Below are 57,115 nucleotides of genomic sequence, written 5' to 3'. Positions count from 1 at the left end.
CTGCCGGGCCGGGTCGGTCCGTCCGGGTCAGCCGAGCCGGGTCGGGGACGAGGCCGCCGGGGTCAGCAGCCGCGCCTCGCCCGACCCGTCGGCGGGGACCGTCCACAGGTCGCTGGTGTCCGGCGCGCCGTCGGCGGGCAGGGCGTAGGCCAGGGTGCGGTCGTCGAGCCAGAGGGCCTGGTCGTCCACGCTGCGCTTCTCCGCGAGCGGCTGCTCGCGCAGCGTCCGCAAGTCCAGCACGTGTTCGCGCCACAGCGAAGCGCCCCGCGCCACCCGCTTCTTGTACGCCACCCGCGTCTCGTCCGGCGACAGCGACGGGCACTCCACGTTCCGGGCGAGGGTGGTGACGCTGCGCCGCGCGATCGAGCCCTTGACCAGGTAGGTCTGGCCGGCCGTGCCGAGGGTGGCGTAGAAGGTGTCGTCGTCCCTGGAGAAGGTGACGCCCCAGAAGTTCACGTCCCCCGAGGTGTACGGCCGGCCGTCCAGCTCGATGGAGAACTTCTCCAGATCCGGTTCCAGGGTCCAGGTACGGGTGTCCACGATCGAGGTGCGGGTGGAGAAGAACGCGGCGCCGTACGACTCCCCGTTGACGAAGACGGTCCAGGCGGCGAAGTGGCCGCTGGGGGAGACCCGGGCCCGGGAGGGCGTGCCGGCGAGCGGGAAGCTGTGCAGCGTTCGCAGCCCCGAGTCGACGATGCGGGCCTGGTTGTCCTGGGCGAGGGCGCCCGGCCGGGAGTCCAGGCAGACCCCGGTGCCGGCGGATGCGTGGAAGCGCCGACAGGTCAGCTCCGAGGCGGCGCGCTCGCCCTGCGGGGTCCGGTCCGGGACGGAGACGAGGGCGCCGCGGTGCGGGCCCGGTGCGCCGTTGAGGAACAGCAGCCCGTCCTTGTGGTCGAGGGTCACCTGCCCCTGGGCGACCGTCGGATCGCCCTCCCGCGTCTGCCCGGCGCGGGCCGCGGCCCGCAGCACCATCACCGTGCCGAGGCTCCCGAGGAGCAGCACGGCCAGCGCGAGGATCAGCAGTCGGCGGTTGCGCGTCATCGGTGTCCTCGGGGGTTTCGGGGCGGCCGGGGCAGGAGCCCCGCGTCCGGGGCGGGTGCGGGATCCCGGGCGGCGTCGCCGTCGGCGCCGGGTTCGGCGCCGGGGTCGGCGTCAGGGGCACCCGCCGCGGCGGCCGGGCGGAGGACGAAGCCGGCGACGGCCGCGCAGCAGCACAGGCCGGCCGCGGCGGCGGCGAGCGCCGGAGCGGCACCCCACACCGTCCACGCGGCCCCGAAGGCCAGCGAGCAGCCGAAGCGGGCGAGCGCCTGGCCGGTGCCGACGAGTGCGAGGCCGGTTCCACGCAGCCGCGCGGGCACGGTCGCGGCGACGGCGGCGGGCAGCACCCCGTCGGTGGCGGCGTAGAACATGCCGTGCAGCGCGAGGACGAGGTACGGGAGCACGGGCCAGCGCGGGGCCCACAGCAGCAGCCCGTACCCGGCGAGCAGGAGGGCGTGCCCGGTCAGGAACACGGTGCGGCGCCCGACCCGGTCGGCGAGCGCCCCGGCCGGCACGGCCAGCAGCAGGAACACCGCGGCGGTGCCGAGCGGGAGCAGCGGGAACCACTGCTCGGCGATGCCGGTCCGCTCCTGGAGCAGCAGGTAGAGGAAGGCGTCGCTGACGGTGGTCAGGCCCAGCAGGGCGGCGCAGACGGCCAGGGCACGCAGTCGGGGCAGCCGCAGCAGGCCCGCGGCCGCCCGCAGGTCCACGGCCTCCGGCCGGCCCGGCGCGGTCCCGGCCGCCGGTGCGGGTCCGGCCGCCGGTGCGGCCGCGCCGGACGGCACGAACAGCACGAGCACCAGGACCCCGAGCACGGCGACGCAGGTGCTGACGCCGAAGACGGCGTCGTAGCCGCCCACCGCCGCGTTCAGGATGAAGAAGGCGGCGAGCGGTCCGAGCAGGGCCCCGGCGGTGTCCATGGCCCGGTGCACACCGAAGGCGCGCCCCTGTAGCGCGGCAGGTGTGGACAGCGATATCAGCGCGTCGCGCGGGGCGGTGCGCAGGCCCTTGCCGGTGCGCTCCAGGGCGAGGACCAGGCCGATCGGCCCGAGGCCGTGCGCGAGGAGCAGCAGCGGTTTGCACAGCGCGGACAGGCCGTAGCCGATCCCGGCGATCAGCTTGTGGTTGCGGACCCGGTCGGCGAGGTGGCCGCCGGTCAACTGCACCAGCGAGCTGACCCCGTTGTAGACGCCGTCGAGCGCGCCGAAGCCGAGCGGACTCAGGCCCAGCCCCGCCACCAGGTACAGCGGCAGGACCGCGGTGACCATCTCGGAGGAGACGTCGGTGATCAGGCTGACCGTCCCCAGCGCCAGGACGGCGGGGGCGACGGCGCGGCGCCGGCCGGGTGCGGGGCCCCCGTCCGGCGGCAGTGGCGTCTTCGCGCCGGCGGGCGCGGAGCGGTCCGCGAGGTACATGCGCTGGAGCTCCCGGTGCAGACGACGGACGGGGTTCGATCACTCGCACGTGCGAGGGGAACCCTAATGGTTGTACGGGCCATCCGGGTGGCATACGGCCTGATCGCCTGATCGGCCCTGCCCTGCCCTGCCCTGCCCTGCCCTGCCCTGCCCTGCCCGGCCCGGCTGGGCCCTGCCTTGCCCGGCCGCCGCCCGGGGGCTCAGCGCTGCCGGCTGCTCTCGTCGCGCAGCCAGGTGGAGAAGTCCCCGCTGCGGATGGCCCTGCGGGATCCCCGGCGGGCGGCCAGGGCCGCCGCGACGAACACCAGCACGCCGGGCAGCAGGCGCGGTTGGGCCCGGAGCAGGGCCTGCAGGTCCCCCGTCCCGGTGCGGGCGGACGGGGCGGCGGCCGCGCCCTCCCCGGAGGGCGGTTGCGAGGTCTGCGAGTCCTGCGAGGTCCGCGAGTCCTGCGAGGTCTGCGAGGCCTGCGAGTCCTGCAGAGCCTGCGAGGTCTGCGAGGCCTGCGAGGTCTGCGAGGCCTGGAACCGCTCCAGCTCGGCGGACGAGGTCGACGCCCGCACCTTCCGCCGGATCAGGTCGCCCCAGGTCCGCGGCGGATGCACCACCACCCGGGCCGCCTCCACCACCTGCCGTTCGTCCGGCCCGAAGGCCAGCGACGCGGCGAGGTCGTCGGCCATCAGCGGGGGCAGGGCGGCGATCCGCGCGTGCCCCGGCTCGGTCACCGCGATCACCCCCCGCCCGAACAGGCCCTCCCGGACGGCCGGCAGCCGCTGCCAGACCCGGTAGTACTCCCGGACCGGCCAGGCGCAGCCGGCCAGCGGGATGTCGCGGCCGGGTGCCGCCGCGAGCAGCCCCCGGCCGGCGGCGAGCGCACCGGCCAGGGCCTCGACGTCGGCCGCCCCGAGCTCGACGTCGGCGTCCACGTACAGCCGGGGGAAGCCCCGCGCGTGCTCGTCGCCGACCCGCAGGGCCGTGTGCTTGGACGGGGTCGGGATCTCCACCACCCGCACCCGGGGGCCGCGCGCGCCCGCCACCGCCGCGGTGTCGTCCGTACAGCCGTTGCAGACGACGACGATGTCGGGCCCGGCCGACGCCGGGGCACCGGCACCGGCTCCGACACCGGCGTCGGCGAGGAGCGCGTCGAGGAGACGGCCGATGACCCGGCCCTCGTTGTGGGCCGGTATCACGATGCTGGTCACCCCGGAAGTATGCACGCCCGAACGCCGGTACAGACCGTTTCCGTCAACTCTCCACGGGCGTAGGCCCGGTGGTCTAGATTGAACGCAGCCGACCGGATTCGGCGTGCCCGTACGGCACCGGAATCCAACGGGAGCAGGGCAGTTGGGGTAGGGAACGGGTTCGGCGGCGTGGGGGAAACAGGCCGCCTGCCCGTGGCCGGACCGGTGCGAGGGGCGCCGGCACGGCCGGGGGGCGGAAGTACGTGCACCACGTGGGGCAACGGTCGTGGGGGGCCACCACCGCCCGGCGGAGGACGGACCGGCGCGCAGGCGCCCGGACCGCCGCCGGCGGCGGCACCGCCTTCCCCGGCGTTTCCCGCGCACTTCCTTCGCACGCGTCCCGGCCATGGGTTGTCGACACGCCCCCGGGCGTGCGCGGAAGGAAGGGAACGCTGTGAAGGACACCGCGAAGGACACCGCGAAGGACGCTGCGCAGGCCGCCGGGCGGAGCACCGGAGCCGCAGGGGCGGCGCCGGTCGAGCCGTTAGGCGTGGCCGTCGTCGGAGCGGGCTACTGGGGCCCCAACCTCGTCCGCAACTTCCAGGCCAGTGCGGACTTCAGGCTCCGCTGGCTCGTCGACCTCAACGTGGACCGCGCCCGGCAGGTCCTCGGCCGGTACTCCACGGTCCAGGCCACCTCCGACTACGAGGCGGTCCTCGCCGACCCGGCCGTCCAGGCGGTCGCCGTGGCCACCCCAGCCGGCACCCACCTCGACGTGGCACTGGCCGCCCTGCGCGCCGGCAAGCACGTCCTGGTGGAGAAGCCGCTCGCCGCCACCTACGAGGACGGGCTCCGGCTGGTCACCGAGGCCGAGGAGCGCGGCCTGACCCTCATGTGCGACCACACCTACTGCTACACCCCGGCCGTCTCCCGGATCCGGGAGCTGGTCCGCTCCGGCGAGCTCGGCGACGTCCAGTTCTTCGACTCGGTCCGGATCAACCTCGGCTTGGTCCAGAAGGACATCGACGTCCTGTGGGACCTGGCCCCGCACGACCTCTCGGTCCTCGACTTCATCCTCCCCGAGCACGTACGGCCCGTCGCCGTCGCCGCACACGGGGCCGACCCGATCGGCGCCGGCCAGTCCTGCGTCGCCTATCTGACGCTCCAGCTCAGCACCGGCGCCATCGCCCACGTCCACGTCAACTGGCTGTCCCCGGTCAAGGTCCGCACGACCATGGTCGGCGGCTCCAAGCGCACCCTGGTCTGGGACGACCTCAACCCCACCCAGCGCATCGCCCTGTTCGACCGCGGGGTGGACCTGACGGCCCCGCAGGAGATCGGCGAGGACGAGCGCCGCGACATGCTCGTCTCCTACCGGACCGGCGACATGGTGGCACCCGCCCTCGGCGAGAAGGAAGCCCTGCGCAGCATGGTCGAGGAGTTCGCCGCCGCGATCAGGAGCGGGCGGCCCGCACTCACCGACGGCCGGGCCGGCCTCCAGGTGCTCGACATCCTGGAAGCCGCCTCCCGGAGCCTGGAGTTCCGCGGCGCCGTCGTCGGACTGCGCACCGGGCGCTGACCGCCGCGGCACCACAGCACACCACAGCACCAGAGCACCACATCACCACCGCACACGGCAGCACACCGCACGACATGACCGAACCAGTGGGGGCAAGGCGTTGAGCAGCGTACGAGGCAAGAGGATCCTGGTCACCGGAGGGGCGGGCACCATCGGCTCGCACGTGGTGGACCTGCTGGTGGACAACGGGGCGCGCGAGGTCGTCGTCCTCGACAACTTCGTCCGGGGCAGGACCGCCAACCTGGCCCGCGCCCTGCCGAGCGGCGTCGTGGACGTCGTCGAGGGGGACATCCGCGACGCGGCCGCCGTGCGCAAGGCGACCGAGGGCGCCGAGCTGGTGTTCCACCTGGCCGCCATCCGGATCACCCAGTGCGCGGAGGAGCCGCGGCTGGCCAACGAGGTCATGGTCGACGGCACGTTCAACGTGCTGGAGGCCGCGGCCGCCGCCGGGGTGGGCAAGGTGATCGCCTCGTCCTCCGCCTCGGTGTACGGGCTCGCGGAGTCCTTCCCGACCACCGAGCGCCACCACCCGTACAACAACGACACCTTCTACGGCGCGGCCAAGGCCTTCAACGAGGGCATGCTGCGCAGCTTCCACGCCATGTACGGCCTGGACTACGTGGCCCTGCGCTACTTCAACGTGTACGGCCCCCGGATGGACATCCACGGGCTGTACACCGAGGTGCTGATCCGCTGGATGGAGCGGATCGCCGCGGGCGAGCCGCCGCTGATCCTGGGCGACGGCACCCAGACCATGGACTTCGTCCACGTCCGCGACATAGCCCGGGCCAACCTGCTGGCCGCCGAATCGGACCTGACCGACGAGGTGTTCAACGTCGCGAGCGGCACCGAGACCAGCCTGCTCGAACTGGCCGTCGGGCTGCTGGAGGCCATGGGCGCGGACGGCATGGCCCCGGTGCACGGCCCGGCCCGGTCCGTGAACGGTGTCACCCGCCGCCTCGCGGACACCTCGCAGGCCGCGCAGCGGCTCGGCTTCACCGCCGACATCGACCTGCGCACCGGGCTGCGGGACCTGGTCGAGTGGTGGCGGACCGAGCGCGCGGCCGACGCGGCCGGGGAGGCCGGCCGATGAGCGCCCCCGAGGCCCCCGACGCCCACGACACCAACGACACCAAGGGCGCCCACGGCGCCGAGCCCGCGCCGCCCGCCCGCATCCCCGTCATGATCCCCTGGCTCGGCGAGGACGAGGCCCGGGCCGCCGCCGACGCGGTGCTCTCGGGCTGGGTGGCCCAGGGCCCGCGCGTCGCGGAGTTCGAGCGGGCCTTCGCCGAGCGGGTCGGGGCCGAGCACGGCATCGCCGTCAGCTCGTGCACCACCGCCCTGCACCTGGCGCTGATCGCGCTCGACCTCGGCCCGGGCGACGAGGTGGTCGTGCCCTCCCTCTCGTTCATCGCCACCGCCAACGCAGTGCGCTACCTGGGCGCCCGCCCGGTCTTCGCGGACGTCGAGGAGGCCACCGGCAACCTCACCCCGGCCACCGTCGACGCCGTGCGCACCCGGCGCACCAAGGCGGTCCTCGCCGTCCACCAGGGCGGGGTGCCGGCCGACGTGCACGCCCTGCGCGCGGCCTGCGCCGAGTGGGGCACGGCCCTGCTGGAGGACGCGGCCTGCGGCATCGGCGCCACCGTCGGCGGCAAGTCCGTCGGCCACGGAGCCCTGCTCGCCGCCTGGTCCTTCCACCCGCGCAAGGTGATCACCACCGGCGAGGGCGGCATGATCACAACGGACGACGCCCAGTGGGCGGAGCGCCTGCGCCGACTGCGCGAGCACGGCATGAACGTGTCCGCGGCGCAGCGGCACGCGAGCAGCAAGCCGATCGCCGAGAGCTACCTCGAGGTCGGCTACAACTACCGGATGACCGACATCCAGGCCGCGGTCGGACTCGTACAACTGCGCAAGCTGGACGAGATCGTGGCCCGTCGGCGCACCCTGGCCGCCCGGTACGCGCAAGCGCTGGCCGGTGTCCCGGGCCTGCGCCCGGTCCGCGACCCCGCATACGGCGAGGGCAACTTCCAGTCGTACTGGGTCCTGCTCGCCGAGGACTTCCCCGTGGGTCGGGACGGGCTGCTCGCCGCCCTCGCCGAGGCCGGGGTCTCGGCCCGGCGCGGCATCATGGCCGCCCACCTGGAACCGGCGTACGCGGGCCACGGCGCGGCCCCCCTGCCGGTCACCGAGCGGATCACCCGCAACTCGCTGATCCTGCCGCTGTTCCACTCCATGACCGAGGAGCAGCAGGACCGGGTCGTGGGAGTCCTGCGCGAACAGGCGGCCGGATGACCGCGGCGGGAGCCGGGGACCCGCCCGGGACGGCCACCGAGCCCCTGCTGATCGTCGGCGCGGGCGGCTTCGCCCGCGAGACCGCCCAGGCGGTACGGGCCGCGGCCGCCGCCGACCTGGCGCTCGGCCGCGCCCCGCGCCGCCGGGTCGCCGGCCACCTCGACGACGACCCGGCCCTGCACGGCAAGGAGGTCGACGGGGTGCCCGTCCTGGGGGGCAGCGAGCTGGTGCACCGGCTGCCCGAGGCCACGGTGGTGGTCTGCGTCGGCAGCCCGCGCGACTACGCCGTACGGGCCCGCCTGGTGCGGCGCCTCGGGCTGCCCGCGAGCCGCTACGCGACGGTGGTCCACCCCACCGCCGCGGTCTCGGCGTCCTCGGTGCTCGGCCCGGGATCGGTGCTGCTGGCGCACTGCGCCCTGACCGCGGCCGTACGGGTCGGGGCGCACGTGGCGGTGATGCCGCACACCGTCCTCACCCACGACGACACGGTCGCCGACTACGCGACGCTCGCCTCCGGGGTCCGCCTCGGCGGCGGCGTACGGGTGGAGCGGGGCGCGTACGTCGGCGCGGGCGCCCTGGTCCGGGAGTACACCACGGTCGGCGCCTGGTCGCTGACCGGGATGGGCAGCACGGTCCTGGCCGACGTGCCGCCCGGCGAGGTGTGGGCCGGCAGCCCCGCCCGCCGGCTGCGCGCGGCCGACCGCCCCGCCCTGGAGGAACTGCGCGCCGGGGAACCGGTCGAGTCGGGCAAGGAGACGGCCGACGCACGGCCGCAGACACGCAAGGGGAGCACAGCCGGATGAACCAGATACCGCTCGTCGACCTGAAGGCGGCCCACGCCGAGGTCGCGGAGGAAGTACGGGCCGGATTCGAGCGCGTGCTGGCCGGCACCGCCTTCATCGGCGGCGAGGAGGTCCGCGCCTTCGAGCGCGAGTACGCCGCCTTCGCCGGGGTCGGGCACTGCGTCGGCGTGGCCAACGGCACCGACGCCCTCGAACTCGCCCTGCGCGCCACCGGGGTCGGCGTCGGGGACGAGGTGGTGCTGCCCGCCAACACCTTCATCGCCACCGCAGGCGCGGTCGCCCGCATCGGGGCCCGCCCGGTCCTGGTCGACTGCCTCCCCGACACCCTGCTGATCGACCCGCAGGCCGCGCTCGACGCCGTCGGCGCGGGCACCCGCGCCGTGGTCCCGGTCCACCTGTACGGGCAGTGCGCCCCCGCGGCCGAGCTGGCCGCCCGGCTCCCCGCGCACGCCAGGGTCGTCGAGGACGCCGCCCAGAGCCAGGGAGCGAGCCGGGACGGCCGCACCCCCGGCAGCGGCACCATCGCCGCGACCAGCTTCTACCCCGGCAAGAACCTGGGCGCGTACGGCGACGCGGGTGCCGTCGTCACCGACGACGAGGACACCGCCCACCTCGTCCGCGCGCTCGCCAACCACGGCGGCACCGCCAAGTACCAGCACGACACCGCAGGCTTCAACAGCCGCCTGGACGGCCTCCAGGCCGTGGTGCTCCGGGCCAAGCTGGCCCGGCTCGCCGACGGCAACGCCGCCCGCCGCGCCGCCGCCGCCCGTTACGACGTGCTGCTCGGCGGCCTCGCGGCCGCCGGACGCCTCACCCTGCCCGCCACCGCCGAGGGCAACGTCCACGTCTGGCACTTGTACGTCGTACGGGTCCACGACGCGGACCGCGACGCCGTCGTCGGCAAGCTCAACGCGGAGGGGATCGGCGCCGGCGTGCACTACCCGGCCCCGGTTCACCTCACCGCCGCCTTCCGCCACCTCGGCCACGGCCGAGGCGACTTCCCCCACGCCGAGCGGGCCGCGGACGGGATGCTCTCGCTCCCGCTCTTCCCGCAGATCACCGCTGCCCAGCAGCAGCGGGTCGTGGACGCGCTCACCGACGCCCTGCGCTGACACAGCACAGACAAGAGGTACAGATGAACAGACGGACGAGGTTGCTCAGGTACGGCCTCTTCACCGTGATCGCGGCGCTGATGGCCACGGTCCTCCCTCCGGCCGCGGTCGCCGGCGCGGCGGACCCCTGCGGTCCCGGCATGAACGCGGTCGTCTGCGAGAACTCCAAGCCGGGCACGCCGATGTCCGACTGGTTCGCGCCCAGCGCCTACGGCGACATCAAGGGCTTCAGCGCCCAGATGAGCGTCCAGGCGGGCGACACCGTGCAGTTCAAGATCCAGTCTCCGACCCCGTACCACGTGTCGGTCTACCGGCTGGGTTACTACGGGGGCAACGGGGCCCGCCTGATGTCGACCGCGGCGCAGGCGGCCCAGACCTACCCGGCGAACTTCCTGCCGGGCGGCAACCCGCGCTCCTGCACCACCAAGGCCGCCACCGGCCTGGTCGACTGCGGCAACTGGCCCGTCACCTCGACGTGGACCGTGCCCGCCGACGCCGTCTCCGGCGTGTACATCGCCAACTTCGACCAGGCCGACGGCAACGGCGTCATGCCCTACCCCTTCGTCGTCCGCAACGACTCCAGCCACTCCGACATCGTCGTGCAGACCAGCGACCAGACCTGGCAGGCGTACAACAACTACGGCGGCCAGGACCTCTACGACGGCGGCGGACCCGCCCCCGACGGCCGGGCCTACGAGGTCAGCTACAACCGGCCCATGGACATCGGCGGCGAGAACGGCATCTACGGCTCCGAGTTCCAGATGCTGTCCTGGCTGGAGCGCAACGGCTACGACGTCAGCTACGTCTCCGGCATCGACATGTCGACCCGCGGGGCGACCCAGCTGCAGAACCACAAGGTCTTCATGTCCTCCGGGCACGACGAGTACTGGACCCAGGAGCAGTTCACCAACGCCCTGAACGCCCGCAAGGCAGGCGTACACCAGACGTACTTCAGCGGCAACGAGATCTTCTGGAAGACCCGCCTCGCCCCGAGCATCGACGGCGCCAACACCGCCAACCGGACCCTGGTCTGCTACAAGGAGACCAAGCTCTCCTTCCCCCAGCCCAACGGCGTCCCCGACCCCAGCGGCACCTGGACCGGCACCTTCATGGACCCGGCCAGCTCCACCAACGGGCGGCCCTACCAGCCGGAGAACCAGCTCACCGGCACCCTGTTCAGCGTCAACGGCTACCGCAGCGACGCCATCACCGTCCCCGGCCAGTTCGCCAAGATGCGGCTGTGGCGCAACACCAGCGTCGCGAACCTGACCCCGTCCCAGACCGCCACCTTCCCGACCGGCACCCTCGGCTACGAATGGGACAGCGACGTCGAGGACGCGTCCCGCCCGCCCGGCCAGATCCAGCTGTCCTCCACCACCGTGGACATCAACGACGGCAAACTGCGCCTGGACTACGGCAACACCTACGGCAACGGCACCGCCACCCACAGCCTGGTCGCCTTCCGCGACCAGACCTCGCACGCCCTGGTCTTCGGCACCGCCACCGTCCAGTGGTCCTGGGGCCTGACCAACATGCCCACCGGCGACCCCGGCACCACGGTGGTCACCGAGGACAAGCGGATGCAGCAGGCCACGGTGAACGTCTTCGCCGACATGGGCGTCCAGCCCAAGTCCCTGCAGAGCGACCTGGTCGCGGCGACCGCGTCCACGGACACCACCGGCCCGGCCGTCACCGTCACCAACCCGGCGGCGAACGCCACCGTGCCCGCGCTGCGCCCCGTGACCATCACCGGCACCGCCACCGACAGCGGCGGCGGCGTGGTGGCCCGCGTCGAGGTCTCCACCGACGGCGGGACCACCTGGAAGGCGGCCACGGGCGTGGGCTCCTGGAGCTACAAGTGGACCCCGACCACGCCCGGTTCCGCGCAGATCAAGGTCCGCGCGGTGGACGACAGCGTCAACATCGGCGCCACCACCACCGTGCCGCTGACCGTGGGGCCCCAGCAGTGCCCCTGCACCGTCTGGCCGGCCTCAGCCGTGCCGGGCACCGTCAACGCCGGCGACGGCAGCGCCGTCGAACTCGGCGTGAAGATCCGCTCCTCGGTCCCCGGCTCGATCACCGGCGTCCGCTTCTACAAGTCCCCGGCGAACACCGGCACCCACACGGGCAGCCTGTGGAGCAGCACCGGCCAGCGCCTGGCCACGGGCACCTTCACCAACGAGACCGCCTCCGGCTGGCAGCAGCTGAATTTTTCCTCCCCGGTCCCGATCAAGGCCAACACCACGTACATCGCCTCCTACTTCGCCCCCAAGGGCGGGTACTCCTTCGACAACACCTTCGCCTCGGCCGAGGCGGGCCTCGCCCCGCTGACCGCCCTGCGCAGCGGCACCGACGGCGGAAACGGCGTCTACCGCTACAGCGCGACCGGCGGGTTCCCGTCCACGGCCGCGAACGGCAGCAACTACTGGGTCGACGCCGTCCTGGACACCGCCACCGCCAGCACCACCCCGCCCACGGTCACCGCCACCACCCCGCAGTCCGCGGCGATCGGCACCGCGATCACGGCGGAGGTGAAGGCCACCTTCAACGAGGGCATCGACGCCGACACCCTGGCCTTCACCCTGAAGGACCCGGCCGGTGCGAGCGTCCCCGGCAGCAAGGTCCTCGGCGCCGCGAACAGCGCCACCTTCACCCCGTCCACCGAACTCGCGCTGAACACCACGTACACGGCCTCCGTCCAGGCCTCCGACCTGTGGGGCAACGCCATGGCCGCCCCGGTCACCTGGAACTTCACCACCAGTACGAGCCCGCCCGCGGTGAACTGCCCCTGCACCCTGTGGGGCGCCACCGCCGAGCCGGCCACCCCGAGCGTCACCGACGACACCAACTCCGTCGAACTCGGCACCCGCTTCCAGTCCGCGGTGGGCGGCTACGTCAGCGGCATCACCTTCTACAAGGGCCCCGGGAACACCGGGACCCACACCGGCAGCCTGTGGAAGGCCGACGGCACCCTGCTGGCCACCGGCACCTTCGGCAGCGAGACCATCTCCGGATGGCAGCAGCTCCACTTCGCCACCCCCGTGCCCATCACCGCCGGCACCACCTACGTCGCCTCCTACCACGCCCCGGGCGGCAAGTACGCGGTCGACGGCGGCTACTTCACCGCGGCCCACCGCTCCTACCCGCTGGTCGCCCCGGCCGACGCCCCCGGCAGCGGCAACGGCCTCTACAAATACGGCGCGTCCGCGGCCTTCCCCACCAACACCTACGGCTCGGTGAACTACTGGGTCGGCCCGGTCTTCACCACCACCGCCCCGGCCTCCCTCGCGGCGGACGGATCCACGGAGGTGACCGGCCAGTGAGCACCGTCAGCGTCGTGATCCCCTGCTACAAGTACGGCCACTTCCTGGCCGACTGCGTCCGCAGCGTCCTGGACGAACAGCAGGGCGTCGACGTCCGCGTCCTGATCATCGACGACGCCTCCCCGGACGACTCGGCGGACGTGGCCCGCGCCCTCGCAGCCGCCGACCCGCGGATCGAGGTGCACGTCCACGAACACAACAAGGGCCACATCGCCACCTACAACGAGGGCCTTCTGGAGTGGGCCGACGGGGACTACGTCGCCCTGCTGTCGGCCGACGACCGGCTGGTCCCCGGGGCCCTGGTGCGCGCCGCAGCCCTGCTCGACGCCCACCCCGAGGCCGGCTTCGCCTACGGCAGGCCGCTGCGGTTCCAGCACGGCGGGCCGCTCCCCGCGGCCCGCACCCGCAGCACCGGCTCGGTGGTCTACCCCGGGCACTGGTGGCTGGAGCGGCGCTTCCGGGAGGGCACCGGGTGCATCACCTCGCCCGAGGTGGTCGTCCGCACCGGCCTCCAGCGCAAGGTCGGGGGCTACGACCCCGAACTCCCGCACGCCGGCGACATCGAGATGTGGATGCGGCTCGCGGCGCACGCCGACGTCGGCTACGTCCGCGGGGCCGACCAGGCCTTCTACCGCGTCCACGGCAACAACATGTCCACCACCGACTTCGGCGGGCAGCTCGACGACCTGCGCCAGCGCCTCGTCGCCTTCGACACGGTCCTGGACAAGTGCGGCGACCTGCTGCCGGACAAGGACCGGCTGTCGGTCGCCGCCCGCACCCGGCTCGCCCGGTACGCCCTGCGCCGCGCCTACCGCGCCTTCGACCGGGGCCGCACCGCCGTGGTGCCGGTCGAGGAGCTGGAGGCCTTCGCCGCCGAGTGCCTGCCGGGCTACACCTCGCTCGGCGAGTACCGGGCGCTGCGGCTGCGCCGGCGGATCGGGGCCCGCACGATGCCGTACCTCCAGCCGCTGGTGCTCTCGGCCGTCGCCGACCGGGGCCGCGAGTGGCTGTGGTGGCAGTCCTGGAAGCGCCGAGGGATTTGATGGACCATCAGCACCACCGCCCCCTGCGCGGGGCGCGGCCGCAGGACCGGCCCGCTTCCTCAGCGGGCCGGAGCGGCCACCGGCAGCCGGCCCCCGGCCGGGTCCTGCGCCGGGGCCCCGGAACCGGTGTCGGCGCCCTCGCGCCGGCGCCGGTTCCGGCGCGTCAGCAGGCGGTCGGTCCACAGGGCGCCGGCCACCCCGCACACCGCGGCCAGGAGCGCCGCCCCGGCCAGCCCGCGGCTCTTGGTGCCGGTCTGCTCCACCGGCGTCGGCGGGACCAGCACGGACACGCTCATCCGGGCCGCCTCCGGGATCTGCTGCCCGGCCTGCAGGTCCGCGACGTGCTGGGTGTACACCTCGACGATGGTCTTCACGGCCCGGTCGGCCGCGGCGGGGTCGCCGTGCTCGGCCTGCACCTGGAGCGAGGGGATCAGATAGCGGGGGGTGACGCTGGTGCCGCTGTTGCGGGGGATCAGCCGGTACGTGCCCCGCACCCCGGCGGCGCGCAGCTCGGCCGCCCCGGCCGGCGCCTCCAGTTGCTGCACCGCCGCGTAGGAGACGGCGGCCAGCGGCGGCTGGAGGTTGGCGAGCTGGTTCGGGTGGGTGCCCGTCACCGGCGGTTTGACCACCACGATCGCCGAGCTCACATAGGTGGGTGCGGGGCGGAGCACCTGCACGGCCCCGGCGGCAGCGAGGACGGCCGCGACCACGAGGACGTACCAGCGGCGGCGCAGCGTGCGGAACAACTCACCAGGCGACACAGGATTCCTTCCGTCGCGCCCGATCCTTCCAGGACGCGCGGCGGCCCGCCATCGGTTCCGGCAGCTACGGCCGGTCCGGCGGATCGGGGTCGGACGGGCCCCGGCTCCCGGCCGCGGGGGAGGCGCCCGTGAGCATCGGCGAGATCCTGGCGGTGCTCCGGCGCCGCTGGTACGTGATGGTCTCCCTGACCCTCCTCGGCCTCCTCGCGGGCCTGCACCTGTACCGGTCGGTGCCGGTGGAGTACCAGTCGCAGAGCTCGGTGGCCCTGCTGGACTCCGCGGCCGTGGCCGAGCTGGCCCCCGCCTTCGGCAACCCGATCTCCAACGCGGGCGGTTCGCTGGTCGTCACCGCGGACGTGCTGATCAGGACCCTGTCGGGGGCCGATGCGGCGCGGGACCTGCAGGGGCTCGGCGTGACCGACCCGTACACGGTCGGCTTCGCCGCGAACACCTCGGGTCCGATGCTGACGCTGACCGTCACCGGCCCGGACCGGGCCAAGGTGCTCAAGGAGACCAGCACCCTCACCGCGTTCGCGGGGGAGCAGCTCAACGCGCTGCAGGCCGCGTCCAAGGTGGAGCCCGCCTACTTCGTGCAGACCGCGCCCGTCGTGCTGCCGCAGACCCCCAAGCCGCAGCTGAAGAGCCGCTACCAGCAGGTGCTGGCCGTGGTCATCGCCGGTTTCACCGCCGGTTTCGTCCTCTCCTTCGTGACGGAGACCCTGGCGGCGTTCCGGCGCCGGCGGCGCGAGGCCGCCGCCGCGGCGGCCGCGGCCGGGCAGCAGCCGAGGAAGCGGCGCCTGCGCCGCCGGCCCCGCACCCGGCAGCTGGACGCCGTCGCCGTCCTCACCGGCTACCTGGGCCTGGCCTTCTTCATCCCCTCGAACCTGACCCTGCCGGGGCTGGGCGGGGTCGGCACCCCCGCCAACGTATGGGCGCTGCTCGGCCTGTTCTGGTACCTGGCCACCTGGATGACCGGCCGCGTCCGGCCCGCCCCCGGCACCCGGCTGCCCCGCGTCGTGATGTGGCTCCTCGCGGTGTCCGTACTGGCCTCGTACCTGGCCAACGCGGTCCGCGGCAGCTCCCACAAGGAGGTCCTCGGGGCCGACCGCGGCCTGATCGGGCTGCTCGTGTGGGTGTCGCTGGTGGTGCTCGTGACCGCCGGCATCCAGGACCGCGCCCGCCTCGACGTACTGCTGCGCCGGGCCGTCGTGATGGCCGCGATCGTCGCCGCGATCGGCTACTACGACTTCTTCACCGCCAGCAACATCGCCGAACGCATCAACATCCCCGGCCTCCAGTCGAGCGTCGCGAAGATCACCACCCTGGACCGCGGGGCGTTCACCCGGCCCCGCTCCACCACGGCGCAGCCCCTGGAGTTCGGCGGCATGCTCGCCCTGCTGCTGCCCTTCGCCGTGCAACAGGCCTTCGACCCGGTCCGCGCGCACCTGCGCGCCTGGCGCCGCTGGGGACCGGTGGTGCTGATGGGCGGCGCCCTGCCGCTGACGGTCTCGCGGACCTCGATCATCGGCGCGCTCATCGTGGTGCTGGTGATGGTGCCGCGCTGGAAGCCGCAGCGCCGCTGGACCGCGATCGGCCTGCTGCTGGGTTCCGTGGCCTGCTTCAAGGTGCTCGTACCGGGCCTGATCGGCACCATCACCACGCTGTTCGGGTCGTTCCTGTCCAACTCCGACAGCAGCACCCAGGCCCGCACCGTCAAGTACACCGCGATCGTGCCCTACCTCGAGGAACGCCCGCTGTTCGGGCGGGGCCTGGGCACCTTCACCCCCGACCTGTACTTCTTCACCGACAACCAGTACATGCTGACCCTGGCCGAGATGGGCCTGCTGGGCCTCGCCGCCCTCCTGGCGCTGTTCCTCACCGGCATCCACCAGGGCGGCGCCATCCGCCGCCTCGCCACCCGCGAGTCCGACCGCGAGCTCGGCCAGGCCTACTTCGCCTCTGCCCTCGTCGCCCTGGTCAGCAGCGCCACCTTCGACGCCCTCAGCTTCCCGATGTTCGCCGGGATGTTCTTCCTGACGATCGCCGCCGGGGGCAGCCACCTCGGCTTCCTCCGGCGTGCCACGCCGCAGTCCCCAACCACGGAGCCCGCATGTCCTCCCGTCACCCCGTCCCGGGTACCGGTCCCGTAGCCGTCCTCGTCGTCACCTGGAACAGCTCCCGGGTGCTGCCCGAGTTCCTCGCCTCGCTGCCCGAGGGCATGGCCGGCCTCGACTGGCACCTGGTCGTCGCCGACAACGACTCCGCCGACGGCACCGTCGACCTCGTCCGCTCGCTCGCCCCCGACGCCACGGTCGTCCAGACCGGCCGCAACGCCGGCTACGCGGCCGGGGTCAACGCCGCCCTCGAGGCCGCCGCCACCCGGTACGGCGACCTCCGGGCCGCCCTGGTCTGCAACCCGGACGTCCGGATGCGGCGCGGCTGCGCCCGGCTCCTCGTCGACGCGCTCGACGCCCCGCTGTCCGGCGGCCGCCGCGTCGGGATCAGCATCCCGCTGCTGTACGAGGAGGACGGCACGCTCCAGCACTCGCTGCGCCGCGAATCCCGGGTGACGCGCGCCCTCGGCGAGGCGGTGATCGGCAACCGGCGGGCGGGCCGCTTCCCGCGGTGGAGCGAGCTGGTGACCGACCCCTCGGCGTACGCGCGGGCGACCGTCACGGACTGGGCGACCGGGGCGCTGATGGCCCTCTCCCGCGACTGCCTGGACGCCTGCGGCGCCTGGGACGAATCCTTCTTCCTGTACTCGGAGGAGACCGAGTACTGCCTGCGCGCCCGCGACCTCGGCTTCGCCACCCGGCTCGAACCCGGGGCCTCGGCCGTCCACCTCGGCGGGGACTCGCAGGTCTCCCCGCGCCTGTGGACGCTGCTCACCCTCAACCGGGTGCGGCTCTACGGCCGCCGGCACGGGGCGGCGGCCACCGCCGCCTTCCGCGCGGCCGTCCTGCTGCGCGAGACCTCCCGGGCGGCCCTCGGCCGGCCGGCCAACCGGGCCGCGGCCCTGGCCCTGGCCAGCCCGTCCGCACTGCACGCCACCCCGGGCCCCTGATCGCCTGGCCTTCGGCCCGTCGGCCCGTCGGCCCCTCGGCCCGAGGCCCGGTCACCCGGAGGGCGTCCGCCCGTCCCACGCGGTGTAGAAGCTCTCCGGATTGACCAGGTACCGCACCGTCGGCCGCGGCAGATGGCGGACCTCGTGGCGGCGGCTGTAGCGGCGTACGAGCTCCCAGTCCTCCCGCGGCAGCACCGCGGGCGTGCGGCGCAGCCGACTGAAGTACAGCGCCCGGCTGCGCCGCGCCACGAACGCGTTGGTGTCGAGGAACGCCTCGTGCGCGGCCCGGCGCCGGTCGAAGGGCACCGACAGCAGGTCCCGCTCGGAGCCGTCGGGCAGCACCCGGCGCAGGGCGGTGTACACGCCGTCCGGCCCGCCCGGCGCCTCCAGCACGGCCAGGGCCTGCGCGAGGTGGTCGGGCTCCCACAGGTTGTCGTCGTCGAGGAAGGCCACGTACCGCGAGCGGGTCAGCCGGATCCCCACGTTGCGCACGACCCCGGCCGTGCCCGTGTTCCGGGTCAGCGACACCGCGAACAGCCGCGGGTCCTCCGGGAGTCCGCCCAGACCCGCCCCGTCGTCGACGACGACGACCACCTGGTCCCGCACGGTCTGCGCCAGCGCCGAGCGGACCGCCGCGCGCAGCGCCTCCGGCCGCCGGTGCGTGGCGATCACGGTGGCCACCAGGGCCTGCGGCGGCCGGCCCAGGTGGGCGGCGAGCCGGGCCGTCTCGGCGTCCTCGAAGCGGCGCAGCCGCACCGCGGACGGGGCGAGCAGCAGCTTGTTCCTAGCCTCGAAGAGCACCAGCCAGCCGAAGGCCCGCTTGAGCAGCTCCCAGGGAGCCCGGACGATGCGCCGCATGAGGTCCTTCCGGTCGTCAGGAGGAGGGCGGTGGTTCGACGGGCCGGCCGCCGGTCGTGCGGTTGCCGCGCCACACGTTCCCCGCGCCGCCCGCGTTCCAGGCGGTGGCATGGCCGTAGGCCCCCGCGGCCGCGTGGTACTCCGTGGAGAACACGTTGTCGGTGATCTGGATGTTCGTCGCGCCGGGGCCGCCCGCGTAGAGCGCGTACGCCCCGCCCGCCAGCCAGTTGCGGTCGACCGTCACCGAGGAGACGGTGCCGGTGTCGGCGAACAGTCCGATCGCGGCGGTCGCGCCCTGGTCGACGCGGACCGGGTTCAGCAGGGTGTTGTGGCGCACGCTGAGGCGGCCCTTGTTCCCGCCGCCGCTGATGACGGCGTCGGTGTGCTGCCACTCGCCGCCCTGGTTGCGGAAGGCGACGATGTCGTGGACGTAGTTGTCGTGCAGGTCGCCCTGGCCCATGGACAGGGCGTTACCGAAGACCGAGATGTCGCACCAGCCGACCTCGATCGAGCTGGTGCCCATGTTGGACACGGCGTAGTTGACGCCCCCGTTGTCGGGCCCCTTGCCCGGGACGGCGGTGATCGTCGTGTGCAGGACCTTCAGGCCGCTGTAGCCGGGGCGCAGGTTGATGCCCCACCAGTTGGTGGAGGTGATCCGGCTGTCGATGACGGTGACGTCGTTGGCGTAGACGTCCAGCGAGCCCTTTATGTCCCAGCCGCGGATCACCGTGCCGTCGGTCTTCACCGACATGTTGCCGGTGTCGTGCCGCTCCAGCCCGGTCCGCGGGCCGGTGGTGCGCTCGTCGGGGAACCCGCACGCGCCCGGCGAGGAGCACGGCCCCGCCGCACCGGGCGCACCCGACCCCGAAGGGGAGCCCGCGGCGGGCGGGGACGAGGACGTACCGGGGGAGGGGGAGGGGCTCGCCGTCCCCGTGGCGCCCGGGTCCGGCGAGGGAGCGGGCGGGGCCGCGGTGTTCGCGCCGGGGCCGGGGCAGTCCAGGGCGGTTTCCGGGCAGGGCCCGGCCGAGGGCTCGCCCCTGCCGGTCCGCTGCGCCTGGCACAGGGTCATGACGACGGCCAGCAGGAGCCCGGCCGCCAGCCAGGCCGCAATCCGCCTCCGGTCGCGTGCCACGGCCGCTATCCCCCGGCCGCCGCGGTCGCACCGGCGGGCGCTCCGCCCGGCGGGGAGCCGCGCAGGAACCCGCGGCTGGGCAGCACGCACACCACGTAGCAGACCGTGCCGGCGGCCCCGGTCGCGAGCAGCGCGAGGACACCGTCGCCGAGCAGCCGCTCCAGGCCGAGGAGCACCCCCGCCATCACGGCGCCGCCGAGGAACGGCCAGGCACACGCGCGCGCCACCGCCCCCACCCGTACCCCGCTGCGGTGCAGGGCCGCCAGGAACACCGGCACCACGACGGCCCCGGCCACCAGCACGTGCCCCTGCGCCACCCCCACGATCCCGCCCGCCCCGGCGCCGGCCACCAGCACCGGGACCAGGACGACCAGCCACAGCCCCTGCACCCCGATCAGGGACCGGCGCTGCCCGACGGCCACCAGGCAGTCGTACGCCAGCTCGCAGCCGATCCGGACCAGGCCCAGCGCCATCAGCCAGGGCAGCGCGCCGGCCGCCGGCAGCCAGCGCTCCCCGTACACGAGCCCGATCACCGGACCGGCCAGGACGGCGAGCAGCACGCACAGCGGCACGGTGCCCGTCATCACCACGCCCATGGCCCGCCCGAACCCGCCGGCCAGCGCGCCCGGCGACTCGGCCAGCCGGGAGAAACCGGCGAAGGAGACGCGCCGGGCCGCTTCGGAGATGATGCGCACGGGCCAGCCCGAGATGTTGAAGGCGAGCACGTAGAAGCCGAGGGCCGCCTGGTCGAGCGCGGAGCCCACCACCATGGTGTCCACGTTGACGACGCCGAGCGCCAGCATGCTGGCACCGGCGAGCGGCAGCCCGAACCGCAGCAGCGCCCGGGCCTGCTCCGCGTCCCAGCCGAACCGCAGGGTGCCCGGCGCGGCCAGGCAGCAGCCGGCGAGGGCGGCGGCGTTGCCGGCGACGGAACCCCAGGCGAAGCTCATGGCGCCCCAGCCCTGGACGGCCAGCAGCAGGGTGACCGCGGTGCTCAGGACGAAGTTGACGCCGTCGATGGCCATCCGGCGGCCCTGCGCGAACTCCCGGGTGAGGAAGCCGGCGGGGACCTGCGCCAGGCCGTCGAGGACCACGCACACGCACATCACCCGGAGCACGCCGTCGGCCTCGGGCGAGCCCAGGACCCGGGCCACGGCGGGCGCCGCCGCGAACAGCACCGCGTACAGCAGGCAGCTGGAGGCGGCGCTCAGGGTGAGGACGGTCGGGGCGAAGCGGCGGGGGTCGCCCTCCCAGCGCACGAGGGCCAGCGACACGCCGAGTTCGTTCGCGGAGAGCAGCACGAGCAGGACCGTCTGGGCGATCCCGTAGACGCCCCAGGCCTCGGGTCCGAGGAAGAAGCGGGCCAGGATGATCCCGGTGACGAAGTTGCCGAGCCGCATGACCACGGTGTTGACCAGGCTCCAGCGGGCGGCCGAGCCGACCTTGCGCCCCAGGGACGGGCCCGGTGACGCGTCCCCCGCCGGGGTTGCGGTGTCCGTACCGGCTCCGGTGCCGGTGGCGGGGCCGGTCACGGCGATCCCGCAGACCCGTGCGCGGCGGCCGGCAGGGCGGGCTCCTGCGGTGCGGCGGTGGACGGTTCGCGCTCGGACACTGCCTCGTCCGGGGACGCCGTCTCGGACGGGGCGGGCCGGTGCCGGCCCGGCTTGCCGGAGGCGCGTCGGCGGGCCTCGACGAAGAAGGTGGCCACCAGGCTGAGCACGAAGCCCAGCACCCCTGCCATGACCAGGTACTGGATCCGGGTCTTGGTCTGCGGCTCCGGCTTCTGCGGCGGGACGATCGTCGCCATCCGGATCATGGCGTCCGGTGCCACCGACTGCTGGGCCTGGAACTCCTTCAGCCGCTTCTCGGCGTAGGCGGTCAGGAGCTGGTCCGACTTCAGGACGGCGGCCGGCCGGGTGCCGGTGACGCTCAGCCACATGAAGGGCCCCTGGGCGTTGTCGGCGATCTTCGCCTCGTAGGTTCCGGTGACGCCCTGGGACTTCAGGTCGGCCCGGGAGTCGTCGGAGTTGAGGTTGCGGGCGAGGCCGTCGGCCATTCCGGTGAGCGAGGACTGCGTGCTCAGGAAGGGGTTGCCGTCGAAGGCCACCGTGGCCTTCTTCGAGTTCAGGAGCGTCACCGTGCTCTGCGAGGTGTACTCCACCGGGACCAGCAGGTACACGCCGGCGACGAGCGCGGCCGTGAGCAGCAGCCCGGGCAGCAGGACGTACCAGCGCCTGCGCATGACCCGCCAGATCTCCGCGAGATCCACGATCTTCCCCCTCGCGGCGGCGCCGTGGGGTGCAGCGCCGCCGCCCTGTCATTGCGGTGTTTGCGGTGTGTTGCAGTGGTGCGGTCGTGCGGTCGTGCGGTCTTGCAGGTCGTACGGATGCACGGGTCGTACGGACCACGGCGTGCGGTGCCGCTACGGTGCCAGGTCGGTCGGCCGCAGTCGGGTCCGTGCGCTCCCGCCCTCCAGCAGGACCCGGGCGATGCGCTGGCTCGCCCGGCCGTCCCACAGCTCCGGGCAGCGGGGCGCGGGCGGGTCGTCGAGCACCCGGTGCACGGTGGCGGTGATGCGTTCCGGGTCGGTGCCCGCGAGGACGTTGGTGCCCTCCTCGACGGTGATCGGCCGCTCCGTGTTCTCCCGCAGCGTCACGCAGGGCACGCCCAGCGCGGTGGTCTCCTCCTGGACGCCCCCGGAGTCGGTGAGCACCAGGCGGGCACCGTCCTGCAAGGCGATGAAGTCCAGGTATCCGGCGGCCGGCACCAGCCGGATCCCGCCCGGCACCCCGGCCTCGGCCAGCCGGTCGGCGGTCCGCGGGTGCACGGGCCACAGCAGCGGACACCGCCCGGCGACCTCGCCGAGGGCCTTCAGCAGCCCGCGCAGGGCGTCGGGGTCGTCGACGTTGGCCGGCCGGTGCAGGGTGACCAGGCCGTACCCGCCGCGGGCCAGTCCGTGGCGCTCCAGTGCGTCCGTGGCCCTGGCCCGGTCGAGGTTGGCCAGCAGCGTGTCGATCATGACGTTGCCGACCACGTGGATCTGGTCCTCCCGGTACCCCTCCGACCGCAGGTTCGCGGCCGCGTCGGGGGAGGGGGCCAGCAGGTAGTCGCTGACCCGGTCGGTCGCGACGCGGTTGACCTCCTCCGGCATGCTCCAGTCCCGGCTGCGCAGGCCCGCCTCCACGTGCGCCAGCAGCGGCCCCGCCTTCGCGGTGACCAGGGCGCAGGCCAGCGTGGAGTTGATGTCGCCGACCACGACGACCGCGTCCGGGGCCAGTTCGTCGAGCAGAGGCTCGAAGGCGGCCATCACCCGCCCGGTCTGCTGGGCGTGGCTGCCGGAGCCGGCGCCCAGGTACCGGTCGGGGGGACGGATGCCGAGGTCGCGGAAGAAGACGTCGTTCATGGACGCGTCGTAGTGCTGGCCGGTGTGGACGAGCACCACGTCGGCGCCGTGCCGCTCCAGGGCGTCCATCACCGGTTTGATCTTCATGTAGTTGGGCCGTGCTCCGGCCACGCACACGATCCGGGGCATGGGGTCAGAGCACCTCCACGGTGGGTCCGGACATCCGGTTGCGGCAGTCGAGCACGAGCGAGGCGTGCTCGGTGACCATCGCGTAGTCGAAGGCGTCGTGGTCGGTGAGCAGGACGACCACGTCGGCGGCGGCCAGCTCCTTGCGGGTCGGCTCGACCCGGGTGAGCCGGGCGTCGATCTCGACGCTCTCCACCACGTGGGGGTCGGCGGCGCGCACCTTGGCGCCCATCTCCAGGAGCAGTTGGGCGATCCGCATGGACGGCGACTCCCGGGCGTCGCCGGTGTTCTTCTTGTACGCGAGTCCCAGCAGCAGGATCCGGGAGCCGTTGACCGAGCGGCGCTTGGCGTTGAGCGCGTCGACGACGCGGCGCGTGACGTACTCGGGCATGTGGTTGTTGATGTCGTTGGCCAGCTCCACGAAGCGGAAGTTCTGGCCGAGTTCGCGCTGCACCCGCCACGACAGGTACGAGGGGTCGATCGGCAGGCAGTGCCCGCCGACGCCGGGGCCGGGGGTGAACTTCATGAAGCCGAACGGCTTGCTGGACGCCGCCTCGATGGACTGCCACACGTCGATGTCGAGGTGCCGGGCGAACATGGCGATCTCGTTGACGAGGGCGATGTTGACGTGCCGGAAGGTGTTCTCCAGCAGTTTCGCGAGCTCGGCCTCCTTGGGCGAGCGCACGGGCACCGTCGTGTCGACGAGCTCCCCGTAGAAGGCCTCCACCGCCTTCAGCGAGGCGGCGTCGACACCGGAGACGACCTTCGGCGTCTGCTGGAAGCCCCACACGGTGTTGCCGGGGTCGATGCGCTCGGGGCTGTAGCCGAGGTGGAAGTCGGACCCGGCGGTCAGGCCCGAGCCGTCCTCCAGGATGGGGCCGAACAGCTCCTCGGTGGTGCCCGGGTAGGTGGTGGACTCCAGGACCACCGTCGCGCCCGGCCGCAGGAACCGGGCCAGGGTGTGCGCCGACTCCTCGATGTAGCGCAGGTCGGGGGCTCCGTCCTGCAGCGGGGTGGGGACGGTGACGACGGCGACGTCGAAACCGCCGCAGTCCCGGGCGAGTTCACTGGGCCGGTACGTGCCGCGCTCCAGAGCGCGGGCCAGCCGTTCGGAGGAGACGTCCTCCACGTACGACTCGCCGGCGGCGAGGCTCTTGACCCGCCGCGCGTCGACGTCGTACCCGATCACTTGGTGTCCGACCTCGGCGGCCCTGATGGCCAGCGGGAGGCCGACGTACCCCTGTCCCACGACGACGACGCGCATCAGTGACTCCTGTTCGCGGAACCGGCAGACGGTGTCCGGTGGATGAGCTCCCGGACGGTCATGAGGAGGAAGGCGGTGTTGGTGGTGAGGTAGCGCTTGCCGAGGCGGCGCGGCTCCTGCAGGGCGCGGTAGAACCATTCGAGCCCCATGCGCTGCCAGACCAGCGGAGCCCGTTTGGTGATGCCGGCCAGGATGTCGAAGGAGCCGCCGACGCCGTGCACCACGTGGGCGCCGGTGCGCTTGCCGTAGCCGGCGGTGAAGATCTCCTTCTTGGGCGAGGTCATGCCGAGGAACAGCAGCTGCGCGCCGCTGTCCGCGACCGCGTCGGCGATCGGACCCTGCTCGGAGTCCTCGAAGTAGCCGTTGCGGCTGCCGGCCACGCGCAGCGCCGGGAACCGCTCGGCGATCCGGCGGAGCATCAGCGCGAGGACGTCCTCGCGGGCGCCGAGCAGGTAGACGGGGATGCCCGCGGTCTCGGCCGCGGCCAGCAGCCGCATGAACAGGTCGATCCCCGCCACCCGTTCGGGCAGCCGCACGCCGAGGACGCGGCCGGCCCAGACCACGGCCTGGCCGTCGGCCAGGACCAGGTCGCAGCCGGCGACCGCGGCGGCGAGCCGCGGGTCGCGCCGCATGTTGACCAGCTTGGCGGCGTTCACCATGCCGATCTCGATCTGCTCCCCGCGCCGCACCGCCTCCAGGCAGCGCTGCACGGTCTCGTCCATGGTCAGGGCGTCGAGCGTGACCCCGAACAAGGACACGCGTCGGCTCATCTGTCCAACCCCCCGAGCCAGGCGTGCAGCATCCAGCCGAACTCGTACGGCCGGCACTCGCGGTCCACCGCGAGCGGCCGGAAGATCCGGTCGAGCGGGGCCAGCCGGGCCTGCGGGGCCACCCGGGTGGTGAGCCCGCGGGCGGCCCGTACCGCCTTGGCCGGGTCGCCGCGGTAGACCTTGCGCCAGGTGACGCCGTGGTCCTCGCGGATCATCGATTCGCGCGGAGTGCCGTCGGGCCCCTGCAGCTCGGGCACCTGCACCATCCAGGACAGCCCGCGCCGGATCGCGGCCCCGAAGTCGGTGCCGCCCGCCTCGGCCAGGTCGAACAGGGCGGTCGGAGCCATGGCGTGCTGGTGCACGCTGTACACCGGGTAGCCCTCCACCACGCCCCCCGTGCGGGAGTCGTAGTGCCACCACCACTGTCCGCCGTCCCCCTGCAGGGCGCAGATCCGTGCGGCGCAGGCGTCGGCGGCCTCCAGGGCCTCCGGGTCCGTGCCGCTCGCGTGCAGCCGGGCCAGTGCCTGGAGGGGATAGGTCTGGTCGGCGAAGCATGCCACGTGCGAGCGGTATCCGGGGACCAGTCCCGGGCCGGTGGCGTGCGCGAACAGCGGGACGCCGGGCGTCCTCGCCGCCAGCAGGCGGTCGCGGGCGGCCGCTAGACGGTACTCCACATCGGCCGAGTTCCGCGCGGCGGCGAGGGCGGAGAGCACCCAGGCCGCCTCGACGGTGTACTGCGGCCGGTCGGGCACGTCCAGCGCGGCGACCCGGGCGAGGGCGTCGGCCAGCTTGGGATGGCCGGTCTCGGCGGCCGCCCAGGCGATCAGCGCCGCGTCGCCGAGGTTCGGCACCGCGGGCAGCCGCTCCACCAGCAGCCCCGTGAACTCCCCGGCCGTATGCCCGCCCAGCACGGCGCGCTGCCGGTCCTCGGGCAGGAACCGCGCCCCGAGCGCGGTGATGGCCGCGTACCGGGTGCTGGTCCCGCGCCGCTCCACCCGCGGCCTGCCGTCCGGGGCGATCGTGCCCGCCCTGGTGAAGACGAAGGTGTCGGCTCCCGGCACGTACATCTCGGGCAGACCCGCCTCGGCCAGCGCGAGCAGCCGCTCGGCGAGCGCGTGCAGCGACGGGTCCTCCTGGGCCAGTGCTCCTAATCGTGCGAAGGTCACGGTCACCGGGCCCCCACCCCGGCCTCCCGCGCACTGCGCGCACCCCGTATGTCCGAGCTGTACGGCTCCAACACACCTACCCCCTCTGATCGCTCCTGGGACAGACCGGGCGGTCGTCGTCCTGCGGGGGATAAGGCGCCGCGCATGCGCATGCGCGTGACGGTGCACGACACGACCGCGCCGCACGGCGCACGACGGCGCGCACGTACCGGCGGTGTGGATCCCCCCTGCGGCACGAGCCGTCCGGGGCCGCCCACTGGATCCCCCCAGCGATGCCCCGTCGTGTACAACCCCCCACTGAACCAAGCCTGTTGCCTGCTCAGATCCCGTGTACACCGACAAGGTATGCCCAAGGATGTTCGTTGATTGCGGTTTTGAGGAAATGCCGGTGACCTAAATTCCGACGCACCGTCAGGTCGGTGCCGGGCCGGTGCCGGGCAGGTGTCGGCCCGGCATCCGGCCGGTGTCAGGCCAGCTCGACCAGCGTTCCGTCCTTCTCCTCGTGCAGCGCCCCGGTCCGCGGGCACTCCCAGGTGCCCGGCCGGCCCTCGCACTTCACCAGCCGCACCCCGGCCCGGCCCACCCAGCCGATCCGCCGGGCCGGCACCCCCGCCACGAGCGCGAAGTCCGGCACGTCCCGGGAGACGACCGCGCCGGCCGCGACCAGCGCCCACCGCCCCACGCGCACCCCGGCCACGCACACCGACCGGGCCCCCAGCGAGGCCCCTTCGCCGACCACCACGCCGGCGGCCTCCCAGTCGTCCCCGCGCTTGAGCCGGCCGTCGGGGTCCACCGCCCGCGGGTAGAAGTCGTTGGTCAGCACGGCGGCCGGCCCGATGAACACCCCGTCGCCGAGGACGGCCGGCTCGTACACGAGCGCGTAGTTCTGCAGCTTCACGTGGTCCCCGATGCGCACGCCGGGGCCGACGTACGCACCGCGCCCGACGATGCAGCCGCGCCCGAGCCGGGCCTCCTCCCGTATCTGCGCCAGATCCCAGATCGTGGTCCCCTCCCCGAGTTCGGCGGTCTCGTCGACCTGGGAGGAGGGCTGGATGCGGACACTCACGGCGGTCCCCTTACGGCTCGCGAGGCGTTCGTACGCACGCTGCTGCGGCGCACGCCCGGAGCATATGCGCCACCGCCCCGACCCACCCCCCGGATCAACCGACTGCGCGAGGACCGGACTTGGCATCGCGGCCCGGCTCGCCGAGGAACTGCAGAGCGCGGGCAGGGCTGGCCGCAGCCCTGCCGGGAGGCGCTCCTCTCCCTGCGCCGCCACCCGGAGCCGGAGGTCCGCGACGACGCGTACGCCGCGCAGCTGGGCGGCAGTTGACCGGCGCCGGGTCGCGCCACCCGCCCCGTCCGCTCAGGGCCGGACGCCGTCGCAGGCGATCATCAGGTGGCGCGGGCCGCGCAGCACCGCGTTCTGGCGGTACGGCGGCGGGTCCTCCAGCAGCCGAGGGTTCTCCAGCCGCCGCGCCAGCTCGCTCAGCGCGAGCTGCGCCTCCAGCCGCGCCAGCGGCGCGCCGAAGCAGCTGTGGATGCCGCTCCCGAGCCCGAGGTGCTGGATGTCCTTGCGGTCCGGGTCGAAGCGGTCGGGGTTCTCGAACCGCTGCGGATCCCGGTTGCCGGCGGCCAGCATCAGCCACATCGAGGACCCCTTGGGGATGGTCACGCCCCGCACCTCGATGTCGACCAGCGGCGTGCGCTGCGGCAGCAGCTGCACCGGCGGCTCGAACCGCAGCAGCTCCTCCACCAGCGGCACCGCGAGACCCGGTTCGGCCCGCAGCCGCCGCAGCACGTCCGGATTGCGCAGCAGCGTCAGCATGCCGTTCGTGATCAGGTTGACGGTGGTCTCGTGCCCGGCGATCAGCAGCAGCGCCGCGGTGCTCAGCAGCTCCATCGTGGACATCGACTCGTCCGGCCCGTGCCCGACGGCCAGCTGCGACAGCATGTCGTCGGCCGGGTTCTTGCGCCGCTCCTCGATCAGCCCGGCCAGGTACATGCCCAGCTCCATGCGGGCGTCGTGCGTGACCTTCTCCCGTTCGGCCGCGTCCGCGTCCGGAGCGGGGTCCAGGCTCGCCGCCAGGGTGTCGGCCCACACGTGGAAGCGGGCCTCGTCCTCCTTCGGCACCCCGAGCAGCCGGCAGATCATGGTCACGGGGAAGGGGTAGGAGAACCGGTCGACCAAGTCGATCCGCTCCGTGCCGGCCGTGTCCCCGTTCGCGCCGGTGCCGAGACCGTCGATCAGTCCCTTCACGATGAGCTCGAGGTCGCCGCGCATCCCCTCGATCCGGTGCGGGGAGTGCGGCGGCCCGAAGTGCCGGTTGGTCATCCGGCGCAGCCGGTCGTGCTCGGGCGGGTCCAGCTTCAGGAAGCTCGGCGGCAGCGCCCCCTCCTCCTCGTCGTCGGCCAGCGGGTCGCCGCCGGAGGCGGTGCGGTTGCGGGCGTCGGAGCTGATCCGCGGGTCGTGCAGCAGGCTCTTGATCTCGTAGTACGTGCTGACGACGTACGGGCCCTCCCCGTCGTGGTGGACGGGCGTCCTGCGGAGCTCCTCGTACAGCGGGTACGGGTTCGCGCGGTTCTCGTAGTCCAGGATCTGGGTCAGGATGCCTTGCTTCATGGACGGGTCCTCCGGGAGCGGCGTGCGGGGCGGTCAGCGCCCGGCGGGGGTGAACGTCAACCGCCGGTCGGTCGGCGAGTATCCGCTGAGGGTCACGGTCGGCCCGTGCGTGGGCACCGACGGGTCGGGGAAGTCCGCCGGCACCGGCCGGGCCCCCTCGGCGCGCCGGTCCACGTTGGTGTACGGCGGCGGGAACGGCGCGGTCATCTCGATCTGCCGCTCGTAGAACTCCAGCCAGCGCGCGTTGTCGAAGGCGACCGCGCCGATGACCCTGCCCTGGTACCCGTACACCCCGGTGAAGCGGCGCTCGCCGAGCGAACCCTGCGTGATCATGATCTCGGTGCCCATCGACGGCACGCCGACGGACTTGATGTTCACGCCGAACTGGGTCGACCAGAAGGCCGGCACCCAGAGGTGGGGACGCCGGTCGGTGCTCTCGCTGAGCATGTTGTGGGCCGCGGTCTCCGCCTGGGAGACGGCGTTGCCCCAGTGCTCCAGCGACAGGAACTGGTAGCCGAACAGCGGGTGCGGGGAGCGGGCGACGTCGCCGGCCACGAAGACGTCGTCGGTGACGATGCCCCGGATGTCGAAGGCCCGGCAGCCCGCGTCGCAGGCGATGCCGCGCGGGCCCGCGCCCAACCCGGAGCCGGCCAGCCACTCGGTGTTGCGCTGCGCGCCCAGCGAGACGACCACCACGTCGCACTCCAGCGTGGTGCCGTCCGACAGGTGCGCGGCCCGGACCCGCCCGGTGGAGTCGCCTTCCAGGCCGGTCACCATGATGCCGGTGCGCAGGTCCACCCCGTTCTCGCGCTGGAGCTGCGCGGCCACCGCCCCGACGACCCCGCCGAGCGCGCCCACCAGCGGTGCGTCGGCCCGTTCGGCGACGGTGACCTCGAGCCCGCGCTCGCGGCAGGCGGAGGCGATCTCCGACCCGGTGAACCCGGCGCCGATGACCAGCACCCGGCGCGGCCCGGCGTCCAGCCGCTGGGCCAGGGCCGCCCCGTCATCGCAGGTGCGCAGGACGAACACGCCGTCGAGCTCGCCCTCCGCCTCGTTCGGCCACGGCCGCGCCCGCACGCCCGTGGCGATCAGCAGCCGGTCGTAGGCGACCTCCTCGCCGTCGGCCAGCTTGACCCGGCGGGCCGCCATGTCCAGGCCGCTGGCCGCCACGCCGAGGCGCCACTGCGCGTCGACCGCGCGGCGGCGGGGCAGCACGGTGTGCTCGGCGCGGGCCTTGCCGAGCAGTACCTGCTTGGACAGGGGAGGCCGGTCGTACGGCTCGTACGGCTCGTCGCCGATCATGGTGAGCGAGCCCTTGAAGCCCTTCTCCCGGAGGGTCTCGGCCGCCCGCAGGCCGGCCAGCGAAGCCCCGACGACGACGATCCGGCCGCTGTTCTTCAGGCTCTCCAGCGTCGCGTCAGGCATCGCGTGCCTCCAGCTCCTCCACGAGGATGGCCTGCACGGGGCAGGCCGCGGCGGCCTGGGCCACCCGCTCGCGCTGGGCGGCCTCGGCCTCCGGGTCGTACAGCAGCCCCTCGTCCCCGTGCATCGCGAACACGTCGGGCGCCAGGAAGGCGCACTGCGCGTACCCCTGGCATCGGTTGAGATCGACGACAAGCCTCAGCAAGGTGCGGTCCTTTCCGTGACCCCCCGGCTCAGCGTGCGGCCCGCGCCCCGACCCGGCCCGTCCGCCGGTCCGTTCGAGTGAACCCGGCTCCGCCGGGCAGCGGGCCCCGCCCGGACCTCCCCCGCCCGCACGCCGGCCGGGCCGAAAGGGGCTACCCGGGGCGGCGGCGGGAGGTGCGCAGCACGTAGAGGCTGATGGCCAGGGACCAGGCAGGAAAGACCAGCTCCGACCACGGCACGGAGGAGCTCACGGCCAGCAGCACCAGCCCGACCACGTACCCGGCCAGGCTCAGCGCCCGCGGGAAGACCCCGAGCCTGCGCCCGATGGTCGAGGTCACGATGACGAAGACGGCGCCCATCCGCATCCCGTACGTCGTCAGCAGCGTGTACGCGAAGTGGCGGCCGAAGTCCTGCGGCTGGTCGGCGGCCAGCACGGTCCGGCCTGCGGCGGCCGCGCCGAAGAGGCAGGCGACGAAGACCAGCCCGCTGCCGAGGAAGACGGTGGCGAGGAAGCGGTCCTCGGCGTCCCCGGTGTGCTCGCGCAGCGCCCCCATGAACCACAGGAAGGCGATGCCGGCGAACGGGACCAGCTCGACGGCCGTGTCCAGGGCGGCCCGGCGGCCCGGGGCGACCGTGACGTGCTCCGCGCCGGCCCCCGCCGGCAGGGAGATACGGACCAGCACGATCGACACCGCCAGCAGCACGGCGAAGACCACGCCCGCGAGGCCGGCGGCCCTCGGCGTGGCCGGATCCATGGTCCGGGAGCCACCCGGCGCGCGTTGTCTCATGCCCCCAGCAAGCCGCCCCGTGCGGACCCCTGCCAGCGGGACCGCCCACCCGGGTGACGTCCGGCGCCCTGCGCCGGCCCGGCCGCGCCGGTCAGCTCCCGGGCAGTGACCCGGGGGCGGGCTCCCACACGGAGCGGGTCGCGCCGAAGCCGCTCTCGTGCACCCAGACGTGGGTGCACGACGGGCACTGCAGGTGCAGCAGGCTGCCCGTGTTCGTCAGCAGGTAGCGCCAGTGCTGCGAGCAGCTCCGCTGCGCGGCGCACGGATCGCAGCCCTGCCGGTCGTCGCAGTTCGGGCAGGCCACCCAGGCGCGGCGGCCAGGATCGGCCTGCGGGTCAAGCGGCAGCACGGCCGCCGCCTTCGCGCCGGGGCAGCACACCGGCCGTGACCAGGTCCTCGTAGATGCGCTGCTGGTCCGCGTCGAGGCCGGAGTACAGCAGGTCGTACGCGGCCTCCTCGCCGCGGAGCACCTCGACGGGGTCCCACTCCGGCCCGAGGGCGGCGAGGACCTGGGCGCGGCGCTGCAGCTCCTGCGCGGTGAGGTCGACGTCGAAGCCGACCAGTGCGGCGCTGTCCGGCGTCCCGGCGGCGGAGCCGTCGTCCGGGCGGGGGCGGGGGGTCTGGTCGTGGGGGGCCATGCTCAGGAACTTAGGAATGCCTTCTTTCCCCGGTCAAGGGAGGGTGGGCAGAGTCACAGCAGGCCAGAGGCCCGGTGGCCCCCGCACCGGGCCTCTGACGGCCGCGATCGACGGCCGCGCTCGACCGCCGGGATCCGGTCGGGGATCCGGTCGCCGGGATCCGGTCGCCGTGAGCCGGTGATCCGTTCGCCGTGATCCGTTCGCCGGGCCGGTCAGGCCTTCGGCGCCGATACGGGCACGCGCCGCCGCGCGGAGACGGACGGGATCACGCCGCCGTCGATGTGGTTCGCCTTGAGTGCCTCGTACGCCTGGAACAGCGCCCGGACCCTGACCTCCCGCCGGGCGGCGCACGCCGTCAGGTCACCCGCGCACTGGAGCTCCCAGCGCGGGAAGCGGCGCCGGGTCCTGGCCACGGGGGCGCTGGGCGCGAAGTACAGCATGGTGGTGTTCTCGTGCGGGTTGTGGGCCGAGCCCTCGTAGACCATCCGGCCGGTGGTCTCCAGCCGGTCCGCCAGGCGGGTGAGGCGGGCCTCCTCGGCCTCGGCCATGAACAGGCCGACGTGGTTCTCGAAGCCGTGGACGCGCTCCTGCGCGCTCACGTCGTCCTTGTAGCCGGGGCTGCACCGGGGGAAGAGGAAGACCTCCACCTCCGGGGCGGGTTCGGTGGTGACGCGCAGTCGCGTCACCCGTATGTCCGCATCGTCCGGCAGCCAATAGCGCTCCACCAGACGGCGCTTGACCAGCACGCTCGGTATGGTGGTCGAGGCGCGCCAGCCGTTTTCCTCGAAGTACTCGAGGGCGGATTCGACCGTTTCCGGGAAGAGTAGCGTTGCGCAATGCGAAACGACGCATCCGCTCTTGATTTCCCGTTTGAGATCTCCCGGTATCCAGGGTGGGAGGAGAGCGTCCAGTGATTTGTTGGAGGCGTGGAGGGCGTAGTCAACAGCATGCTGGAGCCGCTGGACGTCGCACGGTTCGAACGTCACGGGATGCATGTCGCAGCCTTTCTGTTGCCGACACCTGATTAAAGCCATGTCACCCGTCAGGCGGCATTCGGCCCTACTCTGAACGGGTGATCGGAAGTCGTTGACCTGCGCACCTTTGAGTTCTTCCGCGCCGCGGCCGGACCCCCGTACGGGCTAGGGCACTTGTGGCGGAAGGGTCTTCCCCAGGAGGTGGAGAGAATGTCGCGGTACGGCAGAAGAAAACCTCCGCGTATCGTGATCGCCGGTGCCGGAATCGGCGGCCTGACCACCGCCTTGAGTCTTCATGCGGCCGGCCTGGACGATGTGGTGATCCTGGAATCCTGCCCGAAGATGCGCGCCGTCGGCGCGGGAATCAACCTGCAGCCGGCCGCCGTGCGGGAACTCACCGAACTCGGGTTGGCGCAGGCGCTCGACGCGGTCGCCGTCGCCACCACCCGGCTCCAGTACCACCACCGCTACGGCGGCCTCATATGGTCCGAGGCCCGCGGCCGGGCCGCCGGATACCGCTGGCCCCAGTACTCGGTGCACCGCGCCCGCCTCCAGGACCTGCTGCTCGCCGCGGTCCGGGACCGCCTCGGCCCCGACGTGCTGCTGACCGGCCGCCGCCTGGTCCGCTACGAGCACGACCGGATACCCGGGGGCCCGCGCGTGCGGGCGTACGTGGCGGGGGAGTCCGAGCCGTTCGGCTGCGACCTGCTCATCGGCGCCGACGGCATCAACTCGACCGTGCGCGCCGCCATGTACCCCGACGAAGGGCCGCCGCTGCACAACGGCATCTCCATGTGGCGCGGGGTGACCCAGGGCCCGCCCTTCCTCGACGGGCGCACCATGGTCATCCTCGGCTGCAACTCCCGGGTGAAGGCCGTCGTCTACGCGGTCTCCCGGCCGGACCGCGCCGGACGGTCCCTGCTCAACTGGGTGGTGGAGAGCCGCACCGGCACCGACACCGGCACCGACCCCGGCACGGCCGCTGATCAGCCCGCCGGCGCCGACTGGGACCGCACCGTTCCCCCCGAGGACGTCCTCGCCCACATCGACGGCTGGCGCAGCGACTTCCTCGACCTCCACGGCATCGTCGCCGCCGCGCCCCGCATCGGCCTCTACCCGATGATCGACCGCGACCCGCTGCCCTCGTGGACCGACGGCCGCGCCGTCCTGCTCGGCGACGCCGCGCACCCCGTCTACCCGACCGGCTCCAACGGCGCCTCGCAGGCCGTCCTCGACGCCCGCGTCCTGGCGTACGAACTCGCCCACCACGACGTGGACGAGGCCCTGGCCCGCTACGAGGCCGCCCGCCGGCCCCACACCACGAGCCTGCTCGCGGCCCACCGCCGCCTCGAACCCGACCCGCTGCTCCGCCAGGTGGAGGCCCTCGCCCCGAACGGCTTCCTCGACATCCGCCACGTCCTTCCGGCGGACCGGCTCGACGGCATCAAGTCCTGCACCCGCCAGGTCACCGGCACGGACGCCGCGGAGCTCAACGCACGTACCTCCTGGAGCGTCCTCGTATGAACGGCTTCCGCATACGCCCCCCCGCCGCCGCAGCACTGGCCTCCGCCGCCCTGCTGGCGGCGCTCCTGCCCGCCCTCCTCCAGCCGCCGGCCACCCGCCCGCCCGCAGGATCCCCCGCCCGGTTCCCCGACTGCGGCGCCACCGCCGGCAGCGCGACCTGCACCCGGTGGGGCCCCGCCGCCGCACTCGGCCACGGCACCGTGAGGACGTACGGCGAGTACGCGAACGGGATACCCCGCTCCCTGGGCGTCTCCCTCACCGCCGCCGCCCTCACCGGACTGCCCACCACCCCCACCGACGGCAGGCACTGCTACGACACGGACGGCGACGACCACATCGACGCCATGCACGAGTGCGTCGGCGGGCACAGCAGGGAGCTCGCCCTGCCCGCCGCAGCCCCCGCCGCAGCCCCCTCCCCGTCATCTTCGTCAGCTTCGTCGTCTTCCTCCCCGGCCGAAATCCCCTTCCGGTGGGCGCTGTTCAACTGGAACCCGTACGGCCACAACCCGCACGGCCGCTACGACGTCCCCCACTTCGACGTGCACTTCTACCTGGTCCCGCAGGAGGACCGCGCGGCGATCAGAACCGGCGGCTGCGCCCTGCTCATCGCCTGCGACCAGCTGGACGCGGCCGGCGAGCCCGTCCCCGCCGCCTACCTGCCGGCGGGCTATCCCGCGAGCAGCCCGCAGACCGCCGAAGGCGCCATGGGCGCACACCTCGACAGCCGGCCCCCGACCACCGGCACGCTCAGCGGCCAGACCTTCATCTACGGCGCCTACGCGGGCCGGCTCATCTTCCTGGAGCCCATGCTCACCAAGGAGTTCCTGGAGCAGCACAGCACCGCGCCCGCCCCGCACAGCACCTGCGAGCCGATACCCCAGCCGAAGGCCTGGCAGACCCCCGGCTGGTACCCCACCCGGTACTGCACCGCCTACCGGCCCGAGCGCGGCGACTACACCGTCTCCCTCACGGACTTCGTCCGCGCGCCCGGCCTGCAGGACCTCGCCACCGGCGGATGACGGCGCGGGCCCGGCACCCGCCCGGCACCGCACCCGCACCGGGCCCCGGCGTCCCCGCGTGGCGCAACGGGCCGCACGGCGGACAGCCGTCACAATCGGAACGTCGGGTACCGCCCAGAGCCCGATCGCCTCACCGCCTTTCACACCCGTTTGGGGGCCGGTTCATGTACGCAGCTGTGGTCCATGCCCTGGGGCAGCCGCCCCGGTACGAATCCGTGCCGGAGCCCGTCCCCGAACCCGGCGAGGTGGTCGTCGAGATGCTGGCGGCGGCCCTCTACCCGCTGGTGCGCTCGTTCGCCTCGGGCGGCCACTACACGGGCGGCGACGCCCTGCCGCTGACCCCCGGCTTCGACGGGGTCGGCCGGACCGCGGACGGCGCGCTCGTCTACGTCCCGGCCACCGAGCCCCCGCACGGCACGATGGCCGAGCGCGTCGCCGTACCGGCCGGCGCCCTGATGCCCGTACCGGACGGGCTCGACCCGGTCGCGGTCGCCGCCGCCATGAACCCCGCCTCCTCCGCGTGGATCGCCCTGCGCGAGCGGGCCCGACTGCGCCCGGGGGAGTCCGTCCTCGTCCTCGGCGCCACCGGGAACGCCGGGCGGGCCGCCGTCCGTCTGGCCCGCGACCAGGGCGCCGCCGAGATCGTGGCGGCCGGCCGTGATCCGCGGGCACTGCAGGCCGTGAGCGGGCTCGGCGCCGACCGTACGGTGGCGCTGGACGGCACCGACGAGGAGATCGCGGCCGCCTTCGGCTCCGCGGCCGCCGATGCGGACGTCGTCCTGGACTACCTGTGGGAGCGGCCCGCGGAGCTGGCGCTCGACGGCATCCTGCGCCGCCGCACGGACCTCGCCCGGCCGCTGCGCTGGGTCCAGGTGGGTTCGGCGGCCGGGCCGGACATGACCCTGCCGTCCGCCTGGCTGCGCAAGGCGGACGTGAGCATCTGCGGCAGCGGCCTCGGGTCGATCCCGGGCTTCCGCCGCACCGCCGCCCTGCGCGAGCTGCTCGCCCACCTGCCGTCCCTGGAGCCGACGTCGGAGGTGACCGCCCTGCCGCTGTCCGAGGTGGAGGCGGCCTGGGGGTCCCCGCTGCCCTCCGGGTCCCGGATCGTCTTCGTGCCGTCCGGCGGCGGGGCGCGTGCCTCGGCCGCCTCGGAGGCGTCCGCCGCCGGCGCCTGACGCGGCGCCGCCCGGCGGCGGCGTCAGTCGATCCGTTCCACGGGGGCGAGCACCCCGTCCGCGGAGCCCGGCACCACGGGCAGGGACCGGGTGGTGAGCAGGTCGCCCGGTTCCACCGCGCCCGCCGCCGAGAAGCCGATGTGCACGCGCAGCCCGTAGGAGCGTGCGGGATCGAGGTCGGGGACCCGCACGCCGAACGGGATGCGCCCGCCCGGGGAGAGGCGTACGCCGGTCCGGAGCTGCGAGCCCGCGACGGTCGAGGGCGCATCGGCCAGGGACACGTCGCGGACCTCCACCAGGACCCGGGCGGCCACGGCCTCGGGCGCATCGGCGGGCAGCAGCACCCATCCCGTGACGTCGGACGTCACCCGGGCCGCCCGGCCCGGGCCGCCCCGCGGGCGGCCGGGGCCTTGCCGTACGGGACGGCCAGGATCACTGCTGCTGTCCGGCGCGGCCGGCGAACAGCGAACCGAGCTGCGACACGAGGCTGTTGTGGCTGAGCTGGAGCTCGCCCACGAGCTGGGTGAGCCGGCGCACCTGCTCGGCGAGGCCGTCGGACGGGCCGTCGGCCAGACCCGCTGCTCGGTGCCGGCCCGCCAGGGCGAACGGGCTGCCGAAACCGAGGACCGAGGTCTCCATGGCCGGCGCCCGCATCCCGCGCGTCACCGGGTACAGCGCGTGCACCCCGTCGATGTCGCCCTGCGAGAGCCCGGTGCGCTGGCCCATCACCACGCCCGGGGGCAGCGGCTGCCGGGGCACGAGGGTGGGCTTGGAGGGATCGATCGCGAACGCCGTCGGCGGGTAGTGCATGACCGAGCCGTAGTCGTAGGGCCCCAGGTCGTCGCCGTCGGCGATGTGCTGGAGGAAGTTGAACTGCATCGACGGGTCGATGTTCGAGAAGACGACCTTGATGAACAGGTCGCGGTCCTCGCGGCTCTGCTCGTGCCACAGGCCCACCGTGTGCCCGATCTCGTGGATGGCGTTGCCTGCGGTGCAGTTGGGGCCCAGGGTGATCGGCTGCCGACCGCCCTGTCGGCCGACCATCGACGAGCAGCCCTGGCCCGGGACGAACCGGACGAAGTCCGGGAACAGTCCGGCGTTGGCGGGCGTGCGCTCCACGAACCGGATCCGGGTGTGCGCCTCCCAGTGCGCGATCGCGTCGGTGACGCGCTGCGGATTGGGCAGGGCGGGATCGATCTCGAAGGGGACGGTGGCGTTCGGCCAGCGGAACTGCTGACCGGGGATCCCGATCGATTCGATCATCGGCGCGTCGGCGGAGGCCGCCTGGTTCTCCAGTTCCTTCACCGTGCCGAGGACGATGTCGCCCTCGAACACGGCCAGCCCGTCGACGTCGGCGTAGGGCAGGCCCTTGGTACGGAAGGTCTCGCCGGAGACCAGCGCGGTCCCCACCGCGGGACCGGAGCGGAGTTCGCCGCTGCCGACGGTCCGCCCGGCGGTACTGCGGGTCCGTCCTGCCGCGGCTCTCTTTCCCGCTGGTGTCCTCTCCTTGGCGGCGGCCTTCTCGGTCTTCTCGGCCTTCGCGGTCTTCGCGGTCTTCGCGGTCTTCGCGGCGGCGGTCTTCTTCGTGCGGCGCTTCGGCTCCGGAGCGGGTGTGTTCATCGTTCACCTCGGTGCGGGGGGTGGTGGGTCACGGCCATGCGTTCCACCTGCCGACCGTCATCCATGCATGCGGTGCCCCCATTTGGTCCGAACCGATGCCGGACGAGCCCGGCCGCCGCCAGCAGGGCGATCAGGGCGCAGACCGCCGGCCAGCCGAACGCGGCGTACGCGCGCACGCCCAGCCAGGACCCTGCGGTCCCGCCCAGATAGGAGCAGGTCATGTACGCGGTGGTGAGCCGGCTGCGGGCGTCGGGCCGGACGGCGTACACCCTCGCCTTGTTGGCGACCATGCCGCCCTGCATGGCGACGTCCAGCAGCAGCATGCCCGCGGTCAGCGCGGTCAGCCCCGCCGCGCCGCCCAGGCCGCCGGCGGCGAGGACCCCGGCCGAGCCGACGACCCCCACCAGGCAGGCCAGGTTCACCGGGGCGGCCCCGTGCCGGTCCACCAGCCGGCCGGCGTACGGGGTGCACACGATGGTGGCCCCGCCGACCAGGGCGAGCAGCCCGACGGCCTGGGCCCCCAGGCCGTACACGGGCCCGGTCAGCAGCAGGGCCACGCTGGTCCACGCGGCCGAGAACCCGCCGAAGACGACGGCCTGGTAGAAGCAGGAGCGCCGCAGCTCCGGCTCTGCGAGCAGCAGCCGCAGGGGCTGGGTGATGAACTCCGCGTACGGGCGGCGGACCGCGGACTCCGAAGGGGTGGTCTGCGGCGCCGCGTACGCCATCACGGCCGCCAGCAGCAGGGCCACCACCGAGGCCGCCAGGTACGGGGCCCGCCAGCCCAGCCACTCGCCGAGCACCCCGCTGAACGTCCGGGCCAGCAGCATGCCCGCGGTCGAGCCGCTCAGCAGGGTGCCGATCACGGCCCCCTGCCGCTCGGGCGCCACCATGCCGGCGGCCATCGGCCCGATGACCTGCGCAGCCACCGTGGTCAGCCCGACCAGGCCGCTCGCCGCGACCAGCGGAGCCAGGGCCGGGGCGCAGCCCGCACCCAGCAGCGCCAGACCGGTGAGGGCGAGCAGGACCACCAGCAGCGGGCGGTTGCGGAACCGGTCGCCGAGCGGCACCAACAGGACCATCCCGGCGGTGTAGCCGATCTGGGTGGCGGTCACCACGAGGGAGGCCGCATCCGGTGGGACGTCCAGCCCGGTGGCGATCAGCGGGCCGATGGCCTGGGGGAAGTAGAGGTTCCCCACGGCGACGGCGCAGGTCAGGGAGAGGATCAGCACCAGCCGGCGGCTCGGCGTGCGCGCAGGAGCCGGGCCCGCGGCGGGAGTCGGGGATGTCATGCAGGCAGTCCACGGCACCGGGAGCGCCCTGCCAACTGATGTAGCGTACGGCTTAATGATCAGCTTCGAGCTCGGTGTCGAAGACCTGGCGCACACCCGTTTCGCCGTCTCGCCCCTCGGCGAGACCGTGCTCAGCCTGCGGGTGCTGCGCGATCCGGGGATCTCCGCACTGCACCTGCCGTGGCTCAGGTCGGTCCGCCCCGGGCTGGCCGGCCTGGACACCGGCCTGCTGATGGCCCTGGTGACCGACCTGCTCACCCTCCCGGACTTCCTGACGCCCCCGCCCGCGGCCTTCGAGCCGGCCTTCGAGGACGAACTGGCCGTCGTCCGCGCCACCCCGCCCGACGTGGTCCGCCGCGACCTGCTGGCCGCGTACGACGGCGAGCCGCTCCCCGCGCCCCTGCACGCGGCGACCGCCGCCGACGACGGGGCCGTCAGCGCACTGCGCGATGCCGTCTGCGCGCTCCTGCACCGGTACTGGGACAGCGCCGTCCGGCCGTTCTGGCCGCAGATCCGCCTGGTGGCCGAGGCCGACATGACCTATCGGGCGCGGCAGCTGGCCCGGGGCGGCGCCCGGCTGCTGTTCGCCGACATGCACCCGCAGCTGCGCTGGGAGGACGAGGGCGGCCGGGGCGTCCTGCGGATCCACCGGACCATCGGCGGGTACCACGCCAGGGCCTGCGGCCGGGGCCTGCTGCTGGTGCCCTCCGTCTTCGCCCACAAGTGCGCTCCGCCGGTCGGCCCGCAGGAGCCGCCCGGACTGCTGTACCCCTGCCGTGGCGTGGCGACGCTCTGGGCGCCCGTGCCCGAGCACGGCCCCGATGCCGGCCCGGCCGGCGGGGGCCCCGCCCTCGTCCGCCTCCTCGGCGCCCCACGGGCCCGGCTGCTGCGCATGCTGGCGGAGCCGCTGGCGACGGTGGAGCTCGCCCGCCGGCTGCGGGTCACGCCGAGCGCCGTCTCCCAGCACCTGCGGGTGCTGTACGCGGCCGGCCTCGTCACCCGGGCGCGCCACGGGCGGCAGGTGCTGTACCGGCGCAGCCCGCTCGGCGACGGGCTGACGGCGGGACGCGGCGGCGCTTTCACGTAGCCGTAGCCGTCCCGGCAACCGGCCGGCCCGGGCCGACCACGAGCTCCGCCTCGGGGGCGGGTCAGGGGTGCGTCAGGGCCTTCCCCGAGGACCGGGACGGGGCCCGGGGACCATGATCCTTCCATGTCGAACACACCGCGCCAGTGGCCCTGGTTCACCGTCGGTCCGCTCTGCCTGACGGTCTACGGAGTCATCCGCCTCAGCGACCCCACGCACAACCCCGGCTTCGCCTGGAGCCTCGGCCATCTCTCACTGCTGGCCTCGGTCTTGGCCTTCGTCCCCGCGATGTGGCGCCTGAGACGGTGGGCGGCGGCCGGGCGGGGGCCGGCGGCCCGCGCGTTCGCCGGCGCCGCGACGGCCGCGGGTCTGCTCGGAACGGCAGCGGTGACGGCGCAGGCCCTGATCGACCTGGTGGTCGGGTTCCTCTGCGCGGACCGCGCGGCCATGAACGTCATGTTCGACGGCGTCAGGAGCCACCCGGGCGTGACGCCCGCCGTCTACACCGTCCTCCCGCTGCTCTTCTACGTCGGCATCGTCCTGCTCACGGCCCAACTGGCGGCCATGCGGCGGATCGCGGTCTGGCGGCCGCTCGTGGTGGTCGCAGGCATCGCCGTCACCGCCGCGAGCCTCGATCTCATGCCGCTGGGCGGGCTGTTGCTGCTCCTGGCCCTCGCGCCCCTGGACCGGCAGCAGCAGCCCGCGGCGCCGGCGCCGGCGCCGGTCTAGCGGGGCGGGATACTGCTCAGGTGGGAGGCGTGCCCCGCCGAAATCATCATCAGGGCGCAGGAGTCGGCGTACCCACGGGCCAAGAATGGCGGTCATGACACCAGAACTCGCCACCCTCGCCCAGCAGACCGCCGACCGGCTGGCCGAGCAGCAGGTGGGCGCGGTCGTCGCCGCGGTCGCCGGCGACGACGTGGAGATCCGCGGTGCCGGGCGCACCGGCGGCCCCGGCTCCCGCGTTCCCGGCCCCGGCACCCTCTTCGAGATCGGGTCGGTGACCAAGGTGTTCACCGCCCTGGTCCTGGCGCGGCTGGCGGTGGCCGGCACGGTCGACCTGGACGAGCCGCTGGCCGCGCTGCTGCCACCCGGCGCCGTCGTCCCCTCGCGCGGAGGCCGGGAGATCTCCCTGCGCCACCTGGCCACGCACACCTCAGGCCTGCCGCGCCTGCCCAAGGGCATGATGCTCCCGGCGCTGCTGCGCCCCTCCACGCCGGACCCGTACGCCCGCTGCACCGCCGACGTCCTGCTGTCCGGCCTGGCCAGGACCCGGCTCGGAGCCGTGCCGGGGGAGCGGTTCCGCTACTCCAACCTCGGGGCGGGCCTGCTGGGCCTGGCCCTCGCCCGCCGCGCCGGCACCGACTACGAAGCCCTGGTCACCCGGGAGGTCTGCACCCCGCTCGGCCTGGCCGACACCGCCGTCACCGTCGACGGCAGCCGCTCCGCCGCCCTCGCCCAGGGCCACACCGGCCGCGGGCGCCCCGCCCGCCCCTGGCACCTCGCCGACCTGGCCGGCGCGGGAGGGCTGCGCTCGACCGCCACCGACCTGGCGGCCTTCGTCCGGGCCCAGTGGGACGCCCGCCCGGCGGAGCTCGCCGAGGCGATCCGCCTCAGCCGCGAGGTCGAGCACCGCACGAGCCCGTTCGCGTGGGTCCACCTCGGCTGGATGGCGCACCGCCTGCACCCCCGGCAGGGCGGCCACCTCCAGATCTGGCACAACGGCGGCACCGGCGGCTTTTCCTCCTTCGTCGGGTTCGACCCGGAGAAGCAGGTGGCCGTCGTCGCCTTGGCCAACACCCAGCGTGCGGTGGACACCCCGGCCCTCGAGCTCCTGCGCACCCTGCAGACGGCGTGAGGACGGCGACGGCGGCTGCCGCGGCCGCCGGGACGCGGACAGCGGGTGCCCGGCGGCGCCCGCGACCGTAGCGTGAGAGCAGGACGACGGGGCGGGACGGGCCCTGCCTGCGAAGGGACGACCTGCGATGCGCCGATATCCGCCGATCGGGGACCACGGGCTGATCGGGGACCTCCGGACGGCCGCGCTGGTCTCCTCGGAGGGCGTGCTCGACTGGTTCTGCGCCCCCCGCTTCGACTCGCCGAGCCTCTTCGCGTCCCTCCTGGACCACGAGCGGGGCGGCCGCTTCGCCATCACCGTCGAGGACCCCGGCACCATCACCCGCCAGCTCTACCTGGCGGACACCGCCGTCCTCGTCACCCGCTTCATGACGGAGGACGGCGTCGGCGAGGTCATCGACTTCATGCCGCTGGGCGAGGCCGAGGCCCCCGCCGACCGGCACCGGATCTTCCGGATCATGCGGGTCACCCGCGGCAGCATCCGCTTCCGGATCGACTGCCGGCCCGCGTTCGACTACGGGCGCGCCCCGCACGCCCTCGCGCTCGGCCCGGACACGGCCCGCTTCACCGGCCCCGAGCTCACGGCCTTCCTCCAGGTGGGCCGCGCCCTACGGCTGTCGGAGGCGGACGGCCCGGGAGTGGAGGGCGGGGCGGAGTTGGCCCAGGGCGACATGGCGGCGGCCGTCCTGACGGTCTGCCACGACCCCGCCGCGGCCGCGCCGGAGCCGCTCGCCGCGCCGGACGTCCGCCGCGCGTTCCTGTCCACGTACGACTACTGGCACCGCTGGCTGCGCCGCAGCCGGTACCGGGGCCGGTGGCAGCAGGTGGTCAACCGCTCGGCGATCACCCTGAAGCTGATGACGTACGCGCCGACGGGCGCCCCCGTCGCCGCGGTCACCATGGGCCTGCCGGAACGGATCGGCGGGGAGCGGAACTGGGACTACCGCTACACCTGGGTCCGCGACGCCTCCCTCTCGGTCAAGGCCCTGCTCGACCTCGGAATGGTCGACGAGGCGGAGGCGTTCCGGCGCTGGCTCGGGGCGCGCGTGCGGGGGAGCAGGACCGTGACCGGCGAGCCGCTGCAGATCATGTACCGGGTCGACGGCGACCCGCACCTCGACGAGGAGCTCCTCGGCCACCTGGAGGGATACCGCGGCTCCGCACCCGTGCGGCTCGGCAACGGCGCGGCCTCGCAGCTCCAGCTCGACATCTACGGCGAGGCCGTCTTCGCCCTCAGCCACACCTCCGACCTCGGCCAGCTGGCCGGGTACGACGGCTGGAAGAACTTCAGCGACCTCCTCGACTGGCTGGCCCGCTCCTGGGACCGGCCCGACGAGGGGATCTGGGAGACCCGCGGCGGCCGCCGCGACTTCACCTACAGCCGCCTGATGTGCTGGGCGGCCTTCGACCGGGGCATCCGGCTCGCCGCCGAACTGGCCCGGCCCGCCGACGTGGCCGGCTGGACCGCGGCCCGGGACGCCGTCTTCCACCAGATCATGGAGCGCGGCTACAGCGACCGCCGCAAGGCCTTCGTCCAGCACTTCGACGGCGACGTCCTCGACGCCTCCCTGCTGCTGATGCCGACCGTCGGCTTCCTCTCCCCGAAGGACCGCCGCTGGCTGTCGACCCTCGACGCCATCGAGGCGGACCTCGTCTCCGACAGCCTGGTCCACCGCTACGACCCGCAGGCCTCCCCGGACGGCCTCCGCGGCGACGAGGGCACCTTCTCCCTGTGCACCTTCCTGTACGTCAGCGCCCTCGCCCGCGCCGGCCGCCTCGACATGGCCCGCTACGCGTTCGACAAGATGCTCACGTACGCCAACCACGTCGGCCTGTTCGCCGAGGAGATCGGCCCGACGGGCGAACAACTCGGCAACTTCCCCCAGGCCTTCACCCACCTGGCCCTGATCTCGGCGGCCATGGCCCTGGACGAGGAACTGGACCGGGCAGAGTCCTGACGCCCACCCGCTCACGGAAGGGCGCGGTACTCCGGCGGCGGCTCGACCAGCTCGGGGTGGTCGGTGACGTAACCGGGGCCGTGGAGCGTCAGCATCGCCCAGTGCCAGGGCTCCTCGTGGAAGACCAGAAGCCGGTAATAATCGTCCCCCGGCTCGTAGGGGTAGCACTCCACGGCCGCCCGCTCGGCGTCGGCCGCACCCATCCCCCCGTACCGCTGCATGATCCACGCATAGGCGCGCCGCCCGCTCAGCAGCATCTCCACGTACTCGTCTTCACTCGACACGATGGAGCGGATCCCTCCCCTGGACGGCAGCACGAAGGCCCCGGACTCCACGAGGAATCCGGGGCCTTGATCGAGCGCTGGGCAGGCCTTGCACCTGCATCCCCCCACAGGAAGTGGGGTGCCTTTCCTTGGACCACCAACGCCGGGCCGACCACCACGATCCGCGGCGGCGAGCTCGAGATCCACTCTACAGCACACACGAGCGGTCCGGGTGCGGTGCCTGCCCCGCCGTCACCACCTCACGTACAGGGTCGCGGGCGAGCGGTCGATCAGGGTGGGGCGCATCTGCGGGCGGGGCCGGGACTCGTCCAGGCGGAGGTCCGGCAGGCTACGGGTGAACAGCTCCAGCGTCAGGCGCAGTTGCTGACGGGCCAGCCGGGCGCCGGGGCAGGCGTGGGGGCCGTGGCCGAAGGCGAGGTGGTGCCCGTTGCCGGCGCGCCGGATGTCGAACTCCCCGGCCCGCGCGTACCGCTGCTCGTCGCGGTTGGCGGAGGCGTAGGCCACGAGCACCGCATCGCCGGCGGTCAGCTTCGTCCCGGCGAGCTCCAGCGGCCGCGTCACGGTCCGCCGGAAGGCCTGGACGGCCGTGTCGAAGCGCGCACCCTCCTCCACCGCGGCGGGGACCAGCCCGGGATCGGCGCACAGCGCCCGCCACTGCCCGGGGTGGGCCAGCAGGTGGAGCAGGGTGGTGGCGATGAGGGCGCTCGTCGTGAGGAAGCCGGCGATGAGCAGGTTCTGCAGGCTCGACACCAGCTCGTGGCGCTGTTCGAGGGTCAGCTCCGCCTCCCCGGGGGCGAGGGCGGCCACCAGGTCCGAGCACAGGTCGTCCCGGGGCTCGGCGCGCCGCTCGCGTACGTAGCCGTCCAGCAGGTGCTGGAGGGCGACCACCTCCTCGGCGGCGGCCACCTGTTCCTGCGGGGACAGCGGCCGGAAGAACAGCTCCTCGGCCCGGTACCCGCCGGCCACCGCTGCCGGAACGTCCGCAGGGTCGAGGCCGATCAGCCGCCCCACCACCTGCCCGGGCAGCTGCCGGGCGTACGCCTCCACCAGCTCCGCGGATCCGTCGCCGGCGAAGCCCTCCACCAGCGTCCGCGCACACCGGCGGGCGTACGGCACCAGCTCGGCCGTCCGCGTGGCCGACAGGCCCCGGTTCAGCGGGGCCCGGTGGCGGCGGTGGGCGGCCCCGTCGGAGGTGAGGACCGTGGGCCGCGGCCCGAAGCCGCCCGCCAGCACGCCGAACGCCGCCTCCGACAGGGGTATCTCCGGCAGCAGGGCGTTGGCGGAGGAGAAGTCCTCCGCACGCCGCAGCACCTCCCGTACGTCCCGGTCGCGGGCCACCAGCCACGCATCGGCCTCCGGCACGTACAGCAGCCCGTCGGTCCGGCGGGCCCGGGCGTACAGGGCATAGGGATCGCGGTACAGCTCGTCCCGCCGTGCCTGGTCGTGCTGCGATGGATCGTGCTGCGATGCCACCACGGGCCTCCGGATCGCCGTCGGGGTGCTGCCGGTGCGCCGGGCCATGCTGCCCGATGGCCCGGCGACCCGGAAGAGCGCCCCGAACCGGTCCGCGTCAGGCGCCCGGGCGCCCCCGGTCCGGCCGCAGGGGCAGCCGGTGCAGCTGCACCTCCTCGAGGCGCCCCTGCGCCACCCGCACCGTCATGTACGTGCAGTACGGCTGGCGCCGCCGGTCGGTCGGCGAACCCGGATTGAGCAGCCGCAGCCGGTCCCCGGCGACGGAGTCCCAGGGGATGTGGCTGTGTCCGAAGACCAGCACGTCCAGGTCGGGGAAGCGCTCGGCGCACCGCCGCTCGCGCCCCTGCGCCGGACCGGTCTCGTGCACGACGCCGAAGCGCAGGCCGCCGAGTTCCGCGTACGCCACTTCCGGCAGGCGCGCCCGCAGGGCGGGCCCGTCGTTGTTGCCGAACACCCCGACCAGCCGACGCGCGCGGGCCTCCAGCAGGTCCAGCGTGGCCGTGTCGACCCAGTCGCCGGCGTGCACCACCACATCGGCGCGCGGCACCGCCTCGAGCATCTCGGCGGGCAGGGCCTTGGCGCGCACGGGCAGGTGCGTATCGGACATGAGCAGAAGCTCCACCGGCTCCACCCCTCCGACGCCGACGCCCGTGCGGCGGTGTCAGTACACCAGCTTGTAGGTGACGTCGTGCGCCAGCGGGGGCGGCGCCGTCTCCGGGTACACCAGGCGGAGCGAGGTGTAGCGGTCGGTGCCGGGGCGGGCCGGCCACGTCGCCGGACGGCTGAGGGTCACCTGCACCGGGTACGGGCGGAACTTGCCGGCGGCGCAGTAGGGCCGGCAGTCGTTGACCAGGTTGGTGCCGGTCGCCGTGGCGGTCCGCGTGCCCCAGCTCTTCCAGTCGAGGCCCACGAGGCGGCTGTTGCCGTCGCCGCAGGCGATGAGGTACTCGCCGGGCCGCACGTGGGCGCCACCGAAGCAGTCGACGACCACGACGACGGACGGGTCCCGCGCGGGGGCAGCCGAGGCCGGGACCGGGGCCGCGGCGAACGTCACCGCCAGGAGCACCAGGGCTGCGGCCCGCGCCCGGGCCGGGACGGCGCCGGTGGTGGCGGTGGTGGTAGCGGTGGTGCCGGTGTCGAGACGGCCTCCCGATGCGTCCACGGGCCCCTCCTTGTGCTCGCTTGCCGCCGCTGCCGACGGGCGGGCTGCGGCTACCGACAGCTTCCCCCATCGGTGTCCGCCCCGCACCCGCAGGCCGCCGGGGCCCCGGCACCGCACCGATCCGGCCAAGCTGAATGTCCGTTCGGTGAACCGGACTCGGCGCGGAGCAGGTCAGCAGCCCCGACACCGCACGTCGCGGTCGCCGTCACGGGCGGTCCGCACCCGGCCACACAGTGCTCACACCCGGCGTGACCTGCTCGAACACCGAAGCGATCTCCGGTATCCGAACACGGTGTCCGTAAATCGGCCGTCGATATGCGACCACCCTTCGCATCCGACAGACTCGGCAGCGCCAGATCGCGGTAATGCAAGTAAATTCCGCATTCAACCTTTGAATCGAAAGTTGGTTTCGTCGTGCGCCACCGCTTCGCTGCCGTCTCCGCCGCCGCACTCCTCTGCCTCGCGGGCGCCACGGGGATGGCGGAGGCCAAGCCCACCAGCCTGTACGCCCCGTCCGCCATGGTCTTCGCCGTGGCCAAGGGCGGTGACCCCGCCACGGCCACCGTGGTCCGGGCGTCCACCCTCAGCTGCATGCCGACCGCCCAGGGGACGCACCCCGACCCCAAGGCCGCCTGCGCGGCCCTGAATTCCACGGACGGCGCCTTCGACCGCCTGCTGGCCGCCCCGAGCCCGGACCGGGCCTGTCCGATGCACTACGACCCCGTCACCGTCACCGCGGACGGCATCTGGCAGGGCAGCCGCGTCTCGTGGAAGCACACCTTCGGCAACGCGTGCGCCATGAACGCCACTCTGAACGGCAACGCCGTCTTCGCGTTCTGACCCCCCTCCCCTCCGCCCCCCGGGCCGCCGCCCCCCGCGCCGCGGCCCCGCGCCCCCCCCCGCCGCCGACGGGGCCCGCCCCGTCCACGTCTGGTCCCGCGCCCACGACGCCGGCGCGGCGCCCCGGCCGGCGGGCATGGCGACCGGGACGGTGCCACGCTGGGAGAGGGCGGCGCGTACGGCCGGCGCTCCCGCCCTCTCCCCAGCCACCACCTCAGGGAGAACGGTCATGACCCACCCAGGAAAGGGCGGCGGCGCGGCCCGCGGCCGGTGCCGCCATCTCCTCGCGGCGGCCGTCCTGTTCGGCGCGCTCGCGACCGGCGCAGGGCCCGCTGCCGCCACCGCTGCCACCACCGCCGCAGCCGCCCCCGCACCCGCGTGCCGCGGCACCCAGCTGGTCGCGAACAGTGCCGCCCGGCTCGGCTCGACCCAGCTGCGGATCACCGTCATCAACGAGGGCCCGAACCCGTGCGTCCTCACCGGCCACCCGACCCTCGCCCTCGCCGGCCTGGGCGCGCCCGGCCGGAGCAAGGCCCTGACCGTGAACCGCCAGGGCGCCGCGCTGCCGGTCCGGTTGGGCGTCGGCGGCGCTGCCGAGACCCGCGTCTCCTTCACCCCGGTCCTCGGCGAGGCCGACGGGTACTGCGCCTCGGGCGCCCACCCGACCGTCGCACCCTCGCTGGTCGTGGGCGCCGCAGGAGGCCGCTTCCAGCTCGCCCCGGACGACGGCGGCGATTTCGCGCTCTGCGGGAACACCGTGCGCGCCACCGCCTTCAGCGCGTCCTGAGCCTCCGGCGTGAGCCGCGTCTCACCGGGCCGCCCGCCCTTGCCTATGCAACTCGTTGCATAGAAGGATCGGAGCATGGCGCTCGACCACGCGATCCTCGTCTCCCTGCTGGAGAAGCCGGGTTCCGGCTATGAGCTGGCCCGGCGTTTCGAGCGGTCCATCGGCTACTTCTGGACCGCCACGCACCAGCAGATCTACCGCGTGCTCAAGCGGATGGAGAACGAGGGCCTCCTCGCCGTGCGCGAGGTGCCGCAGCAGGGCCGGCCGGACAAGAAGGAGTACTCCGTCGCCGAGCCCGGGCGCGCCGTCCTCTCCCGGTGGCTGCACGAGCCGATCGAACCCGAGAGCATGCGCCACGACCTCGCCGTGAAGATCCGCGGCGCGGCCTTCGACGACCCGGCCGCCCTGGTCCGCGAGGTCGAACGCCACCACCGGGTGCACAGCGACCGGCTGGCGCACTACCTCGCCGGCGAGCTGCGCGACTTCACCGGCCCCGACGCCCCGGCGCCGCTGGACGCGGGCCAGGAGCTCCAGCACGTGGTGCTGCGCGGCGGCATCGCCTACGAGCGGATGACGGTCGCCTGGCTCGACGACGTCCTCGCCACCCTCCACCGGCTCGGCGGCGGAGCGGCACCGCCGTCCGCCTGAACGCCGCCGCGCCGCCGGAGCGCCCGGCGCACCGCACCCCCCCGCTCCACCGCACCGCAACCGCACCCGCGTGCGCACCCCTCAATTCCCGACCCCGGAAGGCGACCCTCCATGGCCGACGCCCTGCTGTTCAACCCGCGCACCTACGACCCGGCGCACTTCGACCCGGAGACCCGCAGGCTGCTGCGCGCCACCGTCGACTGGTTCGAGGAGCGCGGCAAGCGCCGGCTGATCGAGGACTACCACTCCCGCGCCTGGCTGGCGGACTTCCTCGCCTTCGCCGCCAAGGAAGGGCTGTTCGCCACCTTCCTCACCCCGGCCTCCGCCGCCGGGCAGCCGGACCAGCGCTGGGACACCGCCCGCATCGCCGCGCTCAACGAGATCCTCGGGTTCTACGGCCTCGACTACTGGTACGCCTGGCAGGTGACCATCCTCGGCCTCGGCCCGGTCTGGCAGAGCGACAACGCCGCCGCCCGCGCCCGCGCCGCCGAACTCCTCACCCAGGGCGAGGTCATGGCGTTCGGGCTGTCCGAGAAGACGCACGGCGCCGACATCTACTCCACCGACATGCTGCTGGAGCCCGACGGCAATGGCGGCTTCCGCGCCACCGGCTCCAAGTACTACATCGGCAACGGCAACGCCGCCGGGCTCGTCTCCGTCTTCGGCCGCCGCACCGACGTCGAGGGCCCCGACGGGTACGTCTTCTTCGCCGCCGACAGCCGCCACCCCGCCTACCACCTGGTCAAGAACGTCGTCCCGTCCTCCAAGTTCGTCAGCGAGTTCCGCCTCGAGGACTACCCGGTCTCCGAGCAGGACGTCCTGCACACCGGCCGGGCCGCCTTCGACGCCGCCCTCAACACCGTCAACGTGGGCAAGTTCAACCTCTGCACGGCCTCGATCGGCATCTGCGAGCACGCGATGTACGAGGCCGTCACCCACGCCCGCGGCCGCATCCTCTACGGCCGCCCCGTCACCGCCTTCCCGCACGTGCGCCGCGAGCTCGCCGACGCCTACGTCCGCCTCGTCGGCATGAAGCTGTTCAGCGACCGCGCCGTGGACTACTTCCGCTCGGCCGGCCCCGAGGACCGCCGCTACCTGCTCTTCAACCCGATGACGAAGATGAAGGTGACCACGGAGGGCGAGAAGGTCATCGACCTGATGTGGGACGTCATCGCCGCCAAGGGCTTCGAGAAGGACAACTACTTCGCGCAGGCCGCCGTCGAGATCCGCGGCCTGCCCAAGCTCGAGGGCACGGTCCACGTCAACCTCGCGCTGATCCTCAAGTTCATGCGCAACCACCTCCTGGAGCCGGTCGAGTACCCCGCCGTGCCGACCCGCCTCGACGCGGCCGACGACGACTTCCTCTTCCGGCAGGGCCCGGCCCGCGGCCTGGGCTCCGTACGCTTCCACGACTGGCGCCCCGCCTTCGACGCGTACGCCGAGGTCCCGAACGTGGCCCGGTTCCGCGAACAGGCCGACGCCCTCTGCGAGTTCGTCGCGACCATGGCCCCCGACGAGGAGCAGAGCCGCGACCTCGACTTCCTGCTCTCCGTCGGCCAGCTGTTCGCGCTGGTGGTGCACGCCCAGCTCATCCTGGAGCAGGCCCGCCTGACCGACCTGGACGGGTCCGTGCTCGACGAGCTCTTCTCCGTCCTCGTACGGGACTTCTCCGGCCACGCCGTCGAACTGCACGGCAAGGACTCCGCAACCGAGGACCAGCAGCGCTGGGCCCTCGGCGCGGTCCGCCGCCCCGTCGTCGACGAGGCGCGCTCGGCGCGCGTCTGGGCGCGGGTCGAGGCCCTGGCCGGGGCGTACGAGATGGCGCAGTAGCCGCAGCAACCGCAGCCGCCGAGCGGCGGCCCGCCCCCGTCGTGCGACCGGGGGCGGCCCGCGCCGTGCCTTCAGGCCGGCCGGGCCGCCTACGCGCAGGCCCCGGCCGTCGGGCACGCGCCCGCCAGGGTGCGCGGGGCGATCCGCATCCGGTCCCCGGCGAACTCCACCGTCTCGCCCGGCACGATCAGCAGTCCGGCCTCGCCGTCCGGCCCGGAACCGATCGGCCGGACCTGGACCGCCGGGCCCAGCGCGCCGGCCATGAACACCGTCGGATCGACCTCCCAGCCGTGGCCGGCCAGCCAGCGCTCCAGCGCCTCGCCGTCCGCCGCCTCCGCCCCGCGCGGCCATGCGTACGTACGCGTGCTCTCCATGCCTACCCCCTGTAGCTGATGGGACCACCGGCCCAGATGGTGCCACCCGCCTCCGACAACGGCCCCGTGCTTTCCGGTCCCCGCAACTCCGTGTCGACCGCCCCGACTTGAGGGGCCAAGGCAGGTATCCCGTTTCGTCCTGGGGATCGAAGTGCTGTCCGGCGCTCATGCCTTGGAAACCGCGCAGGCGAGATGTGGGCGACACCACTCGAAGGAGACGTGCCGCGGCACCGCCGGAACCGACGGAGGGGGCGGCACCGCGTGCCGGGGTTGCTCCTCCCGCAACGTGAGGTCTTAGCGTCCGGGTCATGAAGATCGTTGTTCATGACACGGCGTCCGCCATGCTCGACCTCCTCCGGCGCCCGATGGCGCAGCGGCAGGACGCCCTGCGCGAGATGCTCGCCCCTCTGCAGAACGTGATGTCGGTGGCCGGCGTCGACGCCGTCCTGATGCACCGGATGGGCAGTGGCTTCCGGATCGACCACGAGGACCCCCGCTACGTGACGGCCCTGCGGCAGATGCAGGAGGCGCGGGTGTGGGACCGCATCGAGACCTGCCTCGCCGTGGCGGCGCAGCGGCTGCGCGAAGCAGCACCCGGCGTCGGGAGCGCCGAGACCGTACACGTCGTCCTGGTCCTCGGCAACCCCGATGACGAGCTGCTGACCGTCCGCAACGCCGGCTACCTCGGCATGGGAGGCTTCCCGGGGGCGATCCAGCTGACGATGTGGCCCACCCCGACCAGCCTGGCCAAGATCGGCTACGCCGCCGCCCACGAGCTCCACCACAACGTCCGCTACGCCAACGTGGTCTGGAACCCCGTGACCGTCACCCTCGGCGAGCAGGTCGTGGCCGAAGGGCTGGCCGAGGCGTTCGTCCGCGAACTGGCCGGCGAGCAGGCGGTCGGCCCCTGGGCGACCGCGCTGACCGGCCCGGACGCGGACGCTGCCTACGAGAGGATCGTCGCCGCGATCGACGTGGCCGGGATGCAGAACCTGCCCGCGTACGTGTACGGCGACGCCACTGCGCAACGCATGGGGCAGCAGCCCGTCGGGCTGCCCGACTTCGCCGGATACGCAGCTGGGCTGCGCATCGCGGACGCGCACCTGGCGACCTCCGGCCTGACCGCCGCCCAGAGCGTGGCCCTGCCCGCGCGCGAGGTCCTCGCCAACGCGGGCGTACCTACTGCGGCGTGACGCGCGAGCGGGGCGCGGATTCCCGCCAACCCGCCTGTTCGACAGCCGAGTTGACCTGCGCTGACCTATGTTCTAGGGGCCGTACCGATTCATGGTCCACGGGTCGCCCCAGGAGGTCCGATTGCAGCCCAGACGCATCCGCGCCCTTGCCCGAGCGTTACGCCGTTCCCATCTGCTCATCGCCTTCGCCCTCGGCTCGCTGCTCGTCGGGGTCACCCCCTGGCTCGGCGTGGCGAGCCCGGGGCCGGGGGGCCACGGCCCGACCCCCCGGCCCGCCCCGGTGCCCTTCGACCAGCAGACGGCGAAGCAGTCGCCGCACCACGGCGTCGCCCCGGCGAACGCCATGGAGCCGTCGGCCCCCGTCCTCGACCGGACCGGATGGACCGCCACGGCGAGCGACGAGGAGACCGTCGGCGAGAACGGCCGCGCGGCCAACGTCCTCGACGGCAACACGGCCACCATCTGGCACAGCAAGTGGACGACCACCGCCGCCCCGCTGCCGCACAGCATCACCGTCGACATGCACCGCACGGCCGTGGTCTCCGCGCTCGTCTACCAGCCCCGCACCGACTGGCCCAACGGACGCGTCGGCGAGTACAGCATCAGCGTGAGCGCCGACGGCCAGAACTGGGGCAGCCCGGTCGCCACCGGCACCCTCGCGGATGACGCGAGCGCCAAGACGCTCGGATTCGCCCCCCAGGGCGCCCGGTTCGTCCGGCTCACCGCCGTCACCGAGGCCGGGAACCGCGGCCCCTGGAGCTCCGCCGCGGAACTCAACCTGCTCGGCGACCCCGGCACCCCGGCCGCCACCGTCGACCTGCCCCGGACCGGATGGACGGCCACGGCGAGCGACGAGGAGACCACCGGGGAGAACGGCCGCGCCGCCAACGTCCTCGACGGCGACGCCGCCACCATCTGGCACAGCAAGTGGTCCGGGACCCCGGCCCCGCTGCCGCACGGCATCACGATCGACATGCACCGCACGGCCGCCGTCTCCGCCCTCGTCTACCAGCCCCGCAACGACGGCCCCAACGGGCGCGCGGGCGCGTACACCATCACCACCAGCACCGACGGCACCACCTTCGGCGCACCGGTGGCAGCGGGCACCTGGCGCGACGACGACACCGTCAAGACCGCCACCTTCACCCGCACCGAGAACGCCCGCTACATACGCCTGACCGTGACCAGCGAGGCCGGCAACCGCGGGCCCTGGACCTCCGCCGCGGAGATACGCCTGAGCGGACCGGCCAACCCGGCCGCCCACGGCTCCTGGGACCGGATCACCGGCTTCCCCCTGGTACCGGTGGCCACCGCCGTCCTCCCGGGCGACAAACTGCTGGCCTGGTCGGCGTACGCGGTCGACCGCTTCGGCGGCAGCAACGGCTACACGCAGACCGCGGTCCTCGACCTGAAGACCGGCAAGGTCACCCAGCGCCGCATCGACAACACCGGCCACGACATGTTCTGCCCGGGCATAGCGATGCTCGCCGACGGCCGGGTGCTCGTCACCGGCGGCAGCAACGCCGAGAAGGCGAGCATCTACGACCCGGCCACCGACGCCTGGTCCGCGACCACCAGCATGAACATCGCCCGCGGCTACCAGGCGATGACCCTGCTCTCCACCGGCGAGGCCTTCGTCCTCGGCGGATCCTGGAGCGGCGCCACGGGCGACAAGGCCGGCGAGGTCTGGTCTCCGGACACCCGCACGTGGCGGGGGCTCCCCGGCGTCCCCGCCGCCCCGGCCCTGACGGCCGACCCGGCCGGCGCCTACCGCGCCGACAACCACATGTGGCTGCACGCCACCTCGGGCGGCAAGGTGCTCCAGCTGGGCCCCAGCAAGCAGATGAACTGGATCACGACCGGGGGGAACGGCAGCATCACCTCCGCCGGCACCCGGGCCGACAGCCAGGACGCCATGACCGGCAACGCCGTCGCCTACGACATCGGCAAGCTGCTCACCCTGGGCGGCTCGCCCGCGTACGAGAAGACGCCGGCCACCCGGCGCGCGTACACCGTCAACATCGACGGGAACCAGGTCCGGGCGGCCCGCACGGGCGACATGGGATACGCCCGCGCCTTCGGCAACAGCGTCGTCCTGCCCGACGGCAAGGTCGCCGTGTTCGGCGGGCAGGCCTACCCGGTGCCCTTCAGCGACGCCACCTCCGTGCTGACCCCCGAGCTGTGGGACCCGGCGACCGGCACCTTCACCCCGCTCGCCTCCATGGCCATCCCGCGCAACTACCACAGCACGGCGAACCTGCTGCCCGACGGGCGGATCTTCTCCGGCGGCGGCGGCCTGTGCGGCGACTGCGCCACCAACCACGCCGACGGGGCCGTGTTCACGCCGCCGTACCTGCTCAACGCGGACGGCTCGCCCAAGGCGCGCCCCGTCATCACCGGCGGGGTCCCGCCCCGGGCCGCGGCGGGTACCTCGCTCACCGTCGCCGCCGAGGGGCAGGTGGCCTCGTTCGTCCTGATGCGGGCGGCGGCCGCGACCCACTCCACCGACAACGACCAGCGGCGGGTCCCGCTGGTGTCCACGGCCACCGGGACCGGCACGTACACCGTGTCCATCCCGGCCGACAAGGGCGTGGTCCTGCCGGGCACCTACATGCTCTTCGCCCTCGACGCCCAAGGGGTGCCGAGCACCGCCCGGTTCATCACCGTCTCCTGAACGCAACGACCTCGGCGTCCGCCCCCGGCCGGCTCACCTGCCGGGGGCGGACGCCGCGGCCTTTCCCGGCTCAGGGCGTGACGGAGAGGACCAGCTTCCCCGTGGTCCGACCCGTCTCGCCCCGCCGGTGGGCCTCGGCGGCGGCCTCCAGCGGGAAGACGGAGTCGACGAGCACGCGCAGCCGGCCGTCCTCGACCAGCCGGGCGATCTCGCGCAGTCCCTGGTGGTCGGGCTCCACCAGCATGAACACCGCCCGCACACCGGCCGCCTCGGCCTCTGCGCGCGGGAAGTCCGCATCGAGCGGCAGGATCGAGACCAGCGTGCCGCCCGGGCGCAGGGTGCGCAGCGAGCGGGCCGCGTTGGCGCCGCCGACCGCATCGAGGACGACGTCGACGTCGCGGACCGTCTCGGCGACGTCCTGGGTGCGGTAGTCGACGGGCTCGTCCACGCCGAGGGAGCGCAGCAGTTCGTGTTTGGCGGCGCTGGCGGTGCCGATGACATGGGCGCCGCGGGCCTTGGCGATCTGCACGGCCAGGTGGCCGACCCCGCCCGCGGCGGCATGGACCAGCACGCGCTGTCCGGGCCGGACGCCGGCCGTGTCGACGAGCGCCTGCCAGGCGGTGAGCGCGGCCAGCGGCAGGGCCCCCGACTCGACGTGGCTCAGGCCCGCCGGGCGGGCGGCGAAATGGCGGGCGGGAGCGGTGACGTACTCGGCGTAGGCGGAAGCCGGATGCGGGAAGCGCGGCATCCCGTACACCTGCGAGCCGGGCCGGAACAGGGTCACGCCGTCGCCGACCGCCTCGACGACGCCGGACACGTCGAAGCCCAGGACGAACGGGGGCGTGACACCGCCCGGCCCGCCCCGGGCCCGTACCTTCCAGTCGGCCGGGTTGACCCCGGCCGCGTGCACCCGGACCAGCACCTCGCCCCGGCCCGGCTCCGGCCGCCGGGTCTCGATCACCTTGAGGACGTCAGGGCCTCCGGCGGTGTCCTGGGAGACGGCGCGCATCGTGGCGGGTACGGGGCTGGTCGTGGCCTGGGACATGCGGGCGTCCTCGTTTCCGGGGTGGGGTGGAGTGGGCTGCGCCCGTCGCGGCGGGGCGCGTCGCCAGCATGCCGAACCGACCCGGCTCCCGGTGCGCGCCGTCCGGCCACAGGACGTCAGGATCCGGCCAGGGCACGGGATGTGCATCAGGCCGGTCCGTGCGCTAAGATCAATCTCGAGCTCGCGGCCGCGACAAGCGGTAGCGGGCCCGGCGTTGGTGGTCCAAGGAAAGGCACCCCACTTCCTGTGGGGGGATGCAGGTGCAAGGCCTGCCCAGCGCTCGAACAAGGCCCCGGC

At 73.8% G+C, this 57,115-nt stretch carries 51 protein-coding genes; 22 read left to right on the top strand and 29 right to left on the bottom strand.

Annotation, left to right across the window (positions count from 1 at the left end):
* Positions 1-27: 27 nt before the first annotated feature.
* From ABZ924_RS15710 to ABZ924_RS15700, 3 genes are all read right to left on the bottom strand, one after another.
* Positions 28-1,041, bottom strand: a complete 1,014-nt coding sequence (locus ABZ924_RS15710; protein ID WP_361908927.1) for a TolB-like translocation protein — start codon at positions 1,039-1,041, stop codon at positions 28-30.
* Positions 1,038-2,453: an MFS transporter gene (locus tag ABZ924_RS15705; protein ID WP_361908924.1), complete on the bottom strand. Its 1,416-nt coding sequence runs from the start codon at positions 2,451-2,453 to the stop codon at positions 1,038-1,040. The genes ABZ924_RS15710 and ABZ924_RS15705 overlap by 4 nt, the downstream gene beginning before the upstream one ends.
* A gap of 200 nt (positions 2,454-2,653) precedes the next feature.
* On the bottom strand, positions 2,654-3,652 hold the full coding sequence (locus ABZ924_RS15700; RefSeq protein ID WP_361908923.1) for a glycosyltransferase: 999 nt from the start codon (positions 3,650-3,652) through the stop codon (positions 2,654-2,656).
* Positions 3,653-4,085: 433 nt separating this feature from the next.
* On the opposite strand from ABZ924_RS15700, the gene ABZ924_RS15695 reads away from it, so the two are divergent.
* From ABZ924_RS15695 to ABZ924_RS15665, 7 genes are all read left to right on the top strand, one after another.
* Positions 4,086-5,210 (top strand): Gfo/Idh/MocA family oxidoreductase, encoded by a 1,125-nt coding sequence (locus ABZ924_RS15695; RefSeq protein WP_361908921.1) that lies wholly within the window; start codon positions 4,086-4,088, stop codon positions 5,208-5,210.
* A 100-nt stretch (positions 5,211-5,310) separates the two neighbouring features.
* Positions 5,311-6,303 (top strand): NAD-dependent epimerase/dehydratase family protein, encoded by a 993-nt coding sequence (locus ABZ924_RS15690; protein WP_361908919.1) that lies wholly within the window; start codon positions 5,311-5,313, stop codon positions 6,301-6,303.
* On the top strand, positions 6,300-7,508 hold the full coding sequence (locus ABZ924_RS15685) for a DegT/DnrJ/EryC1/StrS family aminotransferase (RefSeq protein WP_361908917.1): 1,209 nt from the start codon (positions 6,300-6,302) through the stop codon (positions 7,506-7,508). The genes ABZ924_RS15690 and ABZ924_RS15685 overlap by 4 nt, the downstream gene beginning before the upstream one ends.
* Complete coding sequence (locus ABZ924_RS15680) at positions 7,505-8,311, top strand: acetyltransferase (RefSeq protein ID WP_361908916.1); 807 nt, start codon at positions 7,505-7,507, stop codon at positions 8,309-8,311. Before ABZ924_RS15685 ends, ABZ924_RS15680 begins: the two co-directional genes overlap by 4 nt.
* Positions 8,308-9,423: a DegT/DnrJ/EryC1/StrS family aminotransferase gene (locus ABZ924_RS15675; protein ID WP_361908913.1), complete on the top strand. Its 1,116-nt coding sequence runs from the start codon at positions 8,308-8,310 to the stop codon at positions 9,421-9,423. The genes ABZ924_RS15680 and ABZ924_RS15675 overlap by 4 nt, the downstream gene beginning before the upstream one ends.
* A 23-nt stretch (positions 9,424-9,446) precedes the next feature.
* The gene (locus tag ABZ924_RS15670; RefSeq protein WP_361908910.1) at positions 9,447-12,746 is read left to right on the top strand and encodes a DUF4082 domain-containing protein; all 3,300 of its coding nucleotides are present in this window, start codon (positions 9,447-9,449) and stop codon (positions 12,744-12,746) included.
* Complete coding sequence (locus ABZ924_RS15665; protein WP_361908907.1) at positions 12,743-13,789, top strand: glycosyltransferase; 1,047 nt, start codon at positions 12,743-12,745, stop codon at positions 13,787-13,789. The genes ABZ924_RS15670 and ABZ924_RS15665 overlap by 4 nt, the downstream gene beginning before the upstream one ends.
* Before the next feature lie 59 nt (positions 13,790-13,848).
* On the opposite strand, the gene ABZ924_RS15660 is transcribed toward ABZ924_RS15665, so the two are convergent.
* Positions 13,849-14,550, bottom strand: a complete 702-nt coding sequence (locus tag ABZ924_RS15660; RefSeq protein WP_361908904.1) for a hypothetical protein — start codon at positions 14,548-14,550, stop codon at positions 13,849-13,851.
* 128 nt (positions 14,551-14,678) lie between these two features.
* Here ABZ924_RS15660 and ABZ924_RS15655 point away from each other — a divergent pair, with 128 nt between their 5' ends.
* Both ABZ924_RS15655 and ABZ924_RS15650 read left to right on the top strand, forming a co-directional pair.
* Positions 14,679-16,700, top strand: a complete 2,022-nt coding sequence (locus tag ABZ924_RS15655; RefSeq protein ID WP_361908901.1) for an O-antigen ligase family protein — start codon at positions 14,679-14,681, stop codon at positions 16,698-16,700.
* On the top strand, positions 16,661-17,614 hold the full coding sequence (locus ABZ924_RS15650) for a glycosyltransferase family 2 protein (RefSeq protein ID WP_361908898.1): 954 nt from the start codon (positions 16,661-16,663) through the stop codon (positions 17,612-17,614). Before ABZ924_RS15655 ends, ABZ924_RS15650 begins: the two co-directional genes overlap by 40 nt.
* 51 nt (positions 17,615-17,665) lie before the next feature.
* Here ABZ924_RS15650 and ABZ924_RS15645 read toward each other — a convergent pair whose 3' ends face one another.
* The 16 genes from ABZ924_RS15645 to ABZ924_RS15570 all read right to left on the bottom strand — a co-directional run bounded on the left by ABZ924_RS15645 (position 17,666) and on the right by ABZ924_RS15570 (position 32,754).
* Entirely contained in the window at positions 17,666-18,472 is an 807-nt protein-coding gene (locus ABZ924_RS15645) for a glycosyltransferase family A protein (RefSeq protein ID WP_361908895.1), read from the bottom strand.
* A 16-nt stretch (positions 18,473-18,488) separates the two neighbouring features.
* Positions 18,489-19,604 carry a hypothetical protein gene (locus tag ABZ924_RS15640; protein WP_361908892.1) on the bottom strand — a complete coding sequence of 372 codons (1,116 nt, stop codon included), beginning with the start codon at positions 19,602-19,604 and terminating at the stop codon, positions 18,489-18,491.
* 5 nt (positions 19,605-19,609) lie between these two features.
* Positions 19,610-21,136, bottom strand: coding sequence for an oligosaccharide flippase family protein (locus ABZ924_RS15635; protein WP_361908889.1), 1,527 nt, complete (start codon positions 21,134-21,136; stop codon positions 19,610-19,612).
* Positions 21,133-21,873, bottom strand: a complete 741-nt coding sequence (locus tag ABZ924_RS15630) for a chain length determinant protein (protein WP_361908886.1) — start codon at positions 21,871-21,873, stop codon at positions 21,133-21,135. Before ABZ924_RS15630 ends, ABZ924_RS15635 begins: the two co-directional genes overlap by 4 nt.
* A gap of 153 nt (positions 21,874-22,026) precedes the next feature.
* Positions 22,027-23,136, bottom strand: a complete 1,110-nt coding sequence (wecB, locus tag ABZ924_RS15625; RefSeq protein ID WP_361908883.1) for a UDP-N-acetylglucosamine 2-epimerase (non-hydrolyzing) — start codon at positions 23,134-23,136, stop codon at positions 22,027-22,029.
* 4 nt (positions 23,137-23,140) lie between these two features.
* The gene (locus ABZ924_RS15620) at positions 23,141-24,397 is read right to left on the bottom strand and encodes a nucleotide sugar dehydrogenase (RefSeq protein ID WP_361908881.1); all 1,257 of its coding nucleotides are present in this window, start codon (positions 24,395-24,397) and stop codon (positions 23,141-23,143) included.
* Entirely contained in the window at positions 24,397-25,167 is a 771-nt protein-coding gene (locus ABZ924_RS15615) for a WecB/TagA/CpsF family glycosyltransferase (protein ID WP_361908879.1), read from the bottom strand. Before ABZ924_RS15615 ends, ABZ924_RS15620 begins: the two co-directional genes overlap by 1 nt.
* Positions 25,164-26,339, bottom strand: a complete 1,176-nt coding sequence (locus ABZ924_RS15610) for a hypothetical protein (RefSeq protein WP_361908876.1) — start codon at positions 26,337-26,339, stop codon at positions 25,164-25,166. The genes ABZ924_RS15615 and ABZ924_RS15610 overlap by 4 nt, the downstream gene beginning before the upstream one ends.
* A 460-nt stretch (positions 26,340-26,799) precedes the next feature.
* Positions 26,800-27,399 (bottom strand): acyltransferase, encoded by a 600-nt coding sequence (locus ABZ924_RS15605; RefSeq protein ID WP_361908873.1) that lies wholly within the window; start codon positions 27,397-27,399, stop codon positions 26,800-26,802.
* A 300-nt stretch (positions 27,400-27,699) separates the two neighbouring features.
* Positions 27,700-28,956, bottom strand: a complete 1,257-nt coding sequence (locus ABZ924_RS15600; protein ID WP_361908870.1) for a cytochrome P450 — start codon at positions 28,954-28,956, stop codon at positions 27,700-27,702.
* Between the two features lie 33 nt (positions 28,957-28,989).
* Positions 28,990-30,381: an FAD-dependent oxidoreductase gene (locus ABZ924_RS15595; RefSeq protein WP_361908867.1), complete on the bottom strand. Its 1,392-nt coding sequence runs from the start codon at positions 30,379-30,381 to the stop codon at positions 28,990-28,992.
* Complete coding sequence (locus ABZ924_RS15590; protein ID WP_361908986.1) at positions 30,374-30,580, bottom strand: ferredoxin; 207 nt, start codon at positions 30,578-30,580, stop codon at positions 30,374-30,376. Before ABZ924_RS15590 ends, ABZ924_RS15595 begins: the two co-directional genes overlap by 8 nt.
* Positions 30,581-30,734: 154 nt before the next feature.
* Complete coding sequence (locus ABZ924_RS15585; protein WP_361908864.1) at positions 30,735-31,370, bottom strand: hypothetical protein; 636 nt, start codon at positions 31,368-31,370, stop codon at positions 30,735-30,737.
* Positions 31,371-31,461: 91 nt separating this feature from the next.
* A complete protein-coding gene (locus tag ABZ924_RS15580; protein WP_361908861.1) occupies positions 31,462-31,719 on the bottom strand; it encodes a hypothetical protein in 258 nt (85 codons plus the stop codon).
* Complete coding sequence (locus ABZ924_RS15575) at positions 31,706-32,008, bottom strand: DUF6400 family protein (protein WP_361908858.1); 303 nt, start codon at positions 32,006-32,008, stop codon at positions 31,706-31,708. Before ABZ924_RS15575 ends, ABZ924_RS15580 begins: the two co-directional genes overlap by 14 nt.
* A gap of 212 nt (positions 32,009-32,220) precedes the next feature.
* Positions 32,221-32,754, bottom strand: a complete 534-nt coding sequence (locus tag ABZ924_RS15570; RefSeq protein ID WP_361908856.1) for a hypothetical protein — start codon at positions 32,752-32,754, stop codon at positions 32,221-32,223.
* 474 nt (positions 32,755-33,228) lie between these two features.
* Here ABZ924_RS15570 and ABZ924_RS15565 point away from each other — a divergent pair, with 474 nt between their 5' ends.
* From ABZ924_RS15565 to ABZ924_RS15555, 3 genes are all read left to right on the top strand, one after another.
* Complete coding sequence (locus tag ABZ924_RS15565; RefSeq protein ID WP_361908853.1) at positions 33,229-34,506, top strand: FAD-dependent monooxygenase; 1,278 nt, start codon at positions 33,229-33,231, stop codon at positions 34,504-34,506.
* A complete protein-coding gene (locus tag ABZ924_RS15560; RefSeq protein ID WP_361908850.1) occupies positions 34,503-35,525 on the top strand; it encodes a hypothetical protein in 1,023 nt (340 codons plus the stop codon). The genes ABZ924_RS15565 and ABZ924_RS15560 overlap by 4 nt, the downstream gene beginning before the upstream one ends.
* A gap of 164 nt (positions 35,526-35,689) precedes the next feature.
* Entirely contained in the window at positions 35,690-36,700 is a 1,011-nt protein-coding gene (locus tag ABZ924_RS15555; RefSeq protein ID WP_361908847.1) for a zinc-binding alcohol dehydrogenase family protein, read from the top strand.
* A gap of 23 nt (positions 36,701-36,723) precedes the next feature.
* Here ABZ924_RS15555 and ABZ924_RS15550 read toward each other — a convergent pair whose 3' ends face one another.
* From ABZ924_RS15550 to ABZ924_RS15540, 3 genes are all read right to left on the bottom strand, one after another.
* Positions 36,724-37,068 (bottom strand): hypothetical protein, encoded by a 345-nt coding sequence (locus ABZ924_RS15550; RefSeq protein ID WP_361908844.1) that lies wholly within the window; start codon positions 37,066-37,068, stop codon positions 36,724-36,726.
* A gap of 64 nt (positions 37,069-37,132) precedes the next feature.
* A complete protein-coding gene (legP, locus tag ABZ924_RS15545) occupies positions 37,133-38,320 on the bottom strand; it encodes a Dot/Icm T4SS effector Zinc-dependent metalloprotease LegP (protein ID WP_361908841.1) in 1,188 nt (395 codons plus the stop codon).
* Positions 38,317-39,609, bottom strand: a complete 1,293-nt coding sequence (locus tag ABZ924_RS15540; RefSeq protein WP_361908838.1) for an MFS transporter — start codon at positions 39,607-39,609, stop codon at positions 38,317-38,319. Before ABZ924_RS15540 ends, legP begins: the two co-directional genes overlap by 4 nt.
* Positions 39,610-39,664: 55 nt before the next feature.
* Here ABZ924_RS15540 and ABZ924_RS15535 point away from each other — a divergent pair, with 55 nt between their 5' ends.
* From ABZ924_RS15535 to ABZ924_RS15520, 4 genes are all read left to right on the top strand, one after another.
* Positions 39,665-40,696, top strand: a complete 1,032-nt coding sequence (locus ABZ924_RS15535) for a helix-turn-helix domain-containing protein (RefSeq protein ID WP_361908835.1) — start codon at positions 39,665-39,667, stop codon at positions 40,694-40,696.
* Positions 40,697-40,819: 123 nt separating this feature from the next.
* Positions 40,820-41,422 carry a hypothetical protein gene (locus ABZ924_RS15530; protein WP_361908832.1) on the top strand — a complete coding sequence of 201 codons (603 nt, stop codon included), beginning with the start codon at positions 40,820-40,822 and terminating at the stop codon, positions 41,420-41,422.
* Between the two features lie 94 nt (positions 41,423-41,516).
* Complete coding sequence (locus tag ABZ924_RS15525) at positions 41,517-42,551, top strand: serine hydrolase domain-containing protein (RefSeq protein WP_361908829.1); 1,035 nt, start codon at positions 41,517-41,519, stop codon at positions 42,549-42,551.
* A 127-nt stretch (positions 42,552-42,678) separates the two neighbouring features.
* The gene (locus ABZ924_RS15520) at positions 42,679-44,508 is read left to right on the top strand and encodes a glycoside hydrolase family 15 protein (RefSeq protein ID WP_361908826.1); all 1,830 of its coding nucleotides are present in this window, start codon (positions 42,679-42,681) and stop codon (positions 44,506-44,508) included.
* Between the two features lie 11 nt (positions 44,509-44,519).
* Here ABZ924_RS15520 and ABZ924_RS15515 read toward each other — a convergent pair whose 3' ends face one another.
* From ABZ924_RS15515 to ABZ924_RS15500, 4 genes are all read right to left on the bottom strand, one after another.
* Positions 44,520-44,792, bottom strand: a complete 273-nt coding sequence (locus ABZ924_RS15515) for a hypothetical protein (RefSeq protein ID WP_361908823.1) — start codon at positions 44,790-44,792, stop codon at positions 44,520-44,522.
* 231 nt (positions 44,793-45,023) lie between these two features.
* Positions 45,024-46,265: a cytochrome P450 gene (locus ABZ924_RS15510; RefSeq protein WP_361908820.1), complete on the bottom strand. Its 1,242-nt coding sequence runs from the start codon at positions 46,263-46,265 to the stop codon at positions 45,024-45,026.
* 97 nt (positions 46,266-46,362) lie between these two features.
* The gene (locus ABZ924_RS15505; protein WP_361908817.1) at positions 46,363-46,887 is read right to left on the bottom strand and encodes a metallophosphoesterase; all 525 of its coding nucleotides are present in this window, start codon (positions 46,885-46,887) and stop codon (positions 46,363-46,365) included.
* Positions 46,888-46,926: 39 nt separating this feature from the next.
* Positions 46,927-47,427: a hypothetical protein gene (locus tag ABZ924_RS15500; protein WP_361908814.1), complete on the bottom strand. Its 501-nt coding sequence runs from the start codon at positions 47,425-47,427 to the stop codon at positions 46,927-46,929.
* A 477-nt stretch (positions 47,428-47,904) separates the two neighbouring features.
* Between ABZ924_RS15500 and ABZ924_RS15495 the strand changes: the two genes are divergently transcribed.
* From ABZ924_RS15495 to ABZ924_RS15480, 4 genes are all read left to right on the top strand, one after another.
* Positions 47,905-48,267, top strand: a complete 363-nt coding sequence (locus tag ABZ924_RS15495) for a subtilase-type protease inhibitor (RefSeq protein ID WP_361908983.1) — start codon at positions 47,905-47,907, stop codon at positions 48,265-48,267.
* 229 nt (positions 48,268-48,496) lie between these two features.
* The gene (locus ABZ924_RS15490; RefSeq protein ID WP_361908811.1) at positions 48,497-49,054 is read left to right on the top strand and encodes a DUF4232 domain-containing protein; all 558 of its coding nucleotides are present in this window, start codon (positions 48,497-48,499) and stop codon (positions 49,052-49,054) included.
* A gap of 75 nt (positions 49,055-49,129) precedes the next feature.
* Positions 49,130-49,702 (top strand): PadR family transcriptional regulator, encoded by a 573-nt coding sequence (locus tag ABZ924_RS15485; protein WP_361908809.1) that lies wholly within the window; start codon positions 49,130-49,132, stop codon positions 49,700-49,702.
* A 111-nt stretch (positions 49,703-49,813) separates the two neighbouring features.
* Positions 49,814-51,532 carry an acyl-CoA dehydrogenase family protein gene (locus tag ABZ924_RS15480; protein ID WP_361908806.1) on the top strand — a complete coding sequence of 573 codons (1,719 nt, stop codon included), beginning with the start codon at positions 49,814-49,816 and terminating at the stop codon, positions 51,530-51,532.
* 89 nt (positions 51,533-51,621) lie between these two features.
* On the opposite strand, the gene ABZ924_RS15475 is transcribed toward ABZ924_RS15480, so the two are convergent.
* Positions 51,622-51,906, bottom strand: a complete 285-nt coding sequence (locus ABZ924_RS15475) for a hypothetical protein (RefSeq protein WP_361908803.1) — start codon at positions 51,904-51,906, stop codon at positions 51,622-51,624.
* Between the two features lie 308 nt (positions 51,907-52,214).
* Between ABZ924_RS15475 and ABZ924_RS15470 the strand changes: the two genes are divergently transcribed.
* Positions 52,215-53,099 (top strand): DUF2268 domain-containing putative Zn-dependent protease, encoded by an 885-nt coding sequence (locus ABZ924_RS15470; protein ID WP_361908800.1) that lies wholly within the window; start codon positions 52,215-52,217, stop codon positions 53,097-53,099.
* A 121-nt stretch (positions 53,100-53,220) separates the two neighbouring features.
* Entirely contained in the window at positions 53,221-55,773 is a 2,553-nt protein-coding gene (locus ABZ924_RS15465) for a discoidin domain-containing protein (protein ID WP_361908797.1), read from the top strand.
* Between the two features lie 70 nt (positions 55,774-55,843).
* Here the strand turns inward: ABZ924_RS15465 and ABZ924_RS15460 are convergent, their stop codons facing one another.
* Entirely contained in the window at positions 55,844-56,818 is a 975-nt protein-coding gene (locus tag ABZ924_RS15460) for an NADP-dependent oxidoreductase (RefSeq protein WP_361908794.1), read from the bottom strand.
* Positions 56,819-57,115: the final 297 nt, after the last annotated feature.

This window comes from Streptomyces sp. NPDC046876, from assembly GCF_040645035.1.
Lineage (GTDB): Bacteria > Actinomycetota > Actinomycetes > Streptomycetales > Streptomycetaceae > Streptomyces.
This window is presented reverse-complemented; position numbering and strand designations above follow the sequence as displayed.

What these genes read in the sequence shown, in the direction of transcription:
- ABZ924_RS15705 (WP_361908924.1), bottom strand. Translation starts at nt 2,453, where the DNA reads ATGTACCTCGCGGACCGCTCCGCGCCCGCCGGCGCGAAGACGCCACTG.
- ABZ924_RS15645 (WP_361908895.1), bottom strand. Translation starts at nt 18,472, where the DNA reads ATGCGGCGCATCGTCCGGGCTCCCTGGGAGCTGCTCAAGCGGGCCTTC.
- wecB (WP_361908883.1), bottom strand. Translation starts at nt 23,136, where the DNA reads ATGCCCCGGATCGTGTGCGTGGCCGGAGCACGGCCCAACTACATGAAG.
- ABZ924_RS15575 (WP_361908858.1), bottom strand. Translation starts at nt 32,008, where the DNA reads ATGGCCCCCCACGACCAGACCCCCCGCCCCCGCCCGGACGACGGCTCC.
- ABZ924_RS15560 (WP_361908850.1), top strand. Translation starts at nt 34,503, where the DNA reads ATGAACGGCTTCCGCATACGCCCCCCCGCCGCCGCAGCACTGGCCTCC.
- ABZ924_RS15530 (WP_361908832.1), top strand. Translation starts at nt 40,820, where the DNA reads ATGTCGAACACACCGCGCCAGTGGCCCTGGTTCACCGTCGGTCCGCTC.
- ABZ924_RS15710 (WP_361908927.1), bottom strand. Translation starts at nt 1,041, where the DNA reads ATGACGCGCAACCGCCGACTGCTGATCCTCGCGCTGGCCGTGCTGCTC.
- ABZ924_RS15615 (WP_361908879.1), bottom strand. Translation starts at nt 25,167, where the DNA reads ATGAGCCGACGCGTGTCCTTGTTCGGGGTCACGCTCGACGCCCTGACC.
- ABZ924_RS15470 (WP_361908800.1), top strand. Translation starts at nt 52,215, where the DNA reads ATGAAGATCGTTGTTCATGACACGGCGTCCGCCATGCTCGACCTCCTC.
- ABZ924_RS15525 (WP_361908829.1), top strand. Translation starts at nt 41,517, where the DNA reads ATGACACCAGAACTCGCCACCCTCGCCCAGCAGACCGCCGACCGGCTG.
- ABZ924_RS15475 (WP_361908803.1), bottom strand. Translation starts at nt 51,906, where the DNA reads ATGGAGAGCACGCGTACGTACGCATGGCCGCGCGGGGCGGAGGCGGCG.
- ABZ924_RS15650 (WP_361908898.1), top strand. Translation starts at nt 16,661, where the DNA reads ATGTCCTCCCGTCACCCCGTCCCGGGTACCGGTCCCGTAGCCGTCCTC.
- ABZ924_RS15555 (WP_361908847.1), top strand. Translation starts at nt 35,690, where the DNA reads ATGTACGCAGCTGTGGTCCATGCCCTGGGGCAGCCGCCCCGGTACGAA.
- ABZ924_RS15585 (WP_361908864.1), bottom strand. Translation starts at nt 31,370, where the DNA reads ATGAGACAACGCGCGCCGGGTGGCTCCCGGACCATGGATCCGGCCACG.
- ABZ924_RS15680 (WP_361908916.1), top strand. Translation starts at nt 7,505, where the DNA reads ATGACCGCGGCGGGAGCCGGGGACCCGCCCGGGACGGCCACCGAGCCC.
- ABZ924_RS15490 (WP_361908811.1), top strand. Translation starts at nt 48,497, where the DNA reads ATGACCCACCCAGGAAAGGGCGGCGGCGCGGCCCGCGGCCGGTGCCGC.
- legP (WP_361908841.1), bottom strand. Translation starts at nt 38,320, where the DNA reads ATGAACACACCCGCTCCGGAGCCGAAGCGCCGCACGAAGAAGACCGCC.
- ABZ924_RS15620 (WP_361908881.1), bottom strand. Translation starts at nt 24,397, where the DNA reads ATGCGCGTCGTCGTCGTGGGACAGGGGTACGTCGGCCTCCCGCTGGCC.
- ABZ924_RS15485 (WP_361908809.1), top strand. Translation starts at nt 49,130, where the DNA reads ATGGCGCTCGACCACGCGATCCTCGTCTCCCTGCTGGAGAAGCCGGGT.
- ABZ924_RS15495 (WP_361908983.1), top strand. Translation starts at nt 47,905, where the DNA reads ATGGCGGAGGCCAAGCCCACCAGCCTGTACGCCCCGTCCGCCATGGTC.
- ABZ924_RS15685 (WP_361908917.1), top strand. Translation starts at nt 6,300, where the DNA reads ATGAGCGCCCCCGAGGCCCCCGACGCCCACGACACCAACGACACCAAG.
- ABZ924_RS15520 (WP_361908826.1), top strand. Translation starts at nt 42,679, where the DNA reads ATGCGCCGATATCCGCCGATCGGGGACCACGGGCTGATCGGGGACCTC.
- ABZ924_RS15480 (WP_361908806.1), top strand. Translation starts at nt 49,814, where the DNA reads ATGGCCGACGCCCTGCTGTTCAACCCGCGCACCTACGACCCGGCGCAC.
- ABZ924_RS15535 (WP_361908835.1), top strand. Translation starts at nt 39,665, where the DNA reads ATGATCAGCTTCGAGCTCGGTGTCGAAGACCTGGCGCACACCCGTTTC.
- ABZ924_RS15675 (WP_361908913.1), top strand. Translation starts at nt 8,308, where the DNA reads ATGAACCAGATACCGCTCGTCGACCTGAAGGCGGCCCACGCCGAGGTC.
- ABZ924_RS15540 (WP_361908838.1), bottom strand. Translation starts at nt 39,609, where the DNA reads ATGACATCCCCGACTCCCGCCGCGGGCCCGGCTCCTGCGCGCACGCCG.
- ABZ924_RS15600 (WP_361908870.1), bottom strand. Translation starts at nt 28,956, where the DNA reads ATGAAGCAAGGCATCCTGACCCAGATCCTGGACTACGAGAACCGCGCG.
- ABZ924_RS15460 (WP_361908794.1), bottom strand. Translation starts at nt 56,818, where the DNA reads ATGTCCCAGGCCACGACCAGCCCCGTACCCGCCACGATGCGCGCCGTC.
- ABZ924_RS15595 (WP_361908867.1), bottom strand. Translation starts at nt 30,381, where the DNA reads ATGCCTGACGCGACGCTGGAGAGCCTGAAGAACAGCGGCCGGATCGTC.
- ABZ924_RS15670 (WP_361908910.1), top strand. Translation starts at nt 9,447, where the DNA reads ATGAACAGACGGACGAGGTTGCTCAGGTACGGCCTCTTCACCGTGATC.